The organism is Escherichia sp. WS1368 (genome assembly GCF_046487485.1).
GTDB classification, from domain to species: domain Bacteria; phylum Pseudomonadota; class Gammaproteobacteria; order Enterobacterales; family Enterobacteriaceae; genus Escherichia; species Escherichia coli.
In genome coordinates this window covers 1-57,671 of record NZ_JBJQJI010000006.1, presented here as the reverse complement: position 1 = coordinate 57,671, position 57,671 = coordinate 1, and the positions used below count along the sequence as shown (strand labels likewise).

At 50.1% G+C, this 57,671-nt stretch carries 55 protein-coding genes and 1 pseudogene (1 of these 56 running past the window's edge); 29 read left to right on the top strand and 27 right to left on the bottom strand.

Annotated elements, in window-relative coordinates; genetic code table 11:
- The 4 genes from gsiC to ACJHYD_RS13490 all read left to right on the top strand — a co-directional run.
- Positions 1-356, top strand: the 3' end of a protein-coding gene (gene gsiC / locus ACJHYD_RS13505; RefSeq protein ID WP_000936052.1) for a glutathione ABC transporter permease GsiC. It extends 565 nt beyond the left edge of the window; only the last 356 of its 921 coding nucleotides appear in the window; its start codon lies beyond the left edge, outside the window; the stop codon is at positions 354-356.
- 2 nt (positions 357-358) lie between these two features.
- Positions 359-1,270 carry a glutathione ABC transporter permease GsiD gene (gsiD, locus tag ACJHYD_RS13500; protein WP_001236042.1) on the top strand — a complete coding sequence of 304 codons (912 nt, stop codon included), beginning with the start codon at positions 359-361 and terminating at the stop codon, positions 1,268-1,270.
- Between the two features lie 177 nt (positions 1,271-1,447).
- The gene (locus ACJHYD_RS13495; protein WP_001550886.1) at positions 1,448-3,796 is read left to right on the top strand and encodes an EAL domain-containing protein; all 2,349 of its coding nucleotides are present in this window, start codon (positions 1,448-1,450) and stop codon (positions 3,794-3,796) included.
- Between the two features lie 7 nt (positions 3,797-3,803).
- The gene (locus ACJHYD_RS13490; protein ID WP_001550887.1) at positions 3,804-5,132 is read left to right on the top strand and encodes a GGDEF domain-containing protein; all 1,329 of its coding nucleotides are present in this window, start codon (positions 3,804-3,806) and stop codon (positions 5,130-5,132) included.
- A 69-nt stretch (positions 5,133-5,201) separates the two neighbouring features.
- Here the strand turns inward: ACJHYD_RS13490 and ACJHYD_RS13485 are convergent, their stop codons facing one another.
- The 3 genes from ACJHYD_RS13485 to rimO all read right to left on the bottom strand — a co-directional run bounded on the left by ACJHYD_RS13485 (position 5,202) and on the right by rimO (position 7,458).
- Positions 5,202-5,531 carry a helix-turn-helix domain-containing protein gene (locus tag ACJHYD_RS13485; protein ID WP_001280945.1) on the bottom strand — a complete coding sequence of 110 codons (330 nt, stop codon included), beginning with the start codon at positions 5,529-5,531 and terminating at the stop codon, positions 5,202-5,204.
- Positions 5,521-5,907 carry a type II toxin-antitoxin system RelE/ParE family toxin gene (locus tag ACJHYD_RS13480; RefSeq protein WP_000539521.1) on the bottom strand — a complete coding sequence of 129 codons (387 nt, stop codon included), beginning with the start codon at positions 5,905-5,907 and terminating at the stop codon, positions 5,521-5,523. Before ACJHYD_RS13480 ends, ACJHYD_RS13485 begins: the two co-directional genes overlap by 11 nt.
- Positions 5,908-6,132: 225 nt before the next feature.
- Positions 6,133-7,458, bottom strand: a complete 1,326-nt coding sequence (gene rimO, locus ACJHYD_RS13475; protein WP_000049367.1) for a 30S ribosomal protein S12 methylthiotransferase RimO — start codon at positions 7,456-7,458, stop codon at positions 6,133-6,135.
- 212 nt (positions 7,459-7,670) lie between these two features.
- Here rimO and bssR point away from each other — a divergent pair, with 212 nt between their 5' ends.
- Both bssR and yliI read left to right on the top strand, forming a co-directional pair.
- Positions 7,671-8,054 carry a biofilm formation regulator BssR gene (gene bssR / locus ACJHYD_RS13470; protein WP_000497137.1) on the top strand — a complete coding sequence of 128 codons (384 nt, stop codon included), beginning with the start codon at positions 7,671-7,673 and terminating at the stop codon, positions 8,052-8,054.
- A gap of 110 nt (positions 8,055-8,164) precedes the next feature.
- The gene (gene yliI / locus ACJHYD_RS13465) at positions 8,165-9,280 is read left to right on the top strand and encodes an aldose sugar dehydrogenase YliI (RefSeq protein ID WP_000555051.1); all 1,116 of its coding nucleotides are present in this window, start codon (positions 8,165-8,167) and stop codon (positions 9,278-9,280) included.
- Here the strand turns inward: yliI and gstB are convergent.
- The gene (gene gstB / locus ACJHYD_RS13460) at positions 9,277-9,903 is read right to left on the bottom strand and encodes a glutathione S-transferase GstB (protein ID WP_001295292.1); all 627 of its coding nucleotides are present in this window, start codon (positions 9,901-9,903) and stop codon (positions 9,277-9,279) included. The genes yliI and gstB overlap by 4 nt on opposite strands.
- A gap of 246 nt (positions 9,904-10,149) precedes the next feature.
- Here gstB and dacC point away from each other — a divergent pair, with 246 nt between their 5' ends.
- A complete protein-coding gene (gene dacC, locus ACJHYD_RS13455) occupies positions 10,150-11,352 on the top strand; it encodes a serine-type D-Ala-D-Ala carboxypeptidase (RefSeq protein WP_000195961.1) in 1,203 nt (400 codons plus the stop codon).
- A gap of 46 nt (positions 11,353-11,398) precedes the next feature.
- Here dacC and deoR read toward each other — a convergent pair whose 3' ends face one another.
- Complete coding sequence (deoR, locus tag ACJHYD_RS13450; protein ID WP_000450121.1) at positions 11,399-12,157, bottom strand: DNA-binding transcriptional repressor DeoR; 759 nt, start codon at positions 12,155-12,157, stop codon at positions 11,399-11,401.
- 57 nt (positions 12,158-12,214) lie between these two features.
- Entirely contained in the window at positions 12,215-12,811 is a 597-nt protein-coding gene (gene ybjG, locus ACJHYD_RS13445) for an undecaprenyl-diphosphate phosphatase (protein ID WP_000892317.1), read from the bottom strand.
- Between the two features lie 284 nt (positions 12,812-13,095).
- Between ybjG and mdfA the strand changes: the two genes are divergently transcribed.
- Positions 13,096-14,328 (top strand): multidrug efflux MFS transporter MdfA, encoded by a 1,233-nt coding sequence (gene mdfA, locus ACJHYD_RS13440; protein WP_001316225.1) that lies wholly within the window; start codon positions 13,096-13,098, stop codon positions 14,326-14,328.
- 40 nt (positions 14,329-14,368) lie between these two features.
- On the opposite strand, the gene ybjH is transcribed toward mdfA, so the two are convergent.
- The 3 genes from ybjH to ACJHYD_RS13425 all read right to left on the bottom strand — a co-directional run bounded on the left by ybjH (position 14,369) and on the right by ACJHYD_RS13425 (position 16,761).
- Positions 14,369-14,653, bottom strand: coding sequence for a protein YbjH (gene ybjH, locus ACJHYD_RS13435; RefSeq protein ID WP_000605480.1), 285 nt, complete (start codon positions 14,651-14,653; stop codon positions 14,369-14,371).
- 84 nt (positions 14,654-14,737) lie between these two features.
- Positions 14,738-15,553: a 5-amino-6-(5-phospho-D-ribitylamino)uracil phosphatase gene (gene ybjI, locus ACJHYD_RS13430; protein ID WP_001305939.1), complete on the bottom strand. Its 816-nt coding sequence runs from the start codon at positions 15,551-15,553 to the stop codon at positions 14,738-14,740.
- Positions 15,553-16,761 carry an MFS transporter gene (locus ACJHYD_RS13425; protein WP_000217859.1) on the bottom strand — a complete coding sequence of 403 codons (1,209 nt, stop codon included), beginning with the start codon at positions 16,759-16,761 and terminating at the stop codon, positions 15,553-15,555. The genes ybjI and ACJHYD_RS13425 overlap by 1 nt, the downstream gene beginning before the upstream one ends.
- Positions 16,762-16,844: 83 nt before the next feature.
- Between ACJHYD_RS13425 and rcdA the strand changes: the two genes are divergently transcribed.
- Positions 16,845-17,381, top strand: coding sequence for a DNA-binding transcriptional regulator RcdA (gene rcdA, locus ACJHYD_RS13420; RefSeq protein ID WP_001295289.1), 537 nt, complete (start codon positions 16,845-16,847; stop codon positions 17,379-17,381).
- A gap of 174 nt (positions 17,382-17,555) precedes the next feature.
- Here the strand turns inward: rcdA and ACJHYD_RS13415 are convergent, their stop codons facing one another.
- Positions 17,556-19,241 (bottom strand): aspartate:alanine antiporter, encoded by a 1,686-nt coding sequence (locus ACJHYD_RS13415; RefSeq protein WP_001024876.1) that lies wholly within the window; start codon positions 19,239-19,241, stop codon positions 17,556-17,558.
- 269 nt (positions 19,242-19,510) lie between these two features.
- On the opposite strand from ACJHYD_RS13415, the gene ACJHYD_RS13410 reads away from it, so the two are divergent.
- Positions 19,511-19,888, top strand: coding sequence for an inner membrane protein YbjM (locus ACJHYD_RS13410; RefSeq protein ID WP_000681108.1), 378 nt, complete (start codon positions 19,511-19,513; stop codon positions 19,886-19,888).
- A 29-nt stretch (positions 19,889-19,917) separates the two neighbouring features.
- Here ACJHYD_RS13410 and grxA read toward each other — a convergent pair whose 3' ends face one another.
- The gene (gene grxA / locus ACJHYD_RS13405) at positions 19,918-20,175 is read right to left on the bottom strand and encodes a glutaredoxin 1 (protein WP_001195231.1); all 258 of its coding nucleotides are present in this window, start codon (positions 20,173-20,175) and stop codon (positions 19,918-19,920) included.
- A 159-nt stretch (positions 20,176-20,334) separates the two neighbouring features.
- Between grxA and ACJHYD_RS13400 the strand changes: the two genes are divergently transcribed.
- From ACJHYD_RS13400 to rlmC, 10 genes are all read left to right on the top strand, one after another.
- On the top strand, positions 20,335-20,622 hold the full coding sequence (locus ACJHYD_RS13400) for a DUF1418 family protein (RefSeq protein ID WP_001550889.1): 288 nt from the start codon (positions 20,335-20,337) through the stop codon (positions 20,620-20,622).
- On the top strand, positions 20,606-21,328 hold the full coding sequence (gene nfsA / locus ACJHYD_RS13395) for a nitroreductase NfsA (RefSeq protein ID WP_000189139.1): 723 nt from the start codon (positions 20,606-20,608) through the stop codon (positions 21,326-21,328). Before ACJHYD_RS13400 ends, nfsA begins: the two co-directional genes overlap by 17 nt.
- 60 nt (positions 21,329-21,388) lie before the next feature.
- Positions 21,389-22,291, top strand: coding sequence for a 30S ribosomal protein S6--L-glutamate ligase (gene rimK, locus ACJHYD_RS13390; RefSeq protein WP_000684321.1), 903 nt, complete (start codon positions 21,389-21,391; stop codon positions 22,289-22,291).
- Positions 22,292-22,378: 87 nt separating this feature from the next.
- Entirely contained in the window at positions 22,379-22,855 is a 477-nt protein-coding gene (locus tag ACJHYD_RS13385; RefSeq protein WP_000203025.1) for a YbjN domain-containing protein, read from the top strand.
- 350 nt (positions 22,856-23,205) lie between these two features.
- Positions 23,206-24,318 (top strand): spermidine/putrescine ABC transporter substrate-binding protein PotF, encoded by a 1,113-nt coding sequence (gene potF / locus ACJHYD_RS13380; protein WP_000126069.1) that lies wholly within the window; start codon positions 23,206-23,208, stop codon positions 24,316-24,318.
- Between the two features lie 94 nt (positions 24,319-24,412).
- The gene (gene potG, locus ACJHYD_RS13375; RefSeq protein WP_001550891.1) at positions 24,413-25,546 is read left to right on the top strand and encodes a putrescine ABC transporter ATP-binding subunit PotG; all 1,134 of its coding nucleotides are present in this window, start codon (positions 24,413-24,415) and stop codon (positions 25,544-25,546) included.
- A 9-nt stretch (positions 25,547-25,555) separates the two neighbouring features.
- Positions 25,556-26,500: a putrescine ABC transporter permease PotH gene (gene potH, locus ACJHYD_RS13370; RefSeq protein ID WP_000105416.1), complete on the top strand. Its 945-nt coding sequence runs from the start codon at positions 25,556-25,558 to the stop codon at positions 26,498-26,500.
- Positions 26,497-27,342 (top strand): putrescine ABC transporter permease PotI, encoded by an 846-nt coding sequence (potI, locus tag ACJHYD_RS13365; RefSeq protein ID WP_001061658.1) that lies wholly within the window; start codon positions 26,497-26,499, stop codon positions 27,340-27,342. Before potH ends, potI begins: the two co-directional genes overlap by 4 nt.
- A 59-nt stretch (positions 27,343-27,401) precedes the next feature.
- Complete coding sequence (locus tag ACJHYD_RS13360) at positions 27,402-27,890, top strand: YbjO family protein (protein ID WP_000389258.1); 489 nt, start codon at positions 27,402-27,404, stop codon at positions 27,888-27,890.
- Between the two features lie 40 nt (positions 27,891-27,930).
- Positions 27,931-29,058: a 23S rRNA (uracil(747)-C(5))-methyltransferase RlmC gene (gene rlmC, locus ACJHYD_RS13355; protein ID WP_001149712.1), complete on the top strand. Its 1,128-nt coding sequence runs from the start codon at positions 27,931-27,933 to the stop codon at positions 29,056-29,058.
- Between the two features lie 28 nt (positions 29,059-29,086).
- Here rlmC and artJ read toward each other — a convergent pair whose 3' ends face one another.
- The 6 genes from artJ to ACJHYD_RS13325 form a co-directional block, all read right to left on the bottom strand.
- The gene (gene artJ, locus ACJHYD_RS13350; RefSeq protein WP_001550892.1) at positions 29,087-29,818 is read right to left on the bottom strand and encodes an arginine ABC transporter substrate-binding protein ArtJ; all 732 of its coding nucleotides are present in this window, start codon (positions 29,816-29,818) and stop codon (positions 29,087-29,089) included.
- A 225-nt stretch (positions 29,819-30,043) separates the two neighbouring features.
- Entirely contained in the window at positions 30,044-30,712 is a 669-nt protein-coding gene (artM, locus tag ACJHYD_RS13345) for an arginine ABC transporter permease ArtM (protein ID WP_000464488.1), read from the bottom strand.
- A complete protein-coding gene (gene artQ / locus ACJHYD_RS13340) occupies positions 30,712-31,428 on the bottom strand; it encodes an arginine ABC transporter permease ArtQ (RefSeq protein ID WP_001001687.1) in 717 nt (238 codons plus the stop codon). Before artQ ends, artM begins: the two co-directional genes overlap by 1 nt.
- Positions 31,429-31,434: 6 nt before the next feature.
- Complete coding sequence (gene artI / locus ACJHYD_RS13335) at positions 31,435-32,166, bottom strand: arginine ABC transporter substrate-binding protein ArtI (RefSeq protein WP_000756575.1); 732 nt, start codon at positions 32,164-32,166, stop codon at positions 31,435-31,437.
- A gap of 17 nt (positions 32,167-32,183) precedes the next feature.
- Positions 32,184-32,912 carry an arginine ABC transporter ATP-binding protein ArtP gene (gene artP / locus ACJHYD_RS13330; RefSeq protein ID WP_000027205.1) on the bottom strand — a complete coding sequence of 243 codons (729 nt, stop codon included), beginning with the start codon at positions 32,910-32,912 and terminating at the stop codon, positions 32,184-32,186.
- Between the two features lie 217 nt (positions 32,913-33,129).
- Positions 33,130-33,645, bottom strand: coding sequence for a lipoprotein (locus tag ACJHYD_RS13325; RefSeq protein WP_001550893.1), 516 nt, complete (start codon positions 33,643-33,645; stop codon positions 33,130-33,132).
- Between the two features lie 614 nt (positions 33,646-34,259).
- Here ACJHYD_RS13325 and ACJHYD_RS13320 point away from each other — a divergent pair.
- The 3 genes and pseudogenes from ACJHYD_RS13320 to amiD all read left to right on the top strand — a co-directional run.
- Positions 34,260-35,498: pseudogene (locus ACJHYD_RS13320) on the top strand (pentapeptide repeat-containing protein); the annotation flags it as partial.
- Between the two features lie 774 nt (positions 35,499-36,272).
- The gene (locus ACJHYD_RS13315) at positions 36,273-36,596 is read left to right on the top strand and encodes a heavy metal-binding domain-containing protein (protein WP_001160731.1); all 324 of its coding nucleotides are present in this window, start codon (positions 36,273-36,275) and stop codon (positions 36,594-36,596) included.
- A complete protein-coding gene (gene amiD / locus ACJHYD_RS13310; RefSeq protein ID WP_001550894.1) occupies positions 36,593-37,423 on the top strand; it encodes an N-acetylmuramoyl-L-alanine amidase AmiD in 831 nt (276 codons plus the stop codon). Before ACJHYD_RS13315 ends, amiD begins: the two co-directional genes overlap by 4 nt.
- Here the strand turns inward: amiD and ACJHYD_RS13305 are convergent.
- The 8 genes from ACJHYD_RS13305 to aqpZ form a co-directional block, all read right to left on the bottom strand.
- Positions 37,420-38,433: an NAD-dependent epimerase/dehydratase family protein gene (locus ACJHYD_RS13305; RefSeq protein WP_001550895.1), complete on the bottom strand. Its 1,014-nt coding sequence runs from the start codon at positions 38,431-38,433 to the stop codon at positions 37,420-37,422. The genes amiD and ACJHYD_RS13305 overlap by 4 nt on opposite strands.
- 98 nt (positions 38,434-38,531) lie before the next feature.
- On the bottom strand, positions 38,532-39,962 hold the full coding sequence (locus ACJHYD_RS13300; protein WP_001136535.1) for an SDR family oxidoreductase: 1,431 nt from the start codon (positions 39,960-39,962) through the stop codon (positions 38,532-38,534).
- Between the two features lie 10 nt (positions 39,963-39,972).
- Positions 39,973-40,974: a low-specificity L-threonine aldolase gene (gene ltaE, locus ACJHYD_RS13295; RefSeq protein WP_000566382.1), complete on the bottom strand. Its 1,002-nt coding sequence runs from the start codon at positions 40,972-40,974 to the stop codon at positions 39,973-39,975.
- Between the two features lie 36 nt (positions 40,975-41,010).
- Positions 41,011-42,729 carry a ubiquinone-dependent pyruvate dehydrogenase gene (gene poxB, locus ACJHYD_RS13290; protein ID WP_000815339.1) on the bottom strand — a complete coding sequence of 573 codons (1,719 nt, stop codon included), beginning with the start codon at positions 42,727-42,729 and terminating at the stop codon, positions 41,011-41,013.
- A gap of 132 nt (positions 42,730-42,861) precedes the next feature.
- A complete protein-coding gene (gene hcr, locus ACJHYD_RS13285; RefSeq protein WP_109553713.1) occupies positions 42,862-43,830 on the bottom strand; it encodes an NADH oxidoreductase in 969 nt (322 codons plus the stop codon).
- 11 nt (positions 43,831-43,841) lie between these two features.
- Complete coding sequence (hcp, locus tag ACJHYD_RS13280; protein ID WP_000458817.1) at positions 43,842-45,494, bottom strand: hydroxylamine reductase; 1,653 nt, start codon at positions 45,492-45,494, stop codon at positions 43,842-43,844.
- Between the two features lie 143 nt (positions 45,495-45,637).
- Positions 45,638-46,537 carry an L-lysine exporter LysO gene (gene lysO / locus ACJHYD_RS13275; protein ID WP_000491132.1) on the bottom strand — a complete coding sequence of 300 codons (900 nt, stop codon included), beginning with the start codon at positions 46,535-46,537 and terminating at the stop codon, positions 45,638-45,640.
- A gap of 483 nt (positions 46,538-47,020) precedes the next feature.
- Positions 47,021-47,716 (bottom strand): aquaporin Z, encoded by a 696-nt coding sequence (aqpZ, locus tag ACJHYD_RS13270; protein WP_410228824.1) that lies wholly within the window; start codon positions 47,714-47,716, stop codon positions 47,021-47,023.
- Between the two features lie 425 nt (positions 47,717-48,141).
- Between aqpZ and ACJHYD_RS13265 the strand changes: the two genes are divergently transcribed.
- Positions 48,142-49,800 carry an ATP-dependent endonuclease gene (locus ACJHYD_RS13265; protein ID WP_000599806.1) on the top strand — a complete coding sequence of 553 codons (1,659 nt, stop codon included), beginning with the start codon at positions 48,142-48,144 and terminating at the stop codon, positions 49,798-49,800.
- Here the strand turns inward: ACJHYD_RS13265 and ACJHYD_RS13260 are convergent.
- On the bottom strand, positions 49,797-50,753 hold the full coding sequence (locus ACJHYD_RS13260) for a VirK/YbjX family protein (protein WP_001355621.1): 957 nt from the start codon (positions 50,751-50,753) through the stop codon (positions 49,797-49,799). The genes ACJHYD_RS13265 and ACJHYD_RS13260 overlap by 4 nt on opposite strands.
- Before the next feature lie 150 nt (positions 50,754-50,903).
- On the opposite strand from ACJHYD_RS13260, the gene macA reads away from it, so the two are divergent.
- A complete protein-coding gene (gene macA / locus ACJHYD_RS13255; protein ID WP_001550897.1) occupies positions 50,904-52,019 on the top strand; it encodes a macrolide transporter subunit MacA in 1,116 nt (371 codons plus the stop codon).
- Positions 52,016-53,962, top strand: coding sequence for a macrolide ABC transporter ATP-binding protein/permease MacB (macB, locus tag ACJHYD_RS13250; RefSeq protein ID WP_000188187.1), 1,947 nt, complete (start codon positions 52,016-52,018; stop codon positions 53,960-53,962). Before macA ends, macB begins: the two co-directional genes overlap by 4 nt.
- Positions 53,963-54,034: 72 nt before the next feature.
- Here the strand turns inward: macB and cspD are convergent, their stop codons facing one another.
- Positions 54,035-54,259 (bottom strand): cold shock-like protein CspD, encoded by a 225-nt coding sequence (gene cspD, locus ACJHYD_RS13245; protein WP_000410785.1) that lies wholly within the window; start codon positions 54,257-54,259, stop codon positions 54,035-54,037.
- 149 nt (positions 54,260-54,408) lie between these two features.
- Here cspD and yljB point away from each other — a divergent pair, with 149 nt between their 5' ends.
- The 3 genes from yljB to clpA all read left to right on the top strand — a co-directional run bounded on the left by yljB (position 54,409) and on the right by clpA (position 57,209).
- Positions 54,409-54,483, top strand: coding sequence for a protein YljB (gene yljB / locus ACJHYD_RS13240; RefSeq protein WP_001406719.1), 75 nt, complete (start codon positions 54,409-54,411; stop codon positions 54,481-54,483).
- A gap of 98 nt (positions 54,484-54,581) precedes the next feature.
- Positions 54,582-54,902, top strand: a complete 321-nt coding sequence (gene clpS, locus ACJHYD_RS13235) for an ATP-dependent Clp protease adapter ClpS (RefSeq protein ID WP_000520781.1) — start codon at positions 54,582-54,584, stop codon at positions 54,900-54,902.
- 30 nt (positions 54,903-54,932) lie between these two features.
- Complete coding sequence (clpA, locus tag ACJHYD_RS13230; protein WP_000934041.1) at positions 54,933-57,209, top strand: ATP-dependent Clp protease ATP-binding subunit ClpA; 2,277 nt, start codon at positions 54,933-54,935, stop codon at positions 57,207-57,209.
- The last annotated feature ends 462 nt before the right edge of the window (positions 57,210-57,671 follow it).

Here is a 57,671-nt window from a genome sequence, read left to right as displayed (position 1 = left end):
CGCGCTTTACCCGCGCGTCGTTTGTCGATGTTTTAAGCGAAGATTATATGCGTACCGCGAGGGCGAAAGGGGTGAGCGAAACCTGGGTTGTCCTCAAACACGGGCTACGTAACGCGATGATCCCGGTTGTGACCATGATGGGCTTACAGTTTGGCTTTTTGCTCGGTGGTTCCATCGTGGTGGAGAAAGTTTTCAACTGGCCCGGACTTGGACGCTTACTCGTTGACTCCGTAGAAATGCGCGATTACCCGGTGATTCAGGCGGAAATTCTGCTTTTCTCGCTGGAATTTATTCTTATCAACTTAGTGGTGGATGTGCTTTACGCCGCCATTAACCCGGCTATCAGGTACAAGTAAGGATGCGACTATTTAACTGGCGACGTCAGGCGGTGTTAAACGCCATGCCACTGGTCAAACCTGACCAGGTACGTACACCGTGGCATGAATTCTGGCGACGATTTCGCCGTCAGCATATGGCGATGACCGCCGCATTATTCGTTATTTTATTGATTGTGGTGGCTATTTTTGCACGCTGGATCGCCCCCTATGACGCCGAAAATTATTTTGATTATGACAATCTGAATAACGGACCTTCTTTGCAGCACTGGTTTGGCGTTGATTCACTGGGGCGTGACATTTTCAGCCGTGTCCTGGTTGGTGCACAAATCTCGCTGGCGGCGGGCGTGTTTGCCGTGTTTATCGGTGCGGCGATCGGGACGTTGCTGGGCTTGTTGGCTGGATATTATGAAGGCTGGTGGGATCGGCTGATCATGCGCATTTGCGATGTGCTGTTTGCCTTCCCGGGTATTTTACTGGCGATCGCTGTTGTTGCGGTGTTGGGAAGCGGCATTGCTAACGTGATTATCGCAGTCGCCATTTTTTCCATCCCCGCGTTTGCCCGGCTGGTGCGCGGCAACACGCTGGTGTTGAAACAGCAAACCTTTATCGAGTCAGCACGTAGTATTGGTGCCAGCGATATGACCATTTTGTTGCGTCATATCTTGCCTGGGACCGTCTCTTCTATCGTGGTGTTTTTCACCATGCGCATTGGCACCTCGATTATCTCTGCCGCCAGCCTGTCATTTCTCGGCCTCGGTGCGCAGCCGCCGACACCAGAGTGGGGAGCAATGCTCAATGAGGCACGAGCGGATATGGTTATCGCGCCGCATGTCGCTATTTTTCCGGCCCTGGCTATTTTTCTGACTGTACTGGCGTTCAATTTGTTGGGCGATGGTTTACGCGATGCGCTGGATCCGAAAATTAAAGGATAGTTACGTTTGAATATTGCTTGAAAGGGTAATCACCTCACAGGAAATTATTGCCCTAAGCAAGTGTTGTAACTTTCTGCTGATTTTGTAGAATCGGGTAATTTGGTTAAAAAGCCGCAGCAAGGGACAATTTTTGCAGCGGCACAGCGTTCAGATAGTTATTTTGTTAAATGTATTAACATGCTGAGTTTATACGAAAAGATAAAGATAAGGCTGATAATTTTATTTTTATTGGCAGCACTGTCATTTATTGGTCTTTTTTTCATCATTAACTATCAACTGGTATCGGAGCGCGCGGTAAAACGTGCCGATAGCCGCTTTGAACTTATTCAGAAAAACGTTGGCTATTTCTTTAAAGATATTGAACGCTCGGCCCTGACATTAAAGGACTCACTGTATTTATTAAAAAATACAGAGGAGATTCAACGCGCTGTGATCCTTAAAATGGAAATGATGCCATTTTTAGACTCGGTGGGACTGGTACTTGATGATAATAAATATTATCTCTTTTCGCGGAGGGCGAATGATAAAATCGTTGTTTATCATCAGGAACAAGTAAATGGACCGCTTGTCGACGAGTCAGGGCGGGTTATTTTTGCCGATTTTAATCCAGCGAAACGACCATGGTCGGTGGCTTCAGATGACTCTAACAACAGCTGGAATCCGGCCTACAATTGCTTTGATCGTCCGGGTAAAAAATGTATCTCTTTTACGCTACGCATCAACGGCAAAGATCACGATTTGTTAGCGGTGGATAAAATACATGTCGATTTAAACTGGCGATATCTGAACGAGTATCTTGATCAAATCAGCGCTAATGATGAAGTTCTATTTTTGAAACAAGGCCATGAGATCATTGCCAAGAATCAACTCGCGCGTGAAAAACTGATTATTTATAATAGCGAAGGTAATTATAATATTATTGATTCTGTCGATACTGAATATATCGAAAAAACATCAGCGGTGCCAAACAACGCATTATTCGAAATCTATTTTTATTATCCTGGCGGTAATTTATTGAACGCATCAGATAAACTTTTTTATCTGCCGTTTGCTTTCATTATTATCGTATTGCTGGTGGTTTATTTAATGACCACTCGTGTGTTCCGTCGGCAATTTTCTGAAATGACCGAGCTGGTTAATACGCTGGCGTTTTTGCCCGACTCAACGGATCAGATCGAGGCTCTGAAAATTCGCGAAGGCGATGCGAAAGAGATTATCAGCATCAAAAATTCGATCGCGGAAATGAAAGATGCCGAAATTGAAAGGTCAAATAAATTGCTCTCACTGATCTCTTACGATCAGGAAAGCGGTTTTATTAAAAATATGGCGATTATTGAGTCCAACAATAATCAGTATCTGGCTGTGGGGATCATCAAACTGTGTGGTCTGGAAGCCGTGGAAGCGGTGTTTGGTGTTGATGAACGCAATAAAATCGTCAGGAAATTGTGTCAGCGAATTGCCGAGAAATATGCGCAATGCTGCGATATCGTGACATTCAATGCCGATCTCTATTTACTTCTGTGCCGGGAAAATGTACAGACATTTACCCGTAAAATAGCGATGATAAACGATTTTGACAGCAGCTTTGGCTACCGCAATCTGCGCATCCATAAGTCTGCCATTTGTGAACCTTTGCAGGGAGAAAACGCCTGGAGTTACGCAGAAAAACTGAAACTGGCGATTTCCAGTATCCGTGACCATATGTTCTCAGAGTTTATTTTCTGTGATGACGCGAAACTCAACGAAATAGAAGAGAATATCTGGATTGCGCGTAATATTCGCCATGCAATGGAAATTGGCGAACTATTCCTCGTCTATCAACCGATCGTTGATATTAACACCCGCGCCATTCTGGGCGCGGAGGCGTTGTGCCGTTGGGTGTCTGCGGAGCGGGGGATCATTTCACCGCTAAAGTTCATTACCATTGCTGAAGATATCGGGTTTATCAATGAGCTGGGTTATCAGATTATTAAAACGGCAATGGGTGAATTCAGACATTTTAGTCAGCGTGCGTCGCTGAAGGATGATTTCTTACTGCATATTAATGTTTCGCCCTGGCAGTTAAACGAACCACACTTTCATGAGCGTTTTACCACCATCATGAAAGAAAATGGCCTGAAGGCGAACAGCCTCTGTGTTGAGATCACTGAAACCGTGATCGAGCGAATTAATGAACATTTTTATCTCAATATTGAACAACTGCGTAAACAAGGGGTACGGATATCGATTGATGACTTTGGCACCGGTTTGTCAAACCTGAAACGTTTTTATGAAATTAATCCAGATAGCATAAAAGTGGACTCACAATTTACCGGCGATATTTTCGGTACTGCGGGAAAAATTGTGCGCATTATTTTCGATCTGGCACGCTATAACCGGATCCCGGTGATTGCGGAAGGCGTAGAGAGCGAAGACGTTGCGCGTGAATTAATCAAATTAGGATGTGTTCAGGCTCAGGGGTATCTGTACCAGAAACCCATGCCATTCTCCGCCTGGGATAAAAGTGGAAAATTAGTAAAAGAGTAGTTTACGTATGTCCAGAATCAATAAATTCGTACTTACAGTCAGTCTGCTGATTTTTATCATGATTTCAGCAGTTGCCTGCGGGATCTACACTCAAATGGTAAAGGAACGGGTGTATGGCCTGAAACAGTCCGTTATTGATACTGCTTTTGCGGTGGCAAATATTGCTGAATATCGGCGTAGCGTGGCAATTGATCTTATCAACACGCTAAATCCCACGGAGGAACAGCTGTTGGTTGGCTTACGCACAGCTTACGCCGACTCGGTTTCACCCTCTTATTTGTACGATGTCGGTCCTTATCTGATTTCCAGTGACGAATGTATTCAGGTAAAGGAGTTCGAGAAAAATTATTGTGCAGATATTATGCAGATTGTGAAGTATCGACATGTCAAAAATACAGGGTTTATCTCTTTTGACGGTAAAACCTTCGTCTATTACCTCTATCCGGTAACTCATAATCGTAGTCTGATATTTTTGCTTGGTCTGGAGCGTTTTTCTTTACTGTCAAAATCGCTGGCGATGGATAGCGAGAACCTGATGTTCTCTCTGTTTAAGAACGGTAAACCGGTGACCGGTGATGAATATAATGCTAAAAACGCCATCTTCACCGTTTCGGAAGCGATGGAGCACTTCGCCTATTTGCCGACCGGATTGTACGTATTTGCGTATAAAAAAGATGTTTATTTGCGGGTCTGTACATTGATTATTTTCTTTGCCGCATTGGTGGCAGTGATATCGGGTGTCAGTTGCCTCTATCTGGTACGCAGAGTGATTAATCGTGGTATTGTGGAGAAAGAAGCCATCATTAATAACCATTTTGAACGCGTACTGGATGGCGGGCTTTTCTTTTCAGCTGCCGATGTCAAAAAACTCTACAGTTTGTATAACTCGGCGTTCCTGGATGACCTGACCAAAGCAATGGGCAGAAAATCCTTTGACGAAGATTTAAAAGCGCTGCCGGAAAAAGGCGGTTATTTGTGCCTGTTTGACGTCGATAAATTCAAAAACATCAACGACACCTTCGGTCATTTGCTGGGCGATGAAGTGTTGATGAAAGTGGTGAAAATCCTTAAATCACAGATCCCCGTAGATAAAGGTAAAGTCTACCGCTTCGGCGGTGACGAATTTGCGGTGATTTATACGGGTGGAACGCTGGAAGAGTTGCTATCGATTCTAAAAGAAATTGTTCATTTCCAGGTGGGAAGCATTAATTTAAGCACCAGTATCGGTGTAGCGCATTCAAATGAATGTACTACCGTTGAACGCTTGAAAATGCTGGCGGATGAGCGGCTGTATAAGAGTAAGAAAAACGGCAGGGCGCAGATTAGCTGGCAGTAGAATTAGAATAGTGTTAGTACCCCTTAATCAAGGGGTACTAATGAATGTGGTAAATCATTTGCAAACATTTTACTTTGCAAAAACTTCCGGCCCTTTTATTGCCAATGTATTCAAAATACGTAATGCCGGGCCGCTCGGTTTTATTTCATTACGTTCCCATTTCGAGACACTTTCTTTTGACATTCCCATTGTATGTGCCAGCACGGATTGTGACATGCCGTATCGGGTGCGGATGGCTTTGATCTCTTCACCCGTCATTGATTTGACTTTGGCTATACGGGCGCTGACTTCACGAGCTTTGACCATGACGGCAATGGCATCAACTTCACTATCAGACATCAGGCCCAGTGCATTCAGTTCCTTTGCATCTTCCAGCATCATTTGTAATTTATCGCTCATTTTTCACCTCAATCAAAAAGCCAGTTTCGATCAAATCCTCTATTTGCTTATTGCTAAAGGCCAGAAATGCATTTGCCATTTTTTTGTAGGCCGCCAGTTCATCATCTTCGATTTCTTTGGTTCCTTTACTGCTTAGACCACTCTTGGACCAACCATCATAAAAAAACACATGATTTGCTGATTTAAAAAAGATAATTGTTCTGGCTCCACCACTCTTTCCTTGTTGGAGGGGTAAACGTTTTTTGATGACACCGCTACCTAAATCAGCCTCCCATATGCCCTGCATCACTTCTTCAGCGGCAGCCATGAGAACTTTATCGTGAATACCAAGTTTTTTCGTGCTTTGGCTGAATCGTCTTGCCTTATACACACCCATACATCCATCCTTGTGGTAATGTTTACTATAGTAACCATTACGCTTATTTCAAGTAATTGCGATCAAAACTTTAATTTGGTGTGAAAAAGTGAGAGTTGCCTCGAGTACGATTCATTTTTCTCGATTTATGCGTCAGGGGATTTTGTGCGTAAGGGTAGGACATCGGGAAGGGCAGCAGAGGCAGATCGAAGAACAATATCCTTGTTAGATCTGCCTTAAGATTAATTAAACCCGGCTACCCCACAAATCGTACTCATCGGCGTGCTCGACTTTCACACGCAGGATATCACCCGGCTTAACGTTGGTTTCACCATTGAGATAAACCGCGCCGTCGATTTCCGGTGCATCTGCCATGCTGCGACCAATCGCGCCTTCTTCGTCCACTTCGTCGATAATCACCAGAATTTCACGGCCCACTTTCTCTTGCAGGCGCTCGGCGGAAATCTGCTGCTGCAGCTGCATGAAACGGTTCCAGCGTTCTTCTTTCACTTCTTCCGGAACCTGGTCAGGCAGGGCATTGGCGTCTGCACCTTCAACCGGGCTGTATTTAAAGCAGCCAACGCGATCCAGACGCGCTTCTTTCAGGAAGTCGAGTAGCATCTGGAAATCTTCTTCCGTCTCGCCAGGGAAGCCGACAATAAAGGTTGAGCGTAGGGTCAGTTCCGGGCAGATTTCGCGCCACTGTTTGATGCGCGCCAGTTGGCGATCTACAGAACCCGGACGCTTCATCAGTTTGAGAATGCGCGGGCTGGCGTGCTGCAACGGAATGTCCAGATACGGCAGGATTTTGCCTTCTGCCATCAGTGGGATGACGTCGTCCACATGCGGATAAGGGTAAACGTAGTGCAGACGTGTCCAGATCCCCAGTTTCGATAACTGTTCGCACAGGCTGACCATGCTGGTTTTTACCGGCTCGCCGTTGTGGAAGCCAGTACGATGTTTAACATCAACGCCATAGGCGGAAGTATCCTGCGAGATCACCAGAATCTCTTTAACGCCAGCATCTACCAGACGTTTCGCTTCACTTAACACTTCGCCAATCGGACGGCTCACCAGGTCGCCGCGCATAGACGGAATAATGCAGAAGGTGCAGCGGTGATTACAGCCTTCAGAAATTTTCAGATAGGCATAATGACGCGGCGTCAGTTTCACGCCTTGTTCTGGCACCAGGCTCAGGAATGGGTTGTGTTTCGGTTTTGGCACGTAGTGATGAACGTGCTCCAGAACCTGCTCATAGCTATGAGGCCCGGTGATTTCCAGCACTTTCGGGTGGACTTCGCGGATCTGATCTTCTTTTGCCCCCAGACAACCGGTCACAATTACCTTGCCGTTTTCATTCAACGCTTCACCAATGGCTTCCAGTGATTCTTGTACCGCGCTGTCAATAAAGCCGCAGGTGTTGACGATCACCATGTCCGCATCGTCATAGCTCGGTACCACGTCATAACCTTCAGTGCGTAGTTCGGTGAGAATACGCTCTGAATCAACAAGGTTTTTCGGACAGCCAAGGGAAACAAAGCCGATTTTCGGCTGGGGAGTTACTTTGCTCATAGCTTAAAAAATATTCAGTTACAGGAAAGGTCAGGGCAGGGATTCTACAGAGTTCTGGATAAAATTTGTATCGCAATCTCATTCGCTGGCGGAGGCGAAGGAAATGTAAATTTTGTTAATTCGGCGTGAAGAATTGATCCTGGACAGCATTTTGCTCAAAAAATAGCCATACTATTTAATTGCAACAAGGCTGGAAAGAGGAGGATCGAAGTATGTTCGTTGACAGACAGCGAATCGATCTGCTGAACCGGTTGATCGACGCACGCGTTGACCTCGCCGCATACGTGCAACTGAGGAAGGCAAAAGGATACATGTCCGTCAGCGAAAGCAATCATCTACGAGATAACTTTTTTAAACTGAATCGCGAACTGCACGATAAATCGCTGCGGTTGAATCTTCATCTGGATCAGGAAGAGTGGAGTGCTCTTCATCATGCTGAAGAAGCATTAGCGACAGCCGCAGTATGTTTGATGAGTGGGCACCATGATTGCCCGACTGTTATTACCGTCAACGCCGATAAGCTTGAAAATTGTCTGATGAGCTTAACGCTGAGTATCCAGAGCCTGCAGAAGCACGCCATGCTTGAGAAGGCCTGAAAACTAAGGGGGAGAAAGCGTCTCCCCCTTCATGTTTAAGTTTTTGTAAAAATGAATTTGTTATCTCCTCCACTGACTACGCTTTAAGCCAGAGTCAATCCGGAGGCGTTATGCATCGACAATCCTTTTTCCTTGTGCCCCTTATTTGTCTTTCTTCCGCTCTCTGGGCGGCTCCTGCAACGGTAAATGTCGAAGTACTGCAGGACAAACTCGACCATCCCTGGGCGCTGGCCTTTTTACCCGACAATCACGGTATGTTAATCACTCTGCGCGGCGGCGAGTTGCGTCACTGGCAAGCAGGAAAAGGATTATCTGCGCCGCTTTCCGGAGTGCCGGAAGTTTGGGCGCACGGGCAGGGTGGCCTGCTGGATGTGGTTTTAGCGCCTGATTTTGCTCAGTCTCGCCGCATCTGGTTAAGTTATTCCGAAGTTGGCGATGATGGCAAAGCCGGAACTGCTGTGGGTTATGGCCGCTTAAGTGATGATCTCTCAAAGGTGACCGACTTCCGCACCGTCTTTCGCCAGATGCCAAAACTGTCTACCGGCAACCATTTTGGCGGGCGGCTGGTATTCGACGGTAAAGGTTATCTTTTTATTGCTCTGGGCGAAAACAATCAGCGCCCGACGGCGCAGGATCTGAATAAATTACAGGGCAAACTGGTGCGTCTGACCGACCAGGGCGAAATCCCGGATGATAATCCTTTTATAAAGGAATCCGGTGCGCGCGCCGAGATCTGGTCTTATGGCATTCGTAATCCGCAAGGAATGGCGATGAATCCGTGGAGTAATGCACTATGGCTGAATGAACATGGCCCGCGCGGTGGCGATGAAATTAATATCCCGCAAAAAGGCAAAAACTACGGCTGGCCGCTGGCAACCTGGGGAATCAACTATTCAGGCTTTAAGATACCGGAAGCGAAAGGGGAGATCGTCGCCGGGACCGAGCAACCTGTTTTTTACTGGAAAGATTCGCCCGCCGTGAGCGGCATGGCCTTCTATAACAGCGATAAATTCCCCCAGTGGCAGCAAAAATTATTTATTGGCGCGCTGAAAGATAAAGATGTCATTGTGATGAGCGTCAACGGCGACAAAGTGACAGAAGATGGCCGTATTTTAACGGACAGAGGGCAGCGAATTCGTGATGTTCGCACTGGACCCGACGGTTATTTATACGTTCTCACCGACGAGTCCAGTGGGGAATTACTTAAAGTTAGCCCACGCAATTAGCTAACGGGAATCATCACCACTTTGCGCACTGCGGGGCGTTCAGTGAGTTGCTGATACCAGCGTTGCAGATTTGGACGCGGTGTCCAGGTCAGGCCAACGTTAAACAAATTGTAGATGAACGGAGCGATAGCGATATCGCCCACACCAAACTCGTCGCCAGAGAACCATTTTACTTTTGCCAGTTCCGCATCGAGCAGGGCAAACAGGGCGTCGCACTCTTTACAACTGGCATCAATGGCGGCCTGATCGCGCTCTTCCGGTGGTGTTCTGACTAATCCCATCAGGATCCCGCGATGAGCATTACTGAGCGTCTGGTTTGCCCAGTCCATCCATTTTTCTGCTTCCGCACGACGTGCCGGTGAGTCGATCCACAGGCGTTTTTGCCCGTACTGTGCCGCCAGATAGCGGACAATGGCGTTTGATTCCCAAAGAATGAGATCACTTTCGTCGTCGCGTAACAACGGCACCAGCCCGTTAGGGTTCATCGCCAGAAAATCAGCATCGTGATTTATCCCAAACTCACGGCCCGCGAGAATTTGCTCATAAGGTAGTTCCAGTTCTTCGAGCGTCAGCAATACTTTTTTTACGTTGGTTGAATTATTCCGACCCCACAGCGTAATCATACTCACCCCTTTTCCGACAGGCAGCCACAGGCTGAACAGGACTCCGATGGTGAAGTAAAGTTAACTTTTAAGCAACAGCTGGCAAAAAAATGACACCAGAAGCAGCGAAGCGGCAGGATATTGCATAAACTTTAAAAACTTTACCAACTTACGGTTTCTTTAAGTTTGTGTGTGCGTTATTAATCACCGAACTTATCATACGGCGATATAACGTATTTTTTTTGAATGGATACTCGGGTGGCATTTATGACGCAATACTCCTCTCTCCTTCGTGGTCTTGCAGCGGGTTCTGCATTTTTATTCCTTTTTGCCCCAACGGCATTCGCGGCGGAACAAACCGTTGAAGCGCCGAGCGTGGATGCGCGTGCATGGATTTTAATGGATTACGCCAGCGGTAAAGTGCTGGCAGAAGGCAATGCGGATGAAAAACTGGACCCCGCGAGCCTGACTAAAATCATGACCAGCTATGTGGTTGGGCAGGCGCTTAAGGCCGATAAGATTAAACTCACCGATATGGTGACGGTCGGTAAAGATGCCTGGGCGACGGGAAATCCGGCACTGCGTGGTTCATCGGTAATGTTCCTTAAACCGGGCGATCAGGTTTCGGTGGCAGACCTGAACAAAGGTGTGATTATCCAGTCCGGTAATGACGCCTGTATTGCGCTGGCCGATTACGTTGCCGGGAGCCAGGAGTCATTTATTGGTCTGATGAATGGTTATGCCAAAAAATTGGGTCTGACCAACACTACCTTCCAGACGGTGCACGGTCTGGATGCGCCGGGGCAGTTCAGTACCGCGCGCGATATGGCATTGCTGGGTAAAGCATTAATCCACGATGTGCCGGAAGAGTACGCCATTCATAAAGAGAAAGAGTTCACCTTCAACAAAATTCGACAGCCTAACCGTAACCGTCTGCTATGGAGCAGCAATCTGAATGTTGATGGCATGAAGACAGGAACCACGGCAGGCGCGGGATATAATCTGGTTGCTTCGGCTACCCAGGGCGATATGCGTTTGATCTCCGTAGTACTGGGTGCGAAAACTGACCGTATCCGTTTTAATGAGTCTGAGAAATTATTGACCTGGGGTTTCCGCTTCTTTGAAACCGTGACGCCAATTAAACCTGATGCCACCTTTGTGACTCAGCGCGTCTGGTTTGGTGATAAGAGCGAAGTGAATCTCGGGGCAGGCGAAGCGGGCTCAGTGACCATACCGCGTGGGCAGCTGAAAAACCTGAAAGCGAGCTACACGTTAACGGAACCGCAGCTTACCGCACCGCTGAAAAAAGGTCAGGTTGTTGGCACCATTGATTTCCAGCTTAACGGTAAATCCATTGAGCAGCGTCCGCTGATCGTGATGGAAAATGTGGAAGAGGGCGGATTCTTTGGTCGGATGTGGGATTTCGTGATGATGAAATTCCATCAGTGGTTCGGCAGCTGGTTCTCTTAATCTTCTGATAGCCGGATGGCGCGAAACGTCATCCGGTTATTAGTTGTTAATACATCAACTTAATACGCTGCGTCTGCGCGTACTTCACATACTCATCTTCCGGGCAACAATCGCTCACAACAATATCAAAGCGTTTCAGGTCACCCATGCGCGCCGGACGCACCTTGCCAAATTTACTGTGGTCGACAACCAGCACATGCTTTTGCGCCATCGACATGGCCCAGTGTTTTACCGGCAACTCTTCAAGATTAAAGCAGGTAGCGCCTTTACTGACATGCACGCCCGCAGCGGAATAAAAAGCGATATCCGGGCAAAAATTATTCAGCGTTTGCTGAAAATCGATGGGTTTGAAAATGGCGTTGCTGGCGTGAAATTCACCACCGCAAAGAAACGCGCGGCAATGGGGTTTCTCTTTCAGTGCCAGAAAGGTATTTAGCGAATAACAAACGGCGGTGAAAGGGATTTCATTATCAATCGCTTCAATAATCCACGGTGTGGTGGTGCCACAGTCAAAAAAGAGGGTCTGATCGGGTTCTACCAGCGTCGCAGCCAGTTTTGCCGCCCGGCGTTTTTCTTCCACCAGGCGGGATTTTTGATCGCTTAACAGGTAATGGCTGGCGCTGCGCGGTTCCAGAACAATATAGCCGCCGAGCAAAACGACGGGCGCACTGTGGTTGTTCAGATCGCGACGAATCGTCATCTCCGAAACCCCAAGCAGGGCGGCGGCGTCTTTAAGATGTAACTTATCGCTGCGTTTTAATTCTTGCAGCAGCTGCCCGATACGCTCTTCGCGACGTGTTTCCATAATCCCTCTGAATAGTTATTGAAGCGAGCCGCTCAATACTACACTTTTTAGCAGAGATCAGTCACGCACCCAGCCTTTGCGGATCGGTAATGCAAAACAGAAGCGATACCACGATTGCAGACGTTGATAGAGTTTATGCCCCATCGCTTGCCAGATAATCTGGGCGCTAAGGCAGCCAATCATACCTGCCAGCAATCCACCGAGCATATCCAGCGGCCAGTGGACGCCAAGATAAACGCGCGACCAGGCAATGACGACGGCCAGCACCATTAAAAGTGAGCCGGACCACAGGCGATGCCAGCATAAAAATGCCAGTGCAAAGGTGAAAATCACCGTACCGTGATCGCTCGGGAATGAGTCATCCGCCGCATGATGCAGGAAGTTATAGCCGATATTTTCGACAAAGGGTCGGTCGTGCGGAAAAAGATGCCCCATCGTCCAGGACACAAACAGGCTGACCGCCAGCGCGATAGCGATTTTTATCACCAGTTGCCGTTGTGCTGTAAGCCCCCACAGCCAAAGTACCGCAGCCAGCAGCGGCACCACGGTAATCAAATCTTTAGCAATAAAAATCGCCAACGAGATCATCCACGGCGCAGAGTCTGGCGTCGCGTTAATGAGAGAGAATAGAGAGAGATTCAAATTTTCCAGCATAACTTCCCGACGCAAAGTGATTAAAAGGGAGCCAATACAGGCAAGTCGTTGAGAATAAAGTGCAGGTTAAACTGGGTAAAGCGGCATCGTCTTATTTCCCTCAAGCGGCCTGTTTACGGTGGGTGATTGTAACGGGCATAGGTTAAATAAAACTTAAAGAAAGCGTAGCTATACTCGCGATAATGTAAGAATGTGCTTAACCGTGGTTTCAGCTACAAAATTCGCTTTCTCGTTAGCTGCGCTTTTATTAAACTTTGCGCGATTATTATTGGCGAAGAAATTGCATGCAAAATAAATTAGCTTCCGGTGCCAGGCTTGGACGTCAGGCGTTACTTTTCCCTCTCTGTCTGGTGCTTTACGAATTTTCAACCTATATCGGCAACGATATGATTCAACCCGGTATGTTGGCCGTGGTGGAACAATATCAGGCGGGCATTGATTGGGTTCCTACTTCGATGACTGCGTATCTGGCGGGCGGGATGTTTTTACAATGGCTCCTGGGGCCACTGTCGGATCGTATTGGCCGCCGTCCGGTGATGCTGGCGGGAGTGGTGTGGTTTATCGTCACCTGTCTGGCAATATTACTGGCGCAAAACATTGAACAATTCACCCTGTTGCGCTTCTTGCAGGGCATAAGCCTCTGTTTCATTGGCGCTGTGGGATATGCCGCAATTCAGGAATCCTTCGAAGAGGCGGTTTGTATCAAGATCACCGCGCTAATGGCGAACGTGGCGCTGATTGCTCCACTACTTGGTCCGCTGGTGGGCGCGGCGTGGATCCATGTGCTGCCCTGGGAGGGGATGTTTGTTTTGTTTGCCGCATTGGCAGCGATCTCCTTTTTCGGTCTGCAACGAGCCATGCCTGAAACCGCCACGCGTATAGGCGAGAAACTGTCGCTGAAAGAACTCGGTCGTGACTATAAGCTGGTGCTGAAGAACGGTCGCTTTGTGGCGGGGGCGCTGGCGCTGGGATTCGTTAGCCTGCCGTTGCTGGCGTGGATCGCCCAGTCGCCGATTATCATCATTACCGGTGAGCAGTTGAGCAGCTATGAATATGGCTTGCTGCAAGTGCCTATTTTCGGGGCGTTAATTGCGGGTAACTTGCTGCTAGCGCGTCTGACCTCGCGCCGCACCGTACGTTCGCTGATTATTATGGGCGGCTGGCCGATTATGATTGGTCTGTTTGTCGCTGCTGCGGCAACGGTTATCTCATCGCACGCGTATTTATGGATGACCGCCGGGTTAAGTATTTATGCTTTCGGTATTGGTCTGGCGAATGCGGGACTGGTGCGATTAACTCTGTTTGCCAGCGATATGAGTAAAGGTACGGTTTCTGCGGCGATGGGGATGCTGCAAATGCTGATCTTTACCGTCGGTATTGAAATCAGCAAACATGCCTGGCTGAACGGGGGCAACGGACTGTTTAATCTCTTCAACCTTGTCAACGGAATTTTGTGGCTGTTGCTGATGGTTATCTTTTTAAAAGATAAACAGATGGGAAATTCGCACGAAGGGTAAAAAAATGCCTGATTGCTTTGTGCGATCAGGCATTCTCGAATTAATGGTGATGGTCGTCAATCTGGTGTTCGATAACCATCCCTTCACCTACGCTGGCAAGATGGCGAACATAAGGATGCGGGCGGTAAGCCGGAGCTGGCGCAGGAGCCACATAGACGGTTTGCGGCACAGTCGCGACGCTGACCGCTTGTGGAACGCTGACTGAATCAGGAACCACAACCACTTTGTATCCACTCGGCACATCGACGGTGACACTTTGCGCCATCGCCACACCAGTAAAGCCCATTAAAAGCGCGCCCAACAGTAGACAATTTTTCATAATCATTTCGCCTGAAATAATGCAGCGGGTTAATTTCCGCGAATTATGCAATCTTCATTCAGGCATTGTGTTGCCGGGCGTGCTGCCGTTTTATTGGTTAAATGGCGCTTCGTGTTTAAGCACTTTATCGATCACATCCAGTACGCCTTCACGGTTATTGGAGCCTGCCCGGTATTTTGCCGCTGCGACGACCGCGCTGCCGGCATTTTCCATTGCAAAACTAAAGCCTGCCTGACGCAGCATCTCAATATCGTTACCGCCATCGCCAAAGACCACTACTTCGCTGTCGTCTATTCCCCATAATTTCTGCAGTTGGCGAAGGCCATTGGCTTTATGTACGCCGGGGATAATCAGATCTATGCTGCCGTTGCCGGTGTGGACCGGCACCATAATATCGCCGATGGCCTCATGTAATGCTTTTTGTACTTGTGGAATCAGTTCATCGGAAAGATTCAGACCAAACTTAAAGAAGATATCTTCTAAGTTGTCAAAGTTATCGACGTATTCCAGACGGTGATAATACATTTCCGCCACCGTTTTCATGGCATCGTCATATTTTTTGAGGGTATAGGCGCTATTTTTTCCGCAGGCAATAATTTCCACTTCCGGGCGCGTCAGCAAATGTTCCACGACAGTAGCAAACGCATCCTTCGACAGCTCGCCATTAAAAACATCTTTGCCTTCGCTCACTACCCAGCCGCCGTTTTCAGCCACAAAGGCAATTTCATTAGCAATTTCAGGGAAGAAAGAGATCAACTGATAATATTGATTCCCGCTGGCGACCACAAAGCGAATGCCTTGTGCTTTCATTTGCTGATACTGAGCCATAAACCGCTCACGGTTATAGGTTTTTTGATCGCTTAAGAAAGTACCATCCATGTCTACCGCAATTAATTTAATGCTCATCAACTATTCTCCATCGCCGTCTGCGTTTTGGTATCGGGTTTGGCGACGGCTTTCGCGACAATAGCCGCGAGAATAACCAGCGCCAGTACAACCAGCATTGCACTACGTAATCCATAATGTTCGCCGAGATAGCCCAGCAGCGGCGGCCCGACGAGGAAAGCCAGATAACCGGTCGTTGCTACCACACTGACGCGGGTTGGTGCATCGGGGCCGGTATCGCTGGCGGCAGAAATGGTCAGTGGGAAGCCCAGCGAGGCACCCAGTCCCCAGAGTACAACAGACACCCCAGCGACCCAGGCGCTATCGACAAAAATAATCAGCCCAATACCTAACGCCCCCATTAGTGCACTGGCCCGAACCACGGCAACGCGACTGTAACGGTCGATGAACCAACCGCCAGTGAAGCGTCCAACGGTCATCCCCAGGGTAAAACCGGCATAAATCAGCGAGCCGGAAGTAGGGCTAAAACCGTGACCGTCAACCATTAATAAGGGTAACCAGTCGTTGGCAGAACCTTCGGCAAAGGCCATCGCCAGCACCACAACACCAATCAGTAGCAACTGGATATCGCGATAAAAAGGTACGCCTTTTTCACCATGCTGGGTGCCATCGGCAGCATTTTTGCCCGTACCATCAGGGATTGCCTGAATGGCGATATAAATAGGCGCGATGCCTACCAGCGCCGCCAATAAAATGTGCACCGTTGCCGGAACGCCAAAGGCCGTTAGTGCCATCCCGACACCAGCGCCTGCCAGCGTGCCCAGGCTATAAAAACCGTGCATCATCGGCAAAACCGTCTTATTCATTTCTCGCTCAACGGCAGCACCTTCAACGTTTATCGCCACTTCCGCAGAACCAAAACTTGCCCCAAAGACGCCGAGACCAACCGCGAAGAGCAGGGGCGATGTCAGCCAGAGTGCCAGACTTAGTATCATCATCCCGATCAATGCGCAGGACATCGTGACCAAGATGACATTACGCGTCCCAAAGCGTTTCACTAACCACGCCGAGCAGAGAATACCGCTCATTGAACCGATCGACAGACCAAAGAGGACTCCGCCCATTTCAGCGATCGAAACAGAAAGAATATCGCGGATAGCAGGCGTACGGGTTGCCCAGGACGCCATTAACAGGCCCGGCAAAAAGAAGAACATAAACAGCGCCCAGGTTCGGCGTTTCAATGCATTACGTGAAGAATTTACGGTCATAGATCACGTCAAAATAAGAAGAGGGAAGACAACATTAGCAAGGTTGTGTACATTTGTACACAATTGCAGAGAGAGGAAATGACATGCGTCGCGCTAACGATCCGCAACGGCGAGAAAAAATTATCCAGGCCACGCTGGAGGCGGTGAAACTTTACGGAATACATGCTGTTACGCACCGCAAAATTGCTACCCTTGCCGGGGTACCGTTGGGGTCGATGACCTACTATTTTTCAGGAATTGATGAGTTGTTGCTGGAGGCGTTCAGCAGTTTTACTGAGATCATGTCCCGGCAATATCAGGCATTTTTTAGCGATGTTAGTGATGCTCCGGGCGCATGCCAGGCTATCACCGATATGATCTACAGCTCACAGGTTGCAACGCCGGATAATATGGAGCTGATGTACCAGCTCTACGCGCTGGCTAGCCGAAAACCGCTATTAAAAACGGTAATGCAAAACTGGATGCAGCGCAGTCAGCAAACGCTCGAACAATGGTTTGAACCCGGAACCGCCCGCGCGCTTGATGCGTTTATTGAGGGGATGACGCTGCATTTTGTCACCGACCGTAAGCCGCTATCGCGCGAGGAGATTTTGAGGATGGTTGAGAGGGTTGCAGGGTAGTAGATAAATTTTAGGCAACAAAAAACCCACCAACCTTGAACCAAAATGGCGGGGTTGATGGGCTCCACAAAATGGGGACATCAAAGAAAAGCAGTGGCACTAATTAAGACTGATGCCCTGCGGAAAAGTTCTGCGGTTGTGCAAAAAAATTTCATTTTCAGGGCAACTTCAGTTTTATCCTAATCCTGGCCATACCATGACGATGATTGTCCCTGCCAGCGTCAGCAGGACGTTGGCGATTGCGTAAGTGCCCGCATAGCCCAGCGCCGGGATATTACTGCGAGCTGTATCACTGATGATCTCCATTGCCGGCGCGCAGGTGCGTGCGCCCATCATTGCGCCGAACAACAGTGCGCGGTTCATTCGCAATACATAAGCCCCGAACAAGAAGCAGATAACCACTGGCACCAGACTGACAATCAATCCGGCAATCAACATCTGACCGCCAATCGCGCCCAGGCCGTTATTAATACCGCTACCAGCGCTCAGACCAACGCCTGCCATAAACACCATCAAGCCGAACTCCTTCACCATGCTTAATGCACCCTGCGGAATGTAACCGAAGGTCGGGTGGTTAGCACGCATAAAGCCCAGCATAATTCCGGCGAATAACAACCCGGCAGCGTTCCCCATGCCGAAACTGAATGTGCTGAACTGGAAGGTGATCATCCCGATCATCAGCCCAATAACAAAGAAGGCGCAGAATGCCAGCAAGTCAGTGACCTGGCTGTGAATCGAGATAAAGCCGATGCGATCGGCGATGGTTTTTACCCGGCGGGCATCGCCGCTGACTTGTAAAACGTCACCTTTGTTAAGCACGACGTTGTCATCAATCGGCATCTCAATCTGGCTACGAATGACGCGGTTAAGGAAGCAACCGTGATCGGTCAACTTCAGTTGTGCCAGGCGTTTGCCAACAGCGTTATGGTTTTTAACGACCACTTCTTCAGTGACGATACGCATGTCGAGAAGGTCACGATCGAAAACTTCTTTGCCATTACGGAAACTGGGATCGAGTCGGGCGTGGGCGTCAGGATAGCCTACCAACGCTATTTCATCGCCCATTTGTAGTACGGCATCACCGTCTGGATTTGCCAGAATCCCGTTACGCCGAATACGTTCAATGTAGCAGCCGGTTTGTCGATAAATACCCAGTTCACGCAGATTTTTGCCGTCGGTCCAGGCTACCAGCTCCGGGCCGACGCGGTAGGCGCGGATCACCGGCAAATAAACCTTACGGTTGGCATCTGTGTCCAGGCCACGTTCGCGGGCGATTTGCTGGGCGCTGGTCTGTAAGTCCTGATGCTGCAATTTCGGCAAGTAACGCGCACCAACAATCAAACTCACCAGACCGATTAAATAGGTTAAGGCATACCCGAGGCTCAGATTATCCAGTGCCAGTGAGAGCTGCCTGCTTTCCATGCCGGAATGACGCAGTGTATCGCCAGCACCGACCAGAACCGGTGTCGACGTCATAGAGCCTGCTAACATACCGGCCGTCAGGCCAATATCCCAGCCAAACAGCTTACCTAACCCTAAGGCGATCACCAGCGCACTGCCAACCATCACCAGTGCTAACATTAGGTAATTTTTCCCATCGCGAAAAAAAATGGAAAAAAAGTTCGGTCCGGCTTCGACCCCGACGCAGAAAATAAACAGCATAAAGCCAAGATTAAGCGCGTCGGTGTTAATGCTGAAATGTTGTTGGCCTAATAACAGCGATACGACTAAAACGCCAATGGAATTACCCAGTTGGATCGAACCAAGTCGTAATTTCCCGAGACATAGCCCAAGCGCGAGGACCACAAATAATAACAGAATGTAATTCCCATTTAACAATTCGGCGACGTTTATATTCACGGAGGCTAACTTCTTGTTTACTAGTAAGCTGTTGAAAGAAATGGTAATTTACGATAATGTTTTTTACCAGAATTCAGGGCGCAGATTCATTCAGCGCACCTAAACGATAGTAAAGTAACAATATATTTTACTAGTGTAATCACATTAGGTATCAACGGCTATATGAATTGCGTTGGCCTATATTAGCATGGAATGCGAAGCGGCTTTATCTTACTGAACGCCACACTGGCGAAAAATGTGTTCGATAGACGCAGTGTCAGGAGGAACGAGTGAAACATAAACAACGTTGGGCGGGGGCAATCTGCTGTTTTGTCCTCTTCATTGTGGTGTGCCTTTTTCTGGCGACGCATATGAAAGGCGCTTTTCGGGCTGCCGGGCATCCTGAAATCGGCTTGCTGTTTTTCATTCTTCCTGGAGCAGTTGCCAGCTTCTTTTCACAGCGTAGAGAAGTCCTGAAACCTCTGTTTGGCGCAATGCTGGCGGCACCCTGTTCAATGCTTATTATGCGGCTGTTTTTTTCACCGACGCGCTCATTCTGGCAAGAGCTGGCATGGTTATTAAGTGCGGTGTTCTGGTGTGCGCTGGGGGCACTGTGTTTCTTATTTATCAGTAGTTTGTTTAAACCACAGCACAGAAAAAATCAATAAAGCCCTCAACGCGAGGGCTTGTCAGACGATCAGGCGTCCAGATTCTCTTTCACCCATGCAGCAAAATCGGTATAGCCGCCGATATGTTGCTGATCGACAAAAATCTGCGGCACGGTTTCTACGGGTTTACCTGCCTTTTGTTGTAGATCTTCTTTAGTGATCCCTTCCGCACGAATATCAACATACTGATACTGAAAATCATCGCGTTCATTGCTCAATTTCTCAGCCAGATCTTTTGCACGCACACAGTAAGGGCAACCCGGACGACCAAAAATAACGGTTTGCATTATTTCTCTCCTCATAGATTTATGCCTGTAATGATCACGCTAAAATGTATTCGCTGAAAGTAGGTTTAACCTGTTGCATTAATTGCTAAAAGCTATAACTGTTAAACACAATACAGTGAAAAGTTTTAGACTGAAGGCTCACTTTGCAGAGGGAAGCGTATGCGCGCGATCGGTAAATTGCCTAAAAGCGTGTTGATACTGGAATTTATCGGAATGATGTTGCTGGCGGTGGCGCTGCTGTCGGTAAGCGGCTCCCTGTCGCTGCCTGAGCCATTTTCTCGGCCAGAAGTGCAGATTCTGATGATTTTTCTCGGTGTTTTGCTCATGCTTCCCACAGCGGTGGTGGTTATTCTTCAGGTGGCAAAACGTCTTGCCCCACAGCTGATGAACCGTCCACCGCAATATTCACGTTCAGAAAGAGAAAAAGATAATGACGCCAACCATTGAACTTATTTGTGGCCATCGCTCCATTCGCCATTTCACTGATGAACCCATTTCCGAAGCGCAGCGTGAGGCGATTATTAACAGCGCCCGTGCGACGTCCAGTTCCAGTTTTTTGCAGTGCAGTAGCATTATTCGCATTACCGACAAAGCGTTACGTGATGAACTGGTGACGCTGACCGGCGGGCAAAAACACGTAGCGCAAGCGGCGGAGTTCTGGGTGTTCTGTGCCGACTTTAACCGCCATTTACAGATCTGTCCGGATGCTCAGCTCGGCCTGGCGGAACAATTGCTGCTCGGTGTCGTTGATACGGCAATGATGGCGCAGAATGCGTTAACCGCAGCGGAATCGCTGGGATTGGGCGGGGTATATATCGGCGGCCTGCGCAATAATATTGAAGCGGTGACGGAACTGCTGAAATTACCGCAGCATGTTCTGCCGCTGTTTGGGCTGTGCCTTGGCTGGCCTGCGGATAATCCGGATCTTAAGCCGCGTTTACCGGCCTCCATTTTGGTGCATGAAAACAACTATCAACCGCTGGATAAAGACGCACTGGCGCAGTATGACGAACAACTGGCGGAATATTACCTCACCCGTGGCAGCAATAATCGCCGGGATACCTGGAGCGATCATATCCGCCGAACAATCATTAAAGAAAGCCGCCCATTTATACTGGATTATTTGCACAAACAGGGTTGGGCTACGCGCTAAAACCGCCACGCCGATGTATGATACGCGGGCTTTTGACCAGGTCTGACAGAGAGGTGCAGGGTGAAAATTGCCATATTGTCCCGGGATGGAACGCTCTATTCGTGTAAGCGGCTGCGTGAAGCCGCTATACAGCGCGGTCACCTGGTTGAAATTCTTGATCCGCTTTCTTGCTACATGAACATAAATCCTGCGGCGTCTTCTATTCACTACAAAGGCCGCAAGTTACCCCATTTTGACGCAGTGATCCCGCGTATTGGCACCGCCATTACCTTTTATGGGACGGCGGCACTGCGCCAGTTCGAGATGCTGGGGAGCTATCCGCTCAATGAGTCGGTCGCCATTGCCCGGGCGCGTGACAAATTGCGTTCCATGCAACTGCTGGCGCGTCAGGGCATCGACCTGCCTGTCACGGGCATTGCGCATTCGCCGGATGATACCAGCGATTTAATCGACATGGTCGGTGGTGCGCCGCTGGTGGTCAAGTTGGTTGAAGGCACGCAGGGAATTGGCGTCGTGCTGGCGGAGACGCGTCAGGCGGCCGAAAGCGTGATTGACGCTTTCCGCGGTCTGAACGCGCATATTCTGGTGCAGGAATATATCAAAGAGGCGCAAGGGTGCGATATCCGCTGTCTGGTTGTTGGCGATGAAGTGGTCGCTGCGATTGAACGGCGGGCGAAAGAGGGCGATTTTCGTTCCAATTTGCATCGTGGCGGCGCGGCAAGCGTCGCCAGTATCACACCACAGGAGCGTGAAATCGCGATAAAAGCCGCGCGAACGATGGCGCTGGACGTTGCTGGTGTGGATATTCTGCGTGCTAATCGCGGGCCGTTGGTGATGGAAGTGAATGCGTCGCCGGGGCTGGAAGGAATAGAAAAAACCACCGGTATCGACATCGCGGGTAAAATGATCCGCTGGATCGAACGCCACGCTACGACAGAATATTGCCTGAAAACGGGTGGTTAGTCGCAATCACATTACTGATCATGGTTTTGCCTGCGCTTTTTGCGTAAGCTGTGCCGGTCTTTTTATCGAAAGAGGTTGTACAAAATTATGACATCGCTGGTCGTTCCTGGTCTGGATACGCTGCGTCAATGGCTCGATGACCTGGGGATGAGTTTTTTTGAATGTGATAACTGTCAGGCTCTGCATCTGCCCCATATGCAGAATTTCGACGGTGTCTTTGATGCCAAAATCGATCTGATCGATAACACGATCCTGTTTTCTGCCATGGCGGAAGTCCGACCTTCAGCCGTATTGCCCCTGGCGGCAGATTTATCTGCCATCAATGCCAGTTCGCTGACCGTGAAAGCATTTCTTGATATGCAGGATGATAATCTGCCAAAGCTGGTGGTTTGCCAGTCTTTATCCGTTATGCAGGGCGTAACCTATGAGCAGTTTGCATGGTTCGTGCGTCAGAGCGAAGAGCAGATTTCGATGGTCATTCTTGAAGCTAATGCCCATCAACTGCTGTTACCGACTGACGATGAAGGGCAAAACAACGTTACCGAAAACTATTTCCTCCACTGATAACTCCTTTCGAGTACGCAGTCGCTGCCGCAGTGACTGCGTGCTGCAAAATTATCTGCTGTTTTTAACCTTTTCTTAAAGATTATTTCACTTCTCTTGTGCCGATTTGGCTTTATCACATAGAGCAAATACGCATAAAAATTTGTTAAATACCGTTTTTTAATCCGAGCTATAGTCTCAAACCCTGGCTAAAGTTATTCTTGCGATGCTTTTATATAGCGAGCAGTGCTGGCCGGGAGAGAGTTCTCTTTTCTTACACCGCGCCGATAAAAAATATGCACGTTTATTGCATATCTTTCAGTGTGACAACTTTTGTTCGTTTGTTAACGAACTTTCAGAAGGAAAGAGATATGACCGCCTTAAATAAAAAATGGCTATCGGGTCTGGTTGCGGGTGCTCTGATGGCCGTCTCTGTCGGCACGCTCGCGGCTGAACAAAAAACACTCCACATTTATAACTGGTCTGATTATATCGCCCCGGACACGGTGGCCAATTTTGAAAAAGAAACCGGTATTAAAGTCGTCTACGATGTTTTCGACTCTAACGAAGTACTGGAAGGCAAATTAATGGCGGGTAGCACCGGCTTTGACCTGGTGGTGCCGTCAGCAAGCTTTCTTGAACGCCAGTTGACTGCGGGAGTTTTCCAGCCGCTGGATAAAAGTAAATTGCCGGAGTGGAAGAATCTCGACCCGGAACTGCTGAAGTTGGTTGCCAAACACGACCCGGATAATAAATTTGCTATGCCCTATATGTGGGCGACGACCGGGATTGGCTATAACGTTGATAAAGTTAAAGCGGTGCTGGGCGAAAACGCGCCCGTCGATAGCTGGGACTTGATCCTCAAGCCTGAAAATCTGGAAAAACTGAAAAGCTGCGGCGTCTCTTTCCTTGATGCACCGGAAGAAGTGTTTGCTACCGTGCTGAATTATCTCGGTAAAGATCCCAACAGCACTAAAGCAGATGATTACACCGGACCGGCAACCGATCTGCTGTTAAAGCTGCGCCCGAACATTCGTTATTTCCATTCATCGCAATACATTAACGACCTGGCAAACGGCGATATCTGCGTCGCTATTGGCTGGGCGGGCGATGTCTGGCAGGCGTCAAACCGCGCGAAGGAAGCGAAGAATGGCGTTAATGTCTCGTTCTCGATTCCGAAAGAAGGGGCGATGGCGTTCTTTGATGTCTTCGCCATGCCTGCGGATGCCAAAAATAAAGACGAAGCCTATCAGTTCCTGAATTACCTGCTGCGCCCGGATGTGGTGGCGCATATTTCCGACCATGTGTTCTATGCTAACGCCAATAAAGCAGCTACGCCGCTGGTGAGTGCGGAAGTCCGTGATAACCCGGGTATTTACCCGCCTGCGGATGTTCGTGCGAAGCTGTTCACTCTGAAAGTACAGGATCCGAAAATCGACCGTGTGCGCACCCGCGCGTGGACCAAAGTGAAGAGCGGAAAATAATCCGCAGTCGTAGATGCCGGACGGGCGCACCACACCCGCCGGCAATTCGCACCATTATGGTGCGCTTGCACACATTCAATGCCGGAGAGCTGCCGTGAATGACGCTATCCCTCGCCCGCAGGCGAAAACCCGTAAGGCGCTGACGCCGCTATTAGAAATCCGCAACCTCACCAAATCCTACGATGGTCAGCATGCGGTCGATGATGTCAGCCTGACCATCTATAAAGGCGAAATCTTCGCGCTGCTGGGCGCATCCGGCTGTGGCAAGTCCACGCTGCTGCGTATGCTGGCAGGTTTCGAACAACCTTCTGCCGGGCAGATTATGCTCGATGGCGTCGATTTGTCACAGGTTCCGCCTTACCTGCGCCCCATCAATATGATGTTTCAGTCTTACGCGCTGTTTCCGCATATGACCGTGGAACAGAATATCGCTTTTGGCCTGAAACAGGACAAATTGCCGAAAGCGGAAATTGCCAGCCGGGTCAATGAGATGCTCGGCCTGGTGCATATGCAGGAGTTCGCCAAACGCAAACCGCATCAGCTTTCCGGTGGTCAGCGACAGCGTGTGGCCCTGGCCCGAAGCCTTGCCAAACGCCCGAAACTATTACTGCTCGATGAGCCTATGGGCGCGCTGGATAAAAAGCTGCGTGACCGGATGCAGCTTGAAGTGGTGGATATTCTGGAGCGTGTCGGTGTGACTTGTGTGATGGTCACCCACGATCAGGAAGAGGCGATGACCATGGCGGGGCGCATCGCCATTATGAATCGTGGGAAATTTGTCCAGATTGGCGAACCGGAAGAGATCTATGAGCATCCGACCACCCGCTACAGCGCCGAATTTATTGGCTCGGTTAATGTCTTTGAATGTGTACTCAAAGAGCGCCAGGAAGATGGTCTGGTGCTTTATTCGCCGGGGCTGGTGCATCCACTGAAAGTCGATGTAGATGCTTCGGTGGTCGATAACGTGCCGGTACACGTAGCGCTGCGTCCGGAAAAAATCATGCTTTGCGAAGAGCCGCCCGCCAATGGTTGTAACTTCGCGGTGGGGGAGGTGATACACATTGCCTATCTCGGCGATCTTTCGGTGTATCACGTTCGTCTGAAAAGTGGGCAGATGATTAGCGCCCAGCTACAAAACGCCCATCGTCATCGTAAAGGGTTACCGACCTGGGGCGATGAAGTGCGTTTGTGCTGGGAAGTGGACAGCTGTGTGGTGCTGACGGTTTAAGGAGCAAAGATGAGTACACTTGAACCTGCTGCCCAGCCAAAACCCTTTAAGCTGTGGCTGTCGCAGTTGCAAATGAAGCATGGGCGCAAACTGGTGATTGCGCTGCCGTATATCTGGCTAATCCTGCTGTTTCTGCTGCCATTTCTGATTGTCTTTAAAATAAGCCTGGCGGAGATGGCGCGCGCCATTCCACCTTATACCGAACTGATGGAGTGGGCTGACGGGCAACTTTCCATCACTCTTAATCTCGGTAATTTCCTGCAACTGACCGACGATCCGCTCTATTTCGATGCTTATCTCCAGTCGCTACAGGTGGCGGCGATTTCGACTATTTGCTGTTTACTGATCGGCTATCCGCTGGCGTGGGCGGTGGCGCACAGTAAGCCTTCGACCCGTAATATCTTATTGCTACTGGTGATCCTGCCGTCGTGGACCTCGTTTCTGATTCGCGTTTATGCCTGGATGGGAATATTAAAAAATAACGGCGTGCTGAATAATTTTCTGCTGTGGCTGGGGGTTATCGACCAGCCGCTGACCATTCTGCATACCAATCTGGCCGTTTATATCGGCATTGTTTATGCCTACGTGCCGTTTATGGTTCTGCCGATCTACACCGCCTTGATTCGTATTGATTATTCGCTGGTGGAAGCGGCACTGGATCTCGGTGCACGACCGCTGAAAACGTTCTTTACTGTGATCGTGCCGCTGACCAAAGGCGGGATTATTGCCGGATCGATGCTGGTGTTTATCCCGGCTGTGGGCGAGTTTGTGATCCCTGAACTGCTCGGTGGCCCGGACAGCATCATGATCGGGCGCGTGCTGTGGCAGGAGTTCTTTAACAACCGCGACTGGCCGGTGGCCTCGGCGGTAGCGATCATCATGTTGCTGCTGCTAATTGTGCCGATAATGTGGTTCCACAAGCATCAGCAAAAAAGCGTGGGAGAACACGGATGAATAATTTACCGGTAGTTCGTTCGCCCTGGCGGATTGTGATTTTGCTGCTGGGCTTCACCTTTCTCTACGCGCCAATGCTGATGCTGGTGATCTATTCATTCAACAGCTCGAAGCTGGTGACGGTGTGGGCCGGCTGGTCAACACGCTGGTATGGTGAGTTATTGCGCGATGACGCAATGATGAGTGCGGTTGGTTTAAGCCTGACAATTGCGGCCTGTGCGGCGACGGCGGCGGCGATCCTCGGGACGATTGCGGCGGTCGTGCTGGTGCGCTTTGGCAGGTTTCGCGGATCAAATGGTTTTGCCTTTATGATCACCGCGCCGCTGGTGATGCCAGATGTCATCACGGGCTTGTCGCTATTGTTGTTATTCGTCGCGCTTGCTCATGCCATTGGCTGGCCTGCGGACCGCGGTATGCTCACCATCTGGCTGGCGCATGTCACTTTCTGTACGGCTTATGTGGCAGTCGTTATTTCGTCGCGTCTGCGGGAACTGGATCGCTCGATAGAAGAAGCAGCGATGGATCTCGGTGCGACGCCGTTGAAAGTGTTTTTCGTCATTACGCTACCGATGATCATGCCCGCGATCATTTCTGGCTGGTTACTGGCTTTTACTTTGTCGCTTGATGATCTGGTGATCGCCAGCTTTGTTTCCGGGCCGGGAGCCACCACGTTACCGATGCTGGTCTTTTCCAGCGTGCGGATGGGGGTGAATCCGGAAATCAACGCCCTGGCAACATTGATCCTCGGCGCGGTCGGAATTGTCGGATTTATCGCCTGGTATCTGATGGCGCGCGCAGAAAAACAGCGGATACGCGACATCCAGCGTGCAAGACGTGGCTGAAGACACTAAAATTTGCCAACCTGGCTACATAATGCCGCGCATGTCGCGGCATTGTTTTCATGGAAGACGAAACGTTGGGATTTTTTAAGAAAACATCTTCATCTCATGCTCGCCTGAATGTGCCTGCGCTGGTGCAGGTGGCGGCGCTCGCCATTATTATGATCCGTGGCCTCGACGTGCTGATGATTTTCAATACGCTGGGCGTGCGCGGTATTGGCGAGTTCATTCATCGCAGCGTACAAACCTGGAGTTTAACGCTGGTCTTTTTGAGCAGTCTGGTGCTGGTTTTCATTGAGATCTGGTGTGCGTTTTCGCTGGTTAAAGGGCGTCGCTGGGCGCGCTGGCTGTATCTGTTGACACAAATCACAGCCGCAAGTTACTTGTGGGCAGCTTCGCTGGGGTATGGTTATCCGGAGCTGTTCAGCATTCCCGGTGAATCAAAACGTGAAATCTTCCATAGCCTGATGCTGCAGAAGTTGCCGGATATGCTCATCCTGTTGCTACTGTTCGTTCCCTCGACCAGTCGGCGGTTCTTCCAGTTGCAATAATGTGTATAATCGTCGCCCCTGATGATGTGAAGGTCAATGTATGCAGTGCGCACTTTACGACGCGGGTCGCTGTCGTTCCTGTCAGTGGATAACGCAGCCGATTCCAGAGCAACTCTCCGCTAAAACCGCCGATCTTAAAAATCTGCTCGCCGACTTTCCGGTTGAGGAATGGTGTGCGCCAGTGTCAGGCCCGGAACAAGGGTTTCGTAATAAAGCCAAAATGGTGGTGAGTGGTAGCGTTGAAAAACCACTGCTCGGTATGCTGCATCGAGACGGCACACCGGAAGACCTTTGTGACTGCCCGCTTTATCCTGCCTCATTTGCGCCCGTTTTTGCGGCGCTAAAACCGTTTATCGCCCGAGCGGGGTTAACGCCCTACAACGTGGCGCGTAAGCGTGGCGAACTGAAATACATTCTGCTGACTGAAAGCCAGAGCGATGGCGGCATGATGCTGCGCTTTGTACTGCGTTCTGATACCAAGCTGGCGCAACTGCGTAAGGCGCTGCCGTGGTTACAGGAACAACTACCGCAGCTGAAAGTTATTACCGTCAATATTCAGCCGGTACATATGGCGATTATGGAAGGGGAGACGGAGATCTACCTGACTGAACAACAGGCGCTGGCAGAGCGTTTTAATGACGTACCGCTGTGGATCCGTCCGCAAAGTTTCTTCCAGACTAATCCGGCGGTCGCCAGCCAGCTGTACGCTACCGCGCGCGACTGGGTACGGCAGCTGCCAGTTAAACATATGTGGGATCTGTTCTGTGGCGTGGGGGGCTTTGGTTTACACTGCGCGACGCCTGACATGCAGTTAACCGGGATCGAAATTGCACCAGAGGCCATTGCCTGTGCGAAGCAGTCAGCCGCTGAACTGGGCTTAACGCGTTTGCAATTTCAGGCGCTGGACTCCACTCAGTTTGCCACCGCCCAGGGGGAAGTGCCTGAGCTGGTGCTGGTTAACCCGCCGCGACGTGGCATTGGTAAACCGCTGTGTGATTATCTCTCAACGATGGCACCGCGTTTTATTATCTACTCCAGCTGTAACGCCCAAACCATGGCGAAAGATATCCGCGAACTGCCAGGTTACCGTATTGAACGGGTACAGCTTTTTGATATGTTCCCGCACACCGCGCACTATGAAGTGCTGACGCTGCTGGCGAAGCAATAAAAAAGCCGCAGGTGCGGCTTTCTGAATCTTACTGTGGGAACCACTGGTCATTGATTTTCTGATATGTACCGTCAGCTTTAATTGCCGCCAGCGCGTTATTCAGTTTCTCCAGCAGAGCTTTGTTATCCGGACGTACAGCGATACCCAGGCCGGTGCCGAAGTACTGCGGATCTGTCACTTTCTCAGTCGCAACGCCCAGTTGTGGATTGGTTTTCAGCCATTCGTTTACCACCGCTGTGTCACCAAATACCCCATCAATACGACCATTTTTCAGGTCGATAAAGGCATTCTGATAACTGTCATAGGAGACAGTTTTCACTTCCGGGTGCTGCTCCTGAATATATTTCTGGTGCGTGGTGCCGTTTTCCATCCCAATACGTTTGCCTTTCAGATCGGCAAACGTTTTGTAGGTATCTTTTTTGGCAATCACGACGGCTGAGTTTTCATAGTAGGGCGTGGTAAACGATACCTGTTTGCTACGCTCCGGGGTGATATCCATACCGGAGATTACGGCGTCATATTTTCTGAATTTCAGTGACGGGATCAGGCTGTCGAACGCGTGATTCGTAAAAGTACATTCTGCCTGCATTTGTTTGCACAAGGCTTTTGCCAGATCGATATCAAAGCCGACAATCTCATTATTAGCACCTATAGATTCAAAGGGTGGATAGGTGGCTGAAACGCCAAAATTGATTTTCTCTGCGGCAGAAGCACCGAAAGTAAAGGAAGCAAGTAAAGCGGCAAGAACTAACTTTTTCATGATGGAACTCCCGTCTGTCAATCTTATGATTTTTGGCCGTGTCTGCGGCATGGGATAACAATGCCATCAAGTGAATTTATATGCAATAAATATGATTAAATAATTTACATGGAATAAAAAAAGACGGACAACTTAGTGGGTTGTCCGTCTTCATTATAAGAATTTATGCACTATGTAGGCCGGATAAGGCGTTCACGCCGCATCCGGCATCAGCACGCAGCCACATTAATTCCGCCGTTCGAATGCCAGTGCTTTGCGCTCGATCAGACGCATCATCAGCGTCAGCAGGCCGTTGACGGCCAGGTAAATAATCCCTGCCGCACCGAACACCATGACATCGTAGGTGCGTCCGTACAACAACTGGCTGTATCCCATCACTTCCATCAGCGTAATGGTGTAAGCCAGAGAGGTACTTTTGAACACCAGCACCACTTCGTTGGAATAAGAAGAGAGCGAGCGTTTAAAGGCATACGGCAGCAGGATCGCCAGCGTATCTTTTTTGCTCATTCCCAGGGCGCTACAGGACTGCCACTGACCTTCCGGGATCGCACGAATGGCACCGTAAAACAGCTGCGTGGTATACGCTGCACTGTTCAGCGACAACGCAATCAGCGCACACAGCCACGGTTCTGACAGCAAATGCCACAGTGCCGGATACTCCTGCAACGTCGGGAACTGGCCCGGCCCGTAATAAATCAGGAAAATCTGCACCAGCAGCGGCGTACCGGTAAACAGCGTAATATAACCCCGCACCAGCCACACCAGTACCGGCGTTTTCAGCGTCAGGATGATGGTAAAAATCAATGCCAGAATCAGTGCCACAATCAGCGAGGCAACGGTTAGCGTCAGGCTGGTGTGCAGCCCTTTCATCAGTTCGGGTAAATACTCAAACATTAGCCAGGCCTCCGCTCAAAACGTGTCGCGCGCAGGTCAATGCGTTTGAGAATGTACTGACTGAGCAGGGTGATCACCAGGTAAATCGCCGCCGCCACAATGTACCAGGTAAATGGTTCCTGGGTACGGGTAGCGATGCTTTTGGTTTGTAGCATTAAATCATTCACACTAATCAAACTGACCAGCGCGGTATCTTTCAGCAGCACCAGCCACTGGTTACCGAGACCAGGCAGCGCATGACGCCACATCTGCGGCATCACCAGACGGAAAAAGATAGCCGATTTCGACAGCCCCAGCGCCTGGCCGGATTCCCACTGACCCATCGGCACCGCTTTCAACGCGCCGCGCAGCGTTTGCGAGGCATAGGCGGCATACAGCAGCGACAGAGCGATGACACCACAAAGGAACGGGCTAACGTCGAAGTTCTCAATGTCCATCTGCACCGGGATCTGCACGAACCCAAGATTGATAGTGAAACCATCCGAAAGCGTCAGCAGCAGCTGCGAGGAGCCAAAATAGATAAACAGCACCACCAGAATTTCTGGCAGGCCACGCAGAATGGTTACCAGCGCTGAACCTGCCCACGCGACAGGACGCCATTTTGCAGACTCCCATACCGCAAAGAACATCGCCAGCGCCAGCCCGACAATCAATGCACAAACGGCAAGGCCGACGGTCATCCCGGCGGCGCTTGCTAAAGGAAAAAATTCATTCATCAGGAATTACTTCTGGAACCATTTGTTGTAGATGGTTTCGTAAGTGCCATCTTTCTTCACTTTTTCCAGCGCAGTGTTGAGTTTCTGCTGCAGTTCAGTGTTGCCCTGACGTACCGCGATGCCGAGGCCAGTACCGAAATAATCTTTATCGGTCACTTTATCGCCCACTGCCGCCAGTTTCGGGTTGTCTTTCAGCCATTCGGTTACCACTGCGGTGTCACCAAATACGCTGTCGATACGACCATTTTGCAGATCCAGTTTTGCGTTCTGGTAGCTGTCATACGGAACGGTGGTGATTTCCGGGTGCTTATCCATAATGAACTTCTGGTGTGTCGTCCCGTTCTGAACGCCGACTTTTTTGCCTTTCAGCTGATCAACACTGGTGTATTTGCCTTGCTGACCCACAAACAGGGCAGAGTTGTCATAGTAAGGGGTGGTAAACAGCACCTGCTTTTCACGCTCCGGAGTGATATCCATGCCCGCCATCACTGCTTCTACGCGACGGAATTTCAGGCTTGGGATCAGGCTGTCAAACGCCTGGTTAGAGAAAGTACAGGTTGCATCAATCTCTTTACACAGTGCCTGTGCCAGGTCGACGTCAAAACCAACGATCTGGTTGTTTGCATCAATCGATTCAAACGGAGGATAGGAGGCTTCGGTAGCAAAACGAATAGTTTCGGCAGCTGTGGCGGAAAGACTAAAACCTGCAATTAACGCGGCAATCAGAACTTTTTTCATTGTTGTTATCCCGAATATTAGTGAGAGAGATAGTTTTTAAATGCTTCGGTTTGCGGCTCGGTAAAGCAGCTCGCGTCGCCTTGTTCTACGATATGACCGTTTTCCATATACACCACTCGGCTGGCGGTTTTACGCGCCACTTCAACTTCGTGGGTGACGATCACCTGGGTAATATTCGTTTCTGCCAACTCACGAATGATGCTGACGATTTGTGCCGTAATTTCCGGGTCCAGTGCGGCGGTCGGTTCATCGAACAGCAGTACCTGCGGTTCCATCATCAACGCACGGGCAATAGCAACACGCTGCTGCTGACCACCAGAAAGATGCAGCGGGTAACGATCGCTATAAGGTTTGAGACGCAGACGTTCCAGCAGTTTTTCTGCACGGGCCAGCGCCTGATCTTTGCTCAACCCCAGTACACGGCAGGGCGCTTCAATCAGGTTTTGCTGCACGGTCAGATGCGGCCACAGGTTGTATTGCTGAAACACCATGCCAACGTTACGACGCAAATCGCGAATCGCTTTGTCAGAGGGTGTTTTGGTGAAATCGAAATGGTTGCCTGCAATGTTGAGCGTACCGGAGCGCGGCATCTCAAGCAGATTGAGTACACGCAGCAGCGAGCTTTTACCCGCGCCGCTGGGGCCAAGTAACACCAGCGTTTCGCCCTGTGGGCAATCCAGCGTGATATCGAACAGCGCCTGATGCGCGCCGTAGAAGCAATTAATGCCGTTTAATTGAATACTCATTGACACTCGTATACTGGCAGTCTGATAGCTATTGAGGTCGAAGATAGTACCTTTGACAGAATAATTATGCAATATTTCTGCTTTAAAAGTTAAAAGCAAAGCGCATTATTCAATAAACATAGCACAAAATAACGGGGGCGGTGGTCGGCGAGCATAAATGTCGGCATTCCTCACGAAATGCCGGACAATTTACGGGGTTTATTGGTTGATCAAGGCTTTAGCGATTCTCGATGGACTGACGGAGCGTACCCGCTGTGGCGTGAACGCTACCGCCTAAGTAGCGCACATCGTCGATGACCCAACACTGGCCTTCCTGAATCATTAACACTTCATCCTGCCATCCCTGGTCACCCTGTTCGAGATCCACGCGCAATGGAATGTTACGGGCATCACGATTAGGGATAGTCGATGCACTGGCAACGTGGGCGCTGTCTGGCAAGGTGGTTCGACTGGAGAACGGATCGCTGCTTAACAATTCACGATGACTATTATCGCGGCTGGCATCGCTAAGTAGGGTTGCCAGTTTGTCACTCAAATAGGGGCGCAGGGCGGTAATGTCATTGCTGCGATGTTGAATGCGGTAGTCATAGAATTGTTGAGCCACGCTGTCAGGGCCACCCTGGACACAGGAACCGGTGCGGGGGCCGTTATCTTTATAAGCTGGCGTGACGGTGGTACAGGCACTCAGCAGCAGTGCACATGGAATAAGTAGAGATAGTGAACGGTAGCGCATAATCATTTCCTTATTAGCTTGCTGTCTGTGTCACACTACGACCAAACACTATCAGATTATTTAATACATTGTTTTTAGTACAATTCTGAAACAATCTGAACACCTGATTAGGTTTGAGTCCATTGCTGGCTACCCACTCAAGGTTGCTCGTAGCTGACTTACTTAAATTACCCAAACAATAGACAGTGTAAACCATTTGTGAGGTTGAGCGTGTTATATGGCTGAAATGATCATTTAAGGTAAATATGATAGTTCTGAAATGGCGGGATAAATCCTCCTGTAGAGGTTAAGAGCATCTGCAAGAAGCCAGTTTCACATTTATAACGCGTGATAAATGAACGCGGTTATTGTCTAATCATTACAGAATTTTTCACATGTAATAAGAGATCCTGCGATTAAGATGATTGCTAAAATTACATTGTATTTTTGAAAATGAGCGAAATTTGATAGTCCCAGCTTTGACTTTTGATAATATTATATATGCTACAGTTGTGGGTAAAGAATTTAAGCTAATGAGTTTGAGCGAAGAATAAATCAAGCTGTATCAGTGTTTCGTTAATTAATATGAGTATAAATGCGTTGTGCTTTTATAATAATAAAGCACGAGGAGTTCAGTGGAATATCTTTTCCCTTGGGTGATTTTTAATATGATAAACAATATATCTGATCAAGCATCATCATTTCCAGGCACACAACTGAATCAAAGTGATAATTTCCTCGATTCACTGAGGGAATTTTTCGCGATATTAAATTCCAGTCGTAAGGGTGAGTTGTCTACATGGGACACCATCTACTTGCATCTGATATTAGCAATAAATGCTGATAGTGATCTCATAAAAAATGATGAGTTGCTAGCGGAAAATATTCCATCAGCGAATTATCAATTTAATATATTTTTTAGTAATGCTTTCGAGATTGATGTTAAAAAATATCTTGGCAAATCAGAAGATAACGAAGTTGAAATAAAAGTGGGTAATGAAAGAATTACCATTGGAATACGTAATATATCGAATGGGAAACTTGAAAGACAAAAATTTCTTTTCCCACTGGACTATGAGAATAAATTACAACATCAATTAGACAAGTATTTTACGATTGAATCGCACCCATTATTATACAGGCATACTATGGGTAGTAAGATTGCGAATGTGATTTTTGAAAAATTATACAGTCGTATTGACTTTAACAAAGAGCAATATATATCCTTTATAAAGGATGCGTTTATTCATTTTTATGATTATAGCAGGCGATATGCAATTAGTGAGAATATCGCAAAAGACGCTGTAACAAACAATATCGCATTGATGAGCACTTTTTATGACAGTGATAATACGTCAGGTGAGGTTTTAAATAATGATTTTACAGAAGAAGAGTCATTTGAAACTGCGTTAGATGTAGAGCATGCAATAGTGCTTGGATTTGCTGATGATAATTTTGAAACAAAACCTGTTCATTATCAGGATTTATTAACACGATTTAGTGCCTTTCAAGATACCGTGTTTAATTTGTTTCCTGAAATGCACTCTTCGCATTACAACGATATTTGTAGCGTAAGTGTGGATATGACAAAGGGAACGCAATGCATGATCCACTTGATGGTGAATGAAGAAGTTTTCATGTCGTTGCCTGTTCCAGTTGCCACGATGGTACGTGAAGATGCAACTAATTTAGTCAATCTTAAAACACTACTCAATGATGGTTGCTTTATTAAATATAGTCATTTTAATGACGTGGCATTAATAAAGCAAAACATAAGTAATCTCTATTTATCACACACTGTTGTGAATGAAAGCATATTGAAAAAATGTTGTTTTGAAAACGGCAGTTTAGGTGATGTTAAAATAACAAATAGCAATATAGTAAACAATGTATTCAAAAACGTTTCGTTTAGAACTGTTAAAATTAACAATGTGAATACTCATTCTTTAAAATTTATTAATTGCCATTTTTTTAATGTTGATATGATAAGAGTTAATTTCAGCAAATGTCTTTTTCATGACTGTAGTATGCATGGTGTCAAGATAAAACCATGGTTGCCAGTAAAATGGACAAAAGAGTTAATAAATGATTATTTGTATGGCTGTTTACTATCTCTGTACTCTATCTGTGCAAGGGATATATATAATATGAGCGCCGGGAATAACGTGAAGGTTGCTGCGGATGCTTTCCTTGAAATACTTTATTCTCTTAAAAATAAATATTGTATTAAACTATTAAGCGCTCAGGATCGGGCGTTTATATACGAATTTGCAAGAATGATCTTCGCTTATATTAATGACAAAAGTATTGAGATCTTATTACTTTCTTGTTTTGCGGCGGCTGACCAAAAAGCAATCCAGAGATATATACCTCAGGCGCAAGATGGGGAAGACTTTAGGAATCATTTACAATATAAGTTGACTCTTCCCACTCATTAATGTTGCTGGTACTACATAATACGACAGGTAAGCGGTGCTCCATAATAAAACTAATATCGGGTTATGCAACGGATAATTGTACAGGCTTATGTACCTGTTTTTGACACAATGAGATGATTTCCTAAACTGATCAAAACCTTCTTCCCAACATGGCATATCAGTCCGATAATGCTTTAGAGATCGAAGGCTTAACAAACAAGGAGATCGATCATGCAATTTTCTACAACCCCAACTCTGGAAGGCCAGACCATCGTCGAATATTGCGGTGTGGTGACCGGCGAAGCGATTTTAGGTGCCAATATTTTCCGTGATTTCTTTGCCGGTATCCGCGATATCGTTGGCGGACGCTCCGGGGCTTATGAAAAAGAATTGCGTAAAGCGCGGGAGATTGCCTTTGAGGAGCTCGGCGATCAGGCCCGGGCGCTGGGGGCTGATGCCGTAGTCGGTATTGATATCGACTACGAAACGGTCGGGCAAAATGGCAGTATGCTGATGGTTAGCGTCAGCGGTACGGCGGTGAAAACGCGTCGATGAGAAGAGTCTTCTGGCTGGTCGCCGCCGCTCTGTTACTGGCAGGGTGTGCCGGCGAAAAGGGCATTGTCGAGAAAGAGGGATATCAGCTTGATACCCGACGCCAGGCGCAGGCGGCGTATCCGCGCATTAAAGTGCTGGTTATCCACTACACCGCAGATGATTTTGATAGCTCGCTGGCGACACTGACCGATAAGCAGGTCAGTTCGCATTATCTGGTGCCTGCTGTGCCACCGCGATACAACGGTAAACCGCGCATCTGGCAACTGGTGCCGGAACAGGAGCTGGCCTGGCATGCGGGGATTAGCGCCTGGCGCGGGGCAACGCGCCTTAACGACACCTCTATTGGCATTGAGCTGGAAAACCGTGGCTGGCAGAAATCATCCGGAGTGAAATATTTTGCCCCGTTTGAACAGGCACAGATTCAGGCGCTTATTCCGCTGGCGAAAGATATTATTGCCCGTTATCACATCAAGCCGGAAAACGTAGTGGCGCATGCGGATATTGCGCCGCAGCGCAAAGACGATCCGGGGCCGTTATTCCCCTGGCAACAACTGGCGCAGCAGGGGATTGGTGCCTGGCCGGATGCGCAACGGGTGAACTTTTACCTTGCCGGGCGCGCGCCGCACACACCGGTAGATACCGCATCATTGCTGGAGCTTTTGGCGCGCTACGGTTATGACGTTAAACCTGATATGACACCGCGCGAGCAGCGGCGCGTGATTATGGCGTTCCAGATGCATTTCCGCCCGACGTTATACAACGGCGAAGCGGATGCAGAAACTCAGGCGATTGCCGAAGCGTTGCTGGAGAAATACGGGCAGGATTAGCGCGGCAGTTTTCCGTGGTCGCGTAGCCAGGCGGCAGTTTTCTCGATACCTTCATCCAGGGTGAGGACTGGTTGATAACCTAACTCTTCCTGCGCACGCGTAATATCCAGCGTAAAGTCAAAATTCAACTTGGAGACGCCGTAGTGGGTCAGCGACGGCTCTTTTGCTGACTTGCGGCCTAAACGCTCCATGCTGCGGGCGATCATATCCAGCATCGGGTAGGGGACGGAACGAATACGACAGTCAATATTCAACTCGTCGATCAGCTTCTGCACGATGCTGCGCAGTGTGCGATGCTCGCCGTTGGTGATGTTGTACACACGCCCGGAAGGTAGCTTATCGCAGGCTTCCTGGCTTGCCAGCCACATGGCGTGCACGGCATTTTCATAGTAGGTCATATCGACCAGCGCACTGCCGCCGTGCGGTAACAGAATGCTGCCGTAGTGGTGCATCATATGCGCCAGACGGGGGATAAAGACTTTATCGTGCGGTCCGAACAGACTTTGTGGGCGCAGAATAGTAAAGCGCGTTTGTGGATTCGCCTGCGAAAGCATATTGATCACTTCTTCGCTGGCTGCTTTGCTGCGGGCAAACTCGTTGGCAAAGCGGTGAGGGCGAAAATCTTCTTTAATATCGCGATGGTGGTGATAATCGAAGTACAGGGAGGGGGAAGAGATATGAATAAAGTTACGCACACCCCAGGCGACAGCCCATTCACCCAGGCGGCGAGTGGCGCGAACGTTAGCCAGATCGAAAGCCTGTTGTGTCCCCCAGGGCGAGGTAAAGCTGGAGCAGTGCCACAGCGTATCAATGCCCGCGAGCATCACTTTAGCTTGTGATGAGACCAGCTCGGTCAGATCCGCCGGAACAAACTCTGCGCCCATTTTTTCCAGCAATTTACCCATTGCCTCGTTGCGACCGGTCGCTCGCACGCTGATGCCTTTCTGGCATAAAAACTCTACCGCGTTTCGACCTAAGCCGCTGGTGGCGCCGGTAACCAGTACCTTCATATCAATCCACTGTTGTTGAGAAAATGACGTGCGCATTCTTCCGTGATTTCCCCCATGATGCAATGGGAAACATGAAAGAATAACGCAGGTTTTGTCGATTAATCTGTGCTTTGTTCTGCCAGTCTGGCGATTCGTTTTGCCATTCCGCGAAAAATAAACAGATGCGCGGGGATCATCAATAACCAGTAAAACAGCCCCGGCATACCGTGCGGATGCCAGAATGCGCGAACATCGATAGTACGATAGTCGCCTTTATCTTCCAGGGTAAAACACAGTCGTCCCAGCCCCGGCGCTTTCATGCCAAATAACAGCGTAAGTTGTTTTTCCGGTTCAACGACAATCACTTTCCAGCTATCCACCGCATCGCCGGTCTGCAAATATTCACGCTCCGGGCGGCCTTTCGCCAGCTTATGACCGATCGCGCGGTCCATCAACGCCCGGGTTTGCCACAAAATATTGCCAAAGAAATAACGCTCTTTACCGCCGATTTGATTCACCACCTGCCATAAAGCCGCAAGGCTGGCGGACGTTTTAACGGTAAACCCCGCCTGTTTGGCGAAATAACCGTACTCCGGTCGCCAGCGGGCAAAGGCCTGAGCGTCGTAGCCCCAGTCGCTGGAGTTGACCAGCTTTTCTTCCTCTTTCAGGGTGCGACGTACCGCGTCATCGAAAGCGATCAGCCGTTGTGGGATGAGCGCACGTAGCTCGGTGTCATCCGCCAGCAGATCGTGTTTCAGCCCCTGAATCAACGCCCTGGCGGTGGTGGGTGGTACGGAAGTAATCACATTGAGAAACCACACCGAAATCCAGCGGGTGGGGAGAGGGATGGGGATCAACCAGCGACGCTTACCGCTCACCGCCATAAAATGTTCAAACTGTTGCTGATAACTGAGCACTTCTGGTCCGGCGGCTTCGAAGATGCGATGTTCGCAGGCCGGATGATCTAACAGCGCCACCAGATAGTGCAGCAAGTTTTCCAGCGCGATGGGCGTGGTGCGTGAACGTACCCAGCGTGGCGGCGTTAAGACTGGCAGGTTGTAGACCATATCGCGCATGACTTCGAACGCCGCTGAACCTGCACCAACGATTATTCCGGCACGCAATTCGGTCACCGGGACACCCGCTTCACGAAGAATATCCGCCGTAGCCTGACGGGCACGCAGATGGTCCGATTGCTCATGTGGCGGGGCCTGCAACGAACTGAGAAAGATTAATTGCTTAACTGGGACTTCACGTAGCGCATCGCGGACGTTGAGAGCCACCTGGCGCTCCTGAGCGATAAAATCGCCGCCTTCGCCCATGCTGTGCACCAGAAAATAGACCGTATCGATATCCTGCAACAGGGCCGGAAGGTTATCCGGCCAGCTGAGATCGACTTTATGGCAACTGACATTTGCCAGTTGCAGCTTTGCAAGCCTGTCGACATGACGTGCCGCCGCCAGGATCTGATGCCCCTGCTGGCTGAGTGTTCGCACCAGATGCTGACCAATGTAGCCACTGGCACCGAGAACTAAAATGCGTTGCGGCACGTCTCCCTCCTTAACGCGCCAGGAATGCGCGCCAGTGGGCGGCGACTTCAGCCAGTTGCTCGCGCGAGACGTCGAGATGCGTCACCAGGCGGACAATCGGCGAGGCGTTAATCAGCACGTTTCTCGCTTTCATGTATTCGCCTAACGCGGCAGCATTTTCTTCCCCGACGCGAACAAACAGCATATTGGTGTCCTGACGCATCACATCCGCGCCTGCTTCACGCAACTGCTCCGCCATCCAGGCGGCGTTGTCGTGGTCTTCCTGTAAGCGCGCGACGTTATTTTTCAGGGCATACATCCCGGCGGCAGCCAGAATGCCGGACTGGCGCATCCCGCCACCGGTCATTTTCCGCCAGCGGATGGCACGTTTAATGTAATCACGATTACCGACCAGTAACGAGCCGACTGGCGTCCCAAGTCCTTTCGACAGGCAAATGGTGAACGAATCACAATATTGCGTGATCTCTTTCAGTTCGCAGCCGTAAGCCACCACGGCATTAAAGATGCGCGCACCGTCAACATGCAGCGCCAGATTGCGCTCGCGAGTAAATTCCCATGCTTCTTTCAGGTATTCCCGCGGCAGCACTTTGCCGTTGTGGGTGTTTTCCAGACTGAGTAATTTGGTGCGGGCGAAATGGATATCGTCGGGTTTGATTTTCATCGCCACTTTATCCAGCGGTAGCGTGCCGTCGGCAGCCGCGTCGATGGGTTGCGGTTGAATACTGCCCAGCACCGCCGCGCCACCGGCTTCAAACAGATAGTTATGCGCGGCCTGACCGACAATATACTCTTCGCCGCGTTCACAGTGACTGAGCAGAGCGACCAGGTTGGCCTGAGTGCCGGTAGGCAGAAAAATGGCGGCTTCTTTACCGGAAAGCTCTGCTGCATAGTCCTGCAGAGCATTAACGGTAGGGTCGTCTCCGTAAACGTCGTCCCCAACCGGGGCGGCCATCATCGCTTCGAGCATGGCGCGGCTCGGTCGGGTAACGGTATCACTGCGTAAATCAATCATGGCATGTCCTTATTATGACGGGAAATGCCACCCTTTTTACCTTAGCCAGTTTGTTTTCGCCAGTTCGATCACTTCATCACCGCGTCCGCTGATGATTGCGCGCAACATATACAGGCTAAAACCTTTGGCCTGTTCGAGTTTGATCTGCGGTGGAATGGCTAATTCTTCTTTGGCGACCACCACATCCACCAGCACCGGACCGTCGATGGAAAAGGCGCGTTGCAGGGCTTCATCGACTTCAGAGGCTTTTTCCACGCGAATACCCGTAATTCCGCACGCTTCGGCAATGCGGGCAAAGTTGGTGTCATGTAGTTCGGTGCCGTCAGTCAAATAGCCACCAGCTTTCATCTCCATCGCCACAAAGCCCAGCACGCTGTTATTAAAGACGATAATTTTCACCGGCAGTTTCATCTGCACTACTGAGAGGAAATCGCCCATCAACATGCTAAAACCGCCATCGCCGCACATGGCGACCACCTGACGTTCCGGCTCGGTTGCCTGAGCACCCAGCGCCTGCGGCATGGCGTTAGCCATCGAACCGTGGTTAAACGAACCTAAGAGACGACGCTTGCCGTTCATTTTCAGATAACGTGCCGCCCACACCGTTGGCGTACCAACGTCACAGGTAAAGATGGCGTCATCGGCGGCAAAATGACTAATTTGCTGCGCCAGATATTGCGGGTGAATGGCTTTCTCGCTCGGTTTAGCTAAATCGTCCAGCCCTTTGCGGGCGTCGCGGTAATCTTCCAGCGCTTTATCCAGAAACTTGCGATCGGCTTTTTCTTCCACCAATGGCAGCAATGCACGCAGAGTTGACTTGATATCGCCGACCAGTGCCATATCCACCTTGCTGTGAGCGCCGATGCTGGCTGGGTTGATATCAATCTGAATGATTTTGGCATCGGTCGGGTAGAAGGCGCGGTAGGGGAACTGAGTACCGAGTAGCACTAACGTGTCGGCGTTCATCATGGTATGGAAACCTGACGAGAAGCCAATTAATCCCGTCATTCCGACATCATACGGATTATCGTATTCGACATGTTCTTTACCGCGCAGGGCATGAACAATAGGCGCTTTAATTTTCCCGGCAAACTCAACTAACTCTTTATGCGCCCCCGCGCAGCCGCTGCCACACATCAGAGCGATATTGCTGGAATAACGCAGCAGTTGCGCCAGTTTGCGTAACTCTTCTTCTTCCGGCGTCACGACTGGCTGTGGCGCATGATACCAGTGCGAGGTTGCCCCTTCTGGCGCAGGTTTTAACGCCACGTCGCCCGGTAACACGACAACGGAAACGCCACGGTTTAGCACCGCTTTGCGCATGGCAATCGCCAGCACTTGTGGGATTTGCTCCGGGCTGGAAACCAGCTCGCAATAGTGACTACATTCGCGGAATAACTCTTGTGGGTGGGTTTCCTGGAAATAGCCGCTGCCAATTTCGCTGGAGGGAATATGAGCGGCAATCGCCAGTACCGGAACGTGATTGCGGTGGCAATCGAACAGGCCGTTGATTAAGTGCAGGTTGCCGGGGCCGCACGATCCGGCACAGACCGCCAGTTCTCCTGAAAGTTGTGCTTCAGCACCAGCGGCAAAGGCCGCCACTTCTTCATGGCGGGTGGACATCCACTCGATGGTGCCCATGCGATTAAGACTGTCGCTAAGACCGTTCAGAGAGTCGCCCGTGACTCCCCAGATGCGTTTCACGCCTGCCGATTCGAGTGTTTTGGCGATATAAGCTGCAACCGTTTGTTTCATGGTTCTCCATCTCCTGAATGTGATAACGGTTACAAGTTTAGTTCATCTGACGGAGGGGGAAGGGATGGGAGAAAAAGGAGGCACTAACGGTTAAATAGCCCGATGAAAGGAATATCATCGGGCATAAGGCGATTATGCGAGAACCAAATCTCCCTGCGGATGGCAGGAGCAGGCCAGCACGTAACCTTCAGCGATTTCGGCGTCGGTCAGCGTCATTGTGCTGCTCACCGTATATTCACCGGAAACCACTTTCGTCTTACAGCAGCCGCAAACACCCGCACGGCAGGCAGCGACAACCGGAACGTTATTGCTTTCCAGCGCCTCCAGTAGCGTGGTGCCAACCGGGGCGTAAAATTCTCGTGCCGGTTGCAGTTTGGTGAATTTCAGACCGCTGGTCGCCGCTTCCGCTACTGGGGTGAAGAATTTCTCTTTAAAGAAACGCGTCACGCCGAGCGCTTTCACTTCCTGCTCTACCCAATCCATATACGGAGCCGGGCCGCAGGTCATCACGGTACGTGAAGCTAAGTCAGGAACGCGAGACAGCAGTTCGCGAGTGAGACGACCAGCGATAAAGCCTTCGGTAACGTTATTTTCTGCCACCAGCGTCACCGGATAGTTACGCCACTCATCGGCGAAAATAACATCCTGCGGCGAACGCACGTTGTAGATCACCTGCACATCGGCCTGCGGACGGTTCTTCGCCAGCCAGCGACGCATCGACATAATCGGCGTGACGCCGCAGCCTGCCGCCAGCAACAGGAATTTATCTTCTGCTTTATCGTCGCAGGTAAATTCCCCCATCGCGTCCGAAAGCCAGAGATAATCACCGCGTTTTACATCGCGCGTCAGCCACTGGGAGCCGACACCGTCATCAATCCGCCGCACAGTCAGGGTGATGTATTCACTCACGCCTGGCGTGGAGGAAATGGTGTAAGCACGCAGCGTTTCGGCTGAGTTACGCACGCTGACCAGTGCATATTGCCCGGCGCGATATGGGTAGTAATCGTGGCAAATCAGGGAAATCGTCCACACATCCGGCGTTTCTTGCTTAATGTGATGAACCTGCATCCGCCACGGGCATTGATTCGTTGGCATCGTCATCGACAAACTCCTTACGCGCTCAACAGTTGCTTCATGTCTTCTTCAACAGTGGTGATAGAACGCAGGCCGAATTTCTCGTTCAGCACCGCCAGCAGGTCTGGTGTCAGGAAACCAGGTGCAGTCGGGCCGGTGACGATATTTTTCACACCCAGAGAAAGCAGTGTCAGCAGAATGACAATCGCTTTCTGTTCAAACCACGAGAGCACCAGCGACAGCGGCAGATCGTTGACTCCGCAGCCCAGTTTCTCTGCCAGCGTTACCGCCAGAATAATCGCTGAGTAAGCATCGTTACACTGACCAGCATCTACCAGACGCGGCAGACCTTCGATATCGCCAAACTCGAGTTTGTTAAAGCGATATTTACCACAGGCGAGAGTCAGGATCAGACAGTCATCCGGCACGCTGGTGGCGAAATCGGTGAAGTAGTGACGCTCGCCGCGTGCGCCGTCACAGCCGCCAAGCAGGAAGATATGACGCAGTTTTTCACGACTTACCAGATCAATCAGCGTATCCGCTGCGCCAAGCAGTGTCTGGCGACCAAAGCCCACGGTGATCAGGTGCGGAATTTCGCTGTACGGGAAGCCCGCCATTTGTTGCGCCTGGGCGATGACCGCAGAGAAATCTTCGCCATCCAGATGACGCACACCCGGCCAGCCAACGATGCTGCGGGTCCAGATACGATCGTCATAAGCGCCTACGGTTGGGTCGATGATGCAGTTCGAGGTCATCACGATGGGGCCAGGGAAACGAGCGAACTCCACTTGCTGATTCTGCCAGCCGCTGCCGTAGTTACCGACCAGATGCTTGAATTTACGCAGCTCCGGGTAGCCATGCGCAGGCAGCATTTCGCCGTGGGTGTAGACATTAACGCCCGTGCCTTCGGTCTGTTCCAGCAGGTTGTAGAGATCTTTGAGATCGTGACCGGAAATCAGAATGCATTTACCTGCCGTCGCTTTGACGTTGACCTGGGTTGGGGTCGGGTGACCGTATTTACCGGTTTCGCCTGCGTCCAGAATGCTCATCACTTTGAAGTTCATCTGGCCGATTTCCATTGAACACTCAAGAAGCGCGTTCATATCGGCAGGCCAGGTTCCCAGCCACGCCATGATTTTATGGTACTGGGCGTAAATATCGTTGTCGTATTGACCGAGAACATGCGCGTGTTCCATATAGGCCGCCGCACCTTTCAGGCCATACAGGCACAGCAGACGCAGGCCGAGAATGTTTTCGCCAATCGCCGCTTTATCTTTGTTAGGGGTAAATTCTGCTGCCTGACGTTGCAGCTCGCCGAGATCATCGCTCACCAGTTGCAGGTCAGCCATCGGGTTATCGACGCGGGCGTTGGCATCTACAGCCAGGCATTGTGCTTTCAGCGCCTCGCGCAGGGCAATCGCTTCACGAGCGTAGCCGACTATACGCGGAGAATCGAAGTTAACGTTGGTCAGGGTTGAGAAAAATGCGCGTGGCGCAAAGCTGTCTACATCGTGGTTGATGATGCCGTATTCACGCGCTTTTACCGCCCAGGCCGAAAGCCCTTGCAGCGCCGCGATGAGTAAATCCTGAAGGTCAGAGGTTTCCGCCGTTTTACCACACATCCCCTGCGCGTATGAGCAGCCGTTTCCTGCCGGAGTACGGATAGTTTGTTCACATTGCACACAAAACATGATCACACCTTTTAAAGTTATATTTAATATACATGTTTAAGGTTAAGACGCTTAACGCAGGGATAAAAGGGATTTTTCATGCAACTTTAAGGGAGATTGATTTAGCGCAATTTTGGCGGCAGGGATCTACCGCCAGAGAGGTATTACGCAGAGAAAAAGGCGATGAGGATCGGCACTAACAGGCTAAGAATAAAACCGTGAACAATTGCCGCCGGGACCATATCCAGCCCGCCAGTACGTTGAAGAACGGGCAGGGTGAAATCCATCGACGTCGCACCGCATAAGCCCAGTGCGGTAGAGCGGCTGCGGCGAATCAGCCCAGGGATCAACATAATTGCAATCAGCTCACGGGCCAGATCATTAAAAAACGCCGCGCTCCCGATTACCGGACCAAAAGATTCAGTCAATAAAATACCGGAAAGAGAATACCAGCCGAAACCAGAGGCCATTGCCAGCGCGGTATTGATGGGAAGATCAAGAATAAAGGCGTTAATTAAACCACCAATTAATGAACTGGCAACCACCACCACGGCGACAATCATTCCCCGGCGATTAAGGACAATCTGCTTTAAGGTCATGCCATTATTGCGCAACTGAATACCGACGAGGAAAAGTAGCAGAATTAAGGTGTATTCACTGGCTTCGGTCGCATGTTGTAAGAAAGCCAGTCCACTCAGGCCAATGGCAAAACCAATCACTACTACGCCGCACAGTTTTAGCGACTCCAGCGCCATCGCAATACGCGACGGGAGTTTTTCTTGCTGGTGGTGGTTGCGCCACGGCAGACCGCGCTCCAGCCACAACAACGCAATAATATTGCAGAGTAAAATAATGGTAATGCTGACGGCGGAATAATGCAGAATCGCCAACAGGTTACTGGCGAGGTTATCGAGAAACGCCAGACTGATACCCATAAAAAAGAGAATGAGGTAAACCATCCAGCTTAATAGCTGATTAATAACTCTTAATGCAGCTTTTTGGCGAAGAGGAATGAGGTAACCCACAATCAGGGGAACCAGAATGATTAACAGCCCAGAAAACATGAAAACCCAGTCCTTGCAAAGATGAAGTCGAAATGCGCGATGACACACTACTGAAAGCGGAAGGACGAGTAAAGTTGCAATTAAAAGGAAATGTTATGCATAAGGATCGGTAGGGTATTCATTTTCATTTAAAGATATTCTTGCGCTTTAATTACAAACCGCACCGGTGTTGGTGGCGTCAAAATCGCCGAGGCGTTCCCTGAAGGCCGGGGCAGCCCACATGGATGTGGGCTGAGGGCGCGTTTTACAGGGATGTTACCTCGCGCCCGACCCGGTAGCCGTAAGGGATAAGTCGAGGGCACCGCGCAGCGGCGATTTTGTTCGCCAGAGCCCGGGGGTGCAGGGGGCGGCGGCGATTGGCCGCCCCCTGCGCGCTCCCTGCGCCAGTGACTATATGTGGCTTAACACATCAAGGAGCGCAACAGGAAGATGAATCAATATATTTAAAAAAGGCCTGACATTGCGCCAGGCCTTCTGCGTTAATTAATTACGCTTTTCCAGTAGAGTCCGGTAAATCAGACCACCGATAATACCGCCGACAATTGGCACCACCCAGAAGAACCACAGTTGTTCTAACGCCCAGCCGCCCTGGAAGATAGCAACCGCGGTGCTGCGCGCCGGGTTAACAGAAGTGTTAGTCACCGGAATACTGATTAAGTGAATCAGGGTTAAGGCCAGACCAATAGCGATCGGCGCAAAACCAGCAGGAGCGAATTTGTCGGTTGCGCCGTGGATCACCAGCAGGAAACCTGCACTCAATACCAGTTCAACTACCAGCGCGGAAAGAATGGAATAATCGCCTGGCGAATGCTCGCCATAACCGTTAGAAGCAAAACCGCTGGCTGCCGCGTCAAAACCCGTTTTACCACTGGCAATTAAATACAGCAGCGCCGCCGCAACAATACCGCCGACAACCTGGGCAATTACGTAGCCAACGACTTCTTTTGCCGGGAAACGTCCGCCAGCCCATAAACCAATAGTGACCGCCGGGTTAAAATGACCACCAGAAATATGACCAACAGCAAAGGCCATCGTCAGAACGGTCAGACCGAATGCCAGCGCCACGCCGGCAAAACCAATGCCTAATTCCGGGAAGCCTGCGGCCAGTACGGCACTACCACAGCCACCAAAAACAAGCCAGAAAGTACCAAAACATTCAGCTGCTAATTTTCTGAACATATCCACCTCAATTAAAAATTGACCCTGTGAAAAATATGGTCGTTTTATAGGGTCGTCGTAAAAAAGTGACGACGGAAATAATGCGCGGCTATTTTAAAAACGAAGGCGAGTCATTCACCAGATAAATAAATCCAGTAAATTTGATTTAGGGCAACAGCGGGTTGCCCCATATAGTCATTTGTCTGATTGACAGTGTAGTGCAAGCAAAAGATTTAATCCTTTAGGCGTAATAAAAAATAATTTATCATGCTAATTATTTGATTTTGTTGTTTTTGCAGGCTTATCAGCAAGAGGGAGTATAACGCGATTATTCGCTCATTTTTCAGACATTTGCCATGCTTAAATGTGATGTCATCACGTATTAGCATGGTCTTTCCCGTTATACTGCCAGCGTAAAGGATAAGTCACATATTTCTGGAGGGGATATGATTCTTGAGCGCGTTGAAATTGTGGGTTTTCGCGGTATCAACCGTTTGTCGTTGATGCTGGAACAAAACAACGTCCTGATTGGGGAGAACGCGTGGGGTAAATCCAGCTTGCTGGACGCCTTAACCCTGCTGCTATCGCCAGAATCAGATCTCTACCATTTTGAGCGCGACGATTTCTGGTTCCCGCCGGGAGATATCAACGGGCGAGAACATCATCTGCATATTATTTTGACCTTCCGCGAATCGCTGCCAGGCCGACATCGGGTTCGCCGCTATCGGCCGCTGGAAGCGTGCTGGACGCCATGCACCGATGGCTATCACCGTATTTTTTATCGTCTGGAAGGGGAGAGTGCGGAAGACGGCAGCGTGATGACACTGCGCAGTTTTCTCGATAAAGACGGACATCCGATTGATGTCGAGGATATTAACGACCAGGCACGCCATCTGGTGCGTTTAATGCCGGTGCTGCGCTTGCGTGATGCCCGTTTTATGCGCCGTATTCGTAACGGCACGGTGCCAAATGTCCCTAATGTGGAAGTCACCGCGCGCCAGCTCGATTTCCTCGCCCGTGAGTTATCCTCACATCCGCAAAATCTCTCTGATGGGCAGATTCGTCAGGGACTTTCCGCAATGGTGCAACTGCTTGAGCATTATTTCTCTGAGCAGGGGGCCGGACAGGCGCGATATCGTTTAATGCGGCGGCGGGCCAGCAATGAGCAACGAAGCTGGCGCTATCTGGATATCATCAACCGGATGATTGACCGACCTGGTGGGCGCTCGTATCGGGTTATTTTGCTCGGCCTGTTTGCTACTTTATTGCAGGCAAAAGGCACATTGCGACTGGATAAAGACGCCCGTCCATTGTTGCTGATCGAAGATCCAGAAACCCGTTTACACCCCATTATGCTTTCAGTTGCCTGGCATCTGTTGAATCTTCTGCCATTGCAGCGCATTGCCACCACCAACTCGGGTGAGTTGCTTTCGTTAACGCCGGTAGAGCATGTTTGCCGACTGGTACGTGAGTCCTCGCGCGTTGCCGCCTGGCGTCTGGGGCCGAGTGGCTTGAGTACCGAAGATAGCCGACGCATATCCTTTCACATTCGTTTTAACCGTCCGTCATCGCTGTTTGCACGCTGCTGGCTGCTGGTGGAAGGGGAAACGGAAACTTGGGTTATCAATGAACTGGCGCGTCAGTGCGGACATCATTTTGATGCCGAAGGGATCAAGGTCATTGAGTTTGCCCAGTCCGGGCTAAAGCCACTGGTTAAATTTGCCCGGCGAATGGGGATTGAATGGCATGTACTGGTCGATGGCGATGAAGCAGGGAAGAAATATGCCGCTACGGTACGCAGCCTGTTGAATAACGATCGGGAAGCCGAACGAGAACATTTAACGGCGTTACCGGCGCTGGATATGGAACATTTTATGTATCGCCAGGGATTTTCCGATGTGTTCCACCGCGTGGCGCAAATCCCGGAAAATGTACCGATGAATCTGCGCAAAATTATCTCGAAAGCGATCCATCGCTCTTCCAAACCCGATCTTGCCATTGAAGTGGCAATGGAGGCAGGACGTCGTGGTGTGGATTCCGTACCGACGCTGCTGAAAAAAATGTTCTCACGCGTGCTGTGGCTGGCGCGCGGTCGCGCGGATTAACCGCGAAACATCGTGGCCATTTGTGGCTGAATAGCGTCGAGCATCTCATAGCGCCGACGGTATTCAGCCCGTTTTTTACTGGCGATTTCGGCAATCTCTTTTCGTGCTATCTGTGCCGGAAGGCGGTAATGGCGTTCAGCATCACATACGCCGCCAACCGACTCCCAGAAAGCGTTGTAATCGGCATGGATCTTGCCTTCTTTATCGCGATAACGCAGGCTGCGGTAAATATGCGTTTCATTGCTGACGGCAATAATCTGCTCTACCTGCAAACGTTGGGCAAACAGACAGGCTGCTTCCATCACAAGGCGTTTGGGAAATAGCCCGTGGCAGGCTTTCGTCGCATTCTGGATTTCCTGATGTGGAATTTCCCATTTTGCGCCTTGCAGTCCGCCAATAAACATTGTTCTTTTCCCCTGATATTCACACAGGGTAAACGTGATCTCTGCCAGAGGAATACCTTCGCTGTTGCGGAACAGGATTGTGCTGTCACCTTCTTTATCCATTGAGATCATCATGGTCAGCTCAAGTGTGAACTGCTCGCCGTTTTTGCCTTCCAGCTTCGCCAGTTGCAGCCCGGGGGTATTCAAATATAAGCTGAATTCTTCCGCCGACATACACCCGCGGAGTAACGCATAATGGTAACGTAACGCCTCCAGCAATTGCTTACGGCTAAGATTCGCCGCAAGGTAAGGGCGATGCAGACGCACAGGCAGTCGCGGCTGGCGCGTTAACAACACATTGAGATTAGGCCAGTGGGAAAGTTCGTTCATCCACTCAACGCTTAAACGCGGCATAATCAACGAGCGCAGCAAAAATTTCTGGCGAAAACTACGGCGATGCCAGAATTTACCCGGCCGACACTGTCCACGTGCCAGACTAAGAAAAAGTGACAGGCTGCTGAGAGATTCAGATGGCGTAAAGGTCCGTTCAGTTAGCTGCGACATATTCATGAAATCAATGGTTATACATGACGTCGATTTCACCATTGCGTATCTTAACCAAACATCAATAGTGTGATTACTAACGTAAATTTTAGGGTTTTGTTGATATTTCGTTGAAGTTAATGACCCGGATTGGCATATGGAGTATTCAGAATATTTATGAAAAAGCGGAAAACCGTGAAGAAGCGTTACGTTATTGCGCTGGTGATAGTCATTGCCGGGCTGATTACGTTATGGAGAATTCTTAACGCACCCGTGCCGACTTATCAGACGCTGATTGTGCGCCCCGGTGATTTACAGCAAAGCGTGCTGGCGACCGGAAAGCTGGACGCGCTGCGTAAGGTTGATGTGGGCGCGCAGGTCAGCGGTCAGTTGAAAACGCTGTCGGTGGCGATTGGCGATAAAGTAAAAAAAGACCAGCTTTTAGGGGTTATTGATCCTGAACAGGCTGAAAACCAGATTAAGGAGGTGGAAGCAACGCTGATGGAGCTACGCGCGCAGCGGCAGCAGGCGGAAGCGGAGCTGAAACTGGCGCGGGTGACGTATTCCCGTCAGCAACGTCTTGCACAAACGCAAGCGGTTTCACAGCAGGATCTTGATACCGCCGCGACGGAGATGGCTGTGAAACAGGCGCAAATTGGCACCATTGACGCGCAAATCAAGCGCAATCAGGCCTCACTCGATACGGCTAAAACCAATCTCGATTACACCCGCATCGTTGCCCCGATGGCCGGGGAAGTCACGCAAATCACCACTCTGCAAGGCCAGACGGTGATTGCCGCACAACAAGCACCGAACATTCTGACGCTGGCAGATATGAGCACCATGCTGGTAAAAGCGCAGGTTTCTGAAGCGGATGTAATCCACCTGAAGTCGGGGCAAAAAGCCTGGTTTACGGTGCTTGGCGATCCGCTGACGCGCTACGAGGGGCAAATCAAGGATGTGCTACCGACGCCGGAAAAGGTTAACGACGCTATTTTCTATTACGCCCGTTTTGAAGTCCCCAACCCCAATGGTTTGCTGCGGCTGGATATGACCGCGCAAGTGCATATTCAGCTCACCGATGTGAAAAATGTGCTGACGATCCCTCTGTCGGCGTTAGGCGATCCGGTTGGCGATAATCGTTATAAAGTCAAATTGTTGCGTAATGGTGAAACACGCGAGCGTGAAGTGACGATTGGCGCACGTAACGATACCGATGTTGAGATTGTCAAAGGGCTGGAAGCGGGCGATGAAGTGGTGATTGGTGAGGCCAAACCAGGAGCTGCACAATGACGCCCTTGCTCGAATTAAAGGATATTCGTCGCAGCTATCCTGCCGGTGATGAGCAGGTTGAGGTGCTGAAGGGCATCACCCTCGATATTTATGCTGGTGAGATGGTGGCGATTGTCGGCGCTTCGGGTTCCGGTAAATCGACCCTGATGAATATTCTCGGCTGCCTGGATAAGGCCACCAGCGGCACCTATCGCGTAGCCGGTCAGGATGTTGCCACGCTGGACGCCGATGCGCTGGCGCAACTGCGTCGCGAACACTTCGGCTTTATTTTCCAGCGTTACCATTTGCTTTCGCATTTAACCGCCGAGCAGAACGTTGAAGTACCCGCCGTCTATGCCGGTCTTGAGCGGAAACAGCGGCTGCTTCGCGCCCAGGAGTTACTGCAACGACTGGGGCTGGAAGACCGTACAGAGTATTACCCGGCACAGCTTTCGGGGGGGCAGCAACAGCGCGTCAGCATCGCGCGGGCATTGATGAACGGCGGTCAGGTAATTCTTGCCGATGAACCAACCGGCGCACTGGACAGCCATTCTGGCGAAGAGGTGATGGCGATCCTGCATCAGCTGCGCGATCGCGGGCATACGGTGATTATCGTTACCCACGATCCGCAGGTCGCTGCTCAGGCCGAGCGGGTGATCGAAATTCGCGACGGCGAAATTGTGCGCAATCCTCCCGCCGTTGAAAAAGTGAATGTTGCTGGCGGGACGGAACCTGTTGTCAACACGGCCTCTGGCTGGCGGCAATTTGTCAGCGGTTTTAACGAAGCGCTGACGATGGCATGGCGGGCGCTGGCAGCGAATAAAATGCGTACTTTACTGACCATGCTGGGGATTATTATCGGTATTGCGTCGGTGGTTTCAATTGTCGTGGTGGGCGACGCCGCCAAACAAATGGTGCTGGCGGATATTCGTTCTATTGGTACGAATACTATTGATGTCTATCCCGGGAAAGATTTTGGCGATGACGATCCGCAATATCAGCAGGCGCTGAAGTACGACGACTTAATCGCCATCCAAAAACAACCGTGGGTCGCCTCAGCCACACCTGCCGTCTCGCAAAACCTGCGCCTGCGTTATAACAATGTTGATGTTGCTGCCAGTGCCAATGGCGTGAGCGGCGATTATTTTAATGTCTATGGCATGACCTTCAGTGAAGGGAACACCTTTAATCAGGAGCAGCTGAACGGTCGTGCGCAGGTGGTGGTGCTCGACAGTAATACTCGCCGCCAGCTTTTCCCCCATAAAGCAGATGTGGTTGGCGAGGTGATTCTGGTCGGCAATATGCCCGCCAGAGTCATTGGTGTGGCGGAAGAAAAACAGTCGATGTTTGGTAGCAGTAAAGTGCTGCGTGTCTGGCTACCTTACAGCACGATGTCCGGGCGAGTTATGGGCCAGTCGTGGCTGAACTCCATTACTGTCAGGGTGAAAGAAGGATTTGACAGCGCCGAGGCGGAACAGCAACTCACGCGTTTACTTTCACTGCGCCACGGTAAGAAGGATTTCTTTACCTGGAACATGGACGGCGTCTTGAAAACCGTTGAAAAGACCACACGTACTTTACAACTGTTTCTGACGCTGGTGGCGGTGATTTCGCTAGTGGTGGGCGGTATTGGTGTAATGAATATTATGCTGGTGTCAGTGACCGAGCGGACGCGGGAAATTGGCATTCGCATGGCTGTAGGTGCGCGAGCAAGTGATGTGTTGCAACAGTTCCTGATCGAAGCAGTACTGGTTTGCCTGGTCGGTGGCGCGTTGGGAATAACACTGTCACTGTTAATTGCTTTCACCTTACAGCTTTTCTTACCCGGCTGGGAGATTGGTTTTTCACCGTTGGCGCTGCTGCTGGCGTTTCTCTGCTCGACGGTCACCGGGATTTTATTTGGCTGGTTACCCGCACGAAATGCGGCACGACTGGATCCAGTAGATGCTCTGGCACGAGAGTAATTTTTGAGATAAAAATGCCAGCCGATCGGGCTGGCATTTTGCCTTTAGGATGTACACAATGAGACAGAAGAGCTATGCGACTGCCGCTTCTACTTCGACGGGCACAATAACACTGGCGTGATTGCCTTTTGGCCCCTGGTGGACATCAAACTGAACGGATTGTCCAGCTTTTAGCGTTCTGTAACCATCCATCTGAATGGTGGAATAATGAGCGAAAATATCTTCGCCGCCGCCTTCAGGGCAGATGAAACCAAACCCTTTGGCATTGTTGAACCACTTAACAGTACCCTTTTCCATGCTTCGACATCCTTAGCAAATCTTATACAAGTAAGATGGAATAAACCGGGGTCAGAGAGGGGGCTGTTCAAAACCTCGCCAACTCTAGAAATACAATTTAGAGAATTAGGGCGAGCCGTCAAGCATTTGACAGGGGCCAGGGGGCAGGTATGAATCAAAAATTTGAAGCAGTTAACGCTATTGACAGGAATGTGACAGATGTCGCTGATGCCAACGATAGATGATAGTTATCTATCATGTGGAGTAGATTGGTCAGGCAAATAAGCTCTTGTCAGCGGCAGGGCGTTCTGCCGATAACCGTAACCGAAGATGATAACTGACAATGGGTAAAACGAACGACTGGCTGGACTTTGATCAACTGGCGGAAGAAAAAGTTCGCGACGCGCTAAAACCGCCATCTATGTATAAAGTGATATTAGTCAATGATGATTACACTCCGATGGAGTTTGTTATTGACGTGTTACAAAAATTCTTTTCTTATGATGTAGAACGTGCAACGCAATTGATGCTCGCTGTTCACTACCAGGGGAAGGCCATTTGCGGAGTCTTTACCGCCGAGGTTGCAGAAACCAAAGTGGCGATGGTGAACAAGTACGCGAGGGAGAATGAGCATCCATTGCTGTGTACGCTAGAAAAAGCCTGAATGCAGGCATAAAAATTGGGGGAGGTGCCTATGCTCAATCAAGAACTGGAACTCAGTTTAAATATGGCTTTCGCCAGAGCGCGCGAGCACCGTCATGAGTTTATGACCGTCGAGCACTTGTTACTGGCGCTGCTCAGTAACCCATCTGCCCGGGAGGCGCTGGAAGCGTGTTCTGTGGATTTGGTTGCGCTCCGTCAGGAACTGGAAGCCTTTATTGAACAAACCACACCCGTTCTGCCTGCCAGTGAAGAGGAGCGCGACACACAGCCGACGCTGAGTTTTCAGCGTGTGCTGCAACGTGCGGTCTTCCATGTCCAGTCCTCCGGTCGCAATGAGGTTACCGGTGCAAACGTTCTGGTCGCTATCTTTAGCGAACAGGAGTCGCAGGCGGCATATCTGTTGCGTAAACATGAAGTCAGCCGTCTCGATGTGGTGAACTTTATCTCTCATGGCACGCGTAAAGACGAGCCGACACAGTCTTCTGATCCTGGCAGCCAGCCAAACAGCGAAGAACAAGCTGGTGGGGAGGAACGTATGGAGAATTTCACGACGAACCTGAATCAGCTTGCGCGCGTGGGCGGAATCGACCCACTGATTGGTCGTGAGAAGGAGCTGGAGCGTGCTATTCAGGTTCTCTGCCGTCGCCGTAAAAACAACCCGCTGCTGGTGGGGGAATCTGGTGTCGGTAAAACCGCGATTGCGGAAGGTCTTGCCTGGCGAATTGTTCAGGGTGATGTGCCGGAAGTGATGGCTGACTGTACGATTTACTCTCTCGATATCGGTTCTCTGTTAGCGGGCACAAAATATCGCGGCGACTTTGAAAAACGTTTTAAAGCGTTGCTCAAGCAGCTGGAGCAGGACACTAACAGCATCCTGTTTATTGATGAGATCCACACCATTATCGGTGCGGGTGCAGCGTCTGGTGGTCAGGTCGATGCGGCTAACCTGATCAAACCGTTGCTCTCCAGCGGTAAAATTCGCGTAATTGGTTCGACAACCTATCAGGAGTTCAGCAACATTTTCGAGAAAGACCGTGCTTTGGCGCGTCGCTTCCAGAAAATTGATATTACTGAACCGTCGATCGAAGAAACTGTTCAAATCATCAACGGCCTGAAACCGAAGTATGAAGCGCACCACGATGTGCGTTATACCGCAAAAGCGGTGCGTGCAGCGGTAGAGCTGGCGGTGAAATACATTAACGATCGTCATCTGCCGGATAAAGCCATTGACGTCATCGACGAAGCGGGCGCTCGCGCACGCCTGATGCCGGTAAGCAAACGCAAGAAAACCGTTAATGTGGCGGATATTGAGTCCGTGGTGGCCCGTATTGCACGCATTCCAGAGAAGAGTGTTTCTCAGAGTGACCGCGATACCCTGAAAAACCTCGGCGATCGCCTGAAAATGCTGGTCTTCGGTCAGGATAAAGCCATTGAGGCGCTGACTGAAGCCATTAAGATGGCGCGTGCAGGTTTAGGTCACGAACATAAACCGGTCGGTTCGTTCCTGTTTGCCGGCCCTACCGGGGTCGGGAAAACAGAGGTGACGGTACAGCTTTCGAAAGCTTTGGGCATTGAGCTTCTGCGCTTTGATATGTCCGAGTATATGGAACGCCATACCGTCAGCCGTCTGATTGGTGCGCCTCCGGGATACGTTGGTTTTGATCAGGGCGGTTTGCTGACTGATGCGGTCATCAAGCATCCACATGCGGTGCTGCTGCTGGACGAAATCGAGAAAGCGCACCCGGACGTGTTCAATATTCTGTTGCAGGTGATGGACAACGGTACGCTGACCGATAACAACGGACGCAAAGCGGACTTCCGTAACGTGGTATTGGTGATGACCACCAACGCTGGGGTACGAGAAACTGAGCGCAAATCGATTGGTCTTATCCACCAGGACAACAGCACCGATGCGATGGAAGAGATCAAGAAGATCTTTACGCCGGAGTTTCGTAACCGTCTCGACAACATTATCTGGTTCGATCATCTCTCCACCGACGTGATCCATCAGGTAGTGGATAAATTCATCGTCGAGTTGCAGGTTCAGTTGGATCAGAAAGGTGTTTCTCTGGAAGTGAGCCAGGAAGCGCGTAACTGGCTGGCCGAGAAAGGTTACGACCGGGCAATGGGCGCACGTCCGATGGCGCGTGTCATCCAGGACAACCTGAAAAAACCGCTCGCCAACGAACTGTTGTTTGGTTCGCTGGTGGACGGCGGTCAGGTGACGGTTGCGCTGGATAAAGAGAAAAATGAGCTGACTTATGGATTCCAGAGTGCACAAAAGCACAAGGCGGAAGCAGCGCATTAATCTGATTGTCAGGTAGGTTGGTGAAGTCCGTAATCTCGAAAGAGGTTACGGACTTTTTGTTTGTAGGCTGGGGCGGTGAAAACCCTATTTTTGGAGGTGAAGGTAAGTTGTTGATAATTAATGGTGCTGGAAGGTAAGAATAAAAAAGGGTGGCAGCAGGAAAATGAGATGGTTTTGCTTTATTAATAACGGACTAAACGTGTAGTATTTGAGTTCACTGCCGTACAGGCAGCTTAGAAAGCCAACCGAAAGAAAAACTCGATTTTTATACCGTTCACTGCCGTACAGGCAGATAAAATGCGAAAAAAAACTCGTACTTTCGTACGAGCTTTTCTTTAAATATGGCGGTGAGGGGGGATTGACTCGCTTCGCTCGCCCTGCGGGCAGCCCACTCACTGTGTTCGTGGTCTGTCCAACTGGCTGCGCCAGTTGTCGAACCCCGGTCGGGGCTTCTCATCCCCC

Bases quoted from the DNA above. Each gene is read 5' to 3' on its own strand.
- ACJHYD_RS13490 (WP_001550887.1), top strand. From the start codon at position 3,804: ATGTCCAGAATCAATAAATTCGTACTTACAGTCAGTCTGCTGATTTTT.
- macA (WP_001550897.1), top strand. From the start codon at position 50,904: ATGAAAAAGCGGAAAACCGTGAAGAAGCGTTACGTTATTGCGCTGGTG.
- macB (WP_000188187.1), top strand. From the start codon at position 52,016: ATGACGCCCTTGCTCGAATTAAAGGATATTCGTCGCAGCTATCCTGCC.
- ACJHYD_RS13480 (WP_000539521.1), bottom strand. From the start codon at position 5,907: ATGGGTGTGTATAAGGCAAGACGATTCAGCCAAAGCACGAAAAAACTT.
- yliI (WP_000555051.1), top strand. From the start codon at position 8,165: ATGCATCGACAATCCTTTTTCCTTGTGCCCCTTATTTGTCTTTCTTCC.
- mdfA (WP_001316225.1), top strand. From the start codon at position 13,096: ATGCAAAATAAATTAGCTTCCGGTGCCAGGCTTGGACGTCAGGCGTTA.
- amiD (WP_001550894.1), top strand. From the start codon at position 36,593: ATGAGAAGAGTCTTCTGGCTGGTCGCCGCCGCTCTGTTACTGGCAGGG.
- artQ (WP_001001687.1), bottom strand. From the start codon at position 31,428: ATGAATGAATTTTTTCCTTTAGCAAGCGCCGCCGGGATGACCGTCGGC.
- clpS (WP_000520781.1), top strand. From the start codon at position 54,582: ATGGGTAAAACGAACGACTGGCTGGACTTTGATCAACTGGCGGAAGAA.
- artJ (WP_001550892.1), bottom strand. From the start codon at position 29,818: ATGAAAAAGTTAGTTCTTGCCGCTTTACTTGCTTCCTTTACTTTCGGT.
- ybjG (WP_000892317.1), bottom strand. From the start codon at position 12,811: ATGCTGGAAAATTTGAATCTCTCTCTATTCTCTCTCATTAACGCGACG.
- ybjH (WP_000605480.1), bottom strand. From the start codon at position 14,653: ATGATTATGAAAAATTGTCTACTGTTGGGCGCGCTTTTAATGGGCTTT.
- ACJHYD_RS13260 (WP_001355621.1), bottom strand. From the start codon at position 50,753: ATGAATATGTCGCAGCTAACTGAACGGACCTTTACGCCATCTGAATCT.
- artM (WP_000464488.1), bottom strand. From the start codon at position 30,712: ATGTTTGAGTATTTACCCGAACTGATGAAAGGGCTGCACACCAGCCTG.
- ltaE (WP_000566382.1), bottom strand. From the start codon at position 40,974: ATGATTGATTTACGCAGTGATACCGTTACCCGACCGAGCCGCGCCATG.
- lysO (WP_000491132.1), bottom strand. From the start codon at position 46,537: ATGTTTTCTGGGCTGTTAATCATTCTGGTTCCCCTGATTGTGGGTTAC.
- poxB (WP_000815339.1), bottom strand. From the start codon at position 42,729: ATGAAACAAACGGTTGCAGCTTATATCGCCAAAACACTCGAATCGGCA.
- ACJHYD_RS13495 (WP_001550886.1), top strand. From the start codon at position 1,448: ATGCTGAGTTTATACGAAAAGATAAAGATAAGGCTGATAATTTTATTT.
- ACJHYD_RS13315 (WP_001160731.1), top strand. From the start codon at position 36,273: ATGCAATTTTCTACAACCCCAACTCTGGAAGGCCAGACCATCGTCGAA.
- hcp (WP_000458817.1), bottom strand. From the start codon at position 45,494: ATGTTTTGTGTGCAATGTGAACAAACTATCCGTACTCCGGCAGGAAAC.
- artI (WP_000756575.1), bottom strand. From the start codon at position 32,166: ATGAAAAAAGTTCTGATTGCCGCGTTAATTGCAGGTTTTAGTCTTTCC.
- hcr (WP_109553713.1), bottom strand. From the start codon at position 43,830: ATGACGATGCCAACGAATCAATGCCCGTGGCGGATGCAGGTTCATCAC.
- aqpZ (WP_410228824.1), bottom strand. From the start codon at position 47,716: ATGTTCAGAAAATTAGCAGCTGAATGTTTTGGTACTTTCTGGCTTGTT.
- clpA (WP_000934041.1), top strand. From the start codon at position 54,933: ATGCTCAATCAAGAACTGGAACTCAGTTTAAATATGGCTTTCGCCAGA.
- ACJHYD_RS13265 (WP_000599806.1), top strand. From the start codon at position 48,142: ATGATTCTTGAGCGCGTTGAAATTGTGGGTTTTCGCGGTATCAACCGT.
- ACJHYD_RS13305 (WP_001550895.1), bottom strand. From the start codon at position 38,433: ATGAAGGTACTGGTTACCGGCGCCACCAGCGGCTTAGGTCGAAACGCG.
- potH (WP_000105416.1), top strand. From the start codon at position 25,556: ATGAGTACACTTGAACCTGCTGCCCAGCCAAAACCCTTTAAGCTGTGG.
- ACJHYD_RS13360 (WP_000389258.1), top strand. From the start codon at position 27,402: ATGGAAGACGAAACGTTGGGATTTTTTAAGAAAACATCTTCATCTCAT.
- gsiD (WP_001236042.1), top strand. From the start codon at position 359: ATGCGACTATTTAACTGGCGACGTCAGGCGGTGTTAAACGCCATGCCA.
- cspD (WP_000410785.1), bottom strand. From the start codon at position 54,259: ATGGAAAAGGGTACTGTTAAGTGGTTCAACAATGCCAAAGGGTTTGGT.
- grxA (WP_001195231.1), bottom strand. From the start codon at position 20,175: ATGCAAACCGTTATTTTTGGTCGTCCGGGTTGCCCTTACTGTGTGCGT.
- ACJHYD_RS13425 (WP_000217859.1), bottom strand. From the start codon at position 16,761: ATGACCGTAAATTCTTCACGTAATGCATTGAAACGCCGAACCTGGGCG.
- ACJHYD_RS13325 (WP_001550893.1), bottom strand. From the start codon at position 33,645: ATGCGCTACCGTTCACTATCTCTACTTATTCCATGTGCACTGCTGCTG.
- ACJHYD_RS13485 (WP_001280945.1), bottom strand. From the start codon at position 5,531: ATGAGCGATAAATTACAAATGATGCTGGAAGATGCAAAGGAACTGAAT.
- deoR (WP_000450121.1), bottom strand. From the start codon at position 12,157: ATGGAAACACGTCGCGAAGAGCGTATCGGGCAGCTGCTGCAAGAATTA.
- dacC (WP_000195961.1), top strand. From the start codon at position 10,150: ATGACGCAATACTCCTCTCTCCTTCGTGGTCTTGCAGCGGGTTCTGCA.
- nfsA (WP_000189139.1), top strand. From the start codon at position 20,606: ATGACGCCAACCATTGAACTTATTTGTGGCCATCGCTCCATTCGCCAT.
- potI (WP_001061658.1), top strand. From the start codon at position 26,497: ATGAATAATTTACCGGTAGTTCGTTCGCCCTGGCGGATTGTGATTTTG.
- artP (WP_000027205.1), bottom strand. From the start codon at position 32,912: ATGAGTATTCAATTAAACGGCATTAATTGCTTCTACGGCGCGCATCAG.
- rlmC (WP_001149712.1), top strand. From the start codon at position 27,931: ATGCAGTGCGCACTTTACGACGCGGGTCGCTGTCGTTCCTGTCAGTGG.
- ACJHYD_RS13400 (WP_001550889.1), top strand. From the start codon at position 20,335: ATGCGCGCGATCGGTAAATTGCCTAAAAGCGTGTTGATACTGGAATTT.
- bssR (WP_000497137.1), top strand. From the start codon at position 7,671: ATGTTCGTTGACAGACAGCGAATCGATCTGCTGAACCGGTTGATCGAC.
- rimO (WP_000049367.1), bottom strand. From the start codon at position 7,458: ATGAGCAAAGTAACTCCCCAGCCGAAAATCGGCTTTGTTTCCCTTGGC.
- potF (WP_000126069.1), top strand. From the start codon at position 23,206: ATGACCGCCTTAAATAAAAAATGGCTATCGGGTCTGGTTGCGGGTGCT.
- gstB (WP_001295292.1), bottom strand. From the start codon at position 9,903: ATGATTACGCTGTGGGGTCGGAATAATTCAACCAACGTAAAAAAAGTA.
- rcdA (WP_001295289.1), top strand. From the start codon at position 16,845: ATGCGTCGCGCTAACGATCCGCAACGGCGAGAAAAAATTATCCAGGCC.
- ybjI (WP_001305939.1), bottom strand. From the start codon at position 15,553: ATGAGCATTAAATTAATTGCGGTAGACATGGATGGTACTTTCTTAAGC.
- ACJHYD_RS13385 (WP_000203025.1), top strand. From the start codon at position 22,379: ATGACATCGCTGGTCGTTCCTGGTCTGGATACGCTGCGTCAATGGCTC.